Origin of the sequence: Streptomyces cyaneus, from assembly GCF_004028635.1 — a bacterium.
GTDB lineage: Bacteria > Actinomycetota > Actinomycetes > Streptomycetales > Streptomycetaceae > Streptomyces > Streptomyces cyaneus.
On sequence record NZ_ML138678.1, the window covers coordinates 286,312 to 343,982 of the forward strand.

Annotated in this window: 46 protein-coding genes and 1 pseudogene (1 of these 47 running past the window's edge); 14 read left to right on the top strand and 33 right to left on the bottom strand. The window is 69.5% G+C overall.

Features of this window, described 5'->3' with window-relative positions; genetic code table 11:
• Positions 1 to 340: 340 nt before the first annotated feature.
• Both EHO50_RS01350 and EHO50_RS01355 read right to left on the bottom strand, forming a co-directional pair.
• A pseudogene (locus EHO50_RS01350) lies at positions 341 to 2,960 on the bottom strand (ABC transporter permease/substrate binding protein).
• On the bottom strand, positions 2,953 to 4,041 hold the full coding sequence (locus tag EHO50_RS01355; protein ID WP_128427925.1) for a quaternary amine ABC transporter ATP-binding protein: 1,089 nt from the start codon (positions 4,039 to 4,041) through the stop codon (positions 2,953 to 2,955). The pseudogene EHO50_RS01350 and the gene EHO50_RS01355 overlap by 8 nt, the downstream one beginning before the upstream one ends.
• Before the next feature lie 216 nt (positions 4,042 to 4,257).
• Between EHO50_RS01355 and EHO50_RS01360 the strand changes: the two genes are divergently transcribed.
• The 3 genes from EHO50_RS01360 to EHO50_RS01370 all read left to right on the top strand — a co-directional run bounded on the left by EHO50_RS01360 (position 4,258) and on the right by EHO50_RS01370 (position 8,079).
• Entirely contained in the window at positions 4,258 to 5,187 is a 930-nt protein-coding gene (locus EHO50_RS01360) for a 5'-3' exonuclease (protein WP_246101044.1), read from the top strand.
• 195 nt (positions 5,188 to 5,382) lie between these two features.
• Positions 5,383 to 6,228, top strand: a complete 846-nt coding sequence (locus EHO50_RS01365; RefSeq protein ID WP_128427926.1) for a siderophore-interacting protein — start codon at positions 5,383 to 5,385, stop codon at positions 6,226 to 6,228.
• Positions 6,229 to 6,519: 291 nt separating this feature from the next.
• Complete coding sequence (locus EHO50_RS01370) at positions 6,520 to 8,079, top strand: amino acid permease (protein ID WP_128427927.1); 1,560 nt, start codon at positions 6,520 to 6,522, stop codon at positions 8,077 to 8,079.
• A 54-nt stretch (positions 8,080 to 8,133) separates the two neighbouring features.
• Here EHO50_RS01370 and EHO50_RS01375 read toward each other — a convergent pair whose 3' ends face one another.
• A complete protein-coding gene (locus tag EHO50_RS01375) occupies positions 8,134 to 8,715 on the bottom strand; it encodes a GNAT family N-acetyltransferase (RefSeq protein WP_128427928.1) in 582 nt (193 codons plus the stop codon).
• 66 nt (positions 8,716 to 8,781) lie between these two features.
• Here EHO50_RS01375 and EHO50_RS01380 point away from each other — a divergent pair, with 66 nt between their 5' ends.
• On the top strand, positions 8,782 to 9,732 hold the full coding sequence (locus EHO50_RS01380) for an RluA family pseudouridine synthase (protein ID WP_128427929.1): 951 nt from the start codon (positions 8,782 to 8,784) through the stop codon (positions 9,730 to 9,732).
• Positions 9,733 to 9,861: 129 nt separating this feature from the next.
• Here EHO50_RS01380 and EHO50_RS01385 read toward each other — a convergent pair whose 3' ends face one another.
• The 6 genes from EHO50_RS01385 to EHO50_RS01410 all read right to left on the bottom strand — a co-directional run bounded on the left by EHO50_RS01385 (position 9,862) and on the right by EHO50_RS01410 (position 15,464).
• Positions 9,862 to 11,346 carry a cytochrome P450 gene (locus tag EHO50_RS01385; protein ID WP_128427930.1) on the bottom strand — a complete coding sequence of 495 codons (1,485 nt, stop codon included), beginning with the start codon at positions 11,344 to 11,346 and terminating at the stop codon, positions 9,862 to 9,864.
• A 188-nt stretch (positions 11,347 to 11,534) separates the two neighbouring features.
• Complete coding sequence (locus EHO50_RS01390) at positions 11,535 to 12,155, bottom strand: GTP-binding protein (protein ID WP_128427931.1); 621 nt, start codon at positions 12,153 to 12,155, stop codon at positions 11,535 to 11,537.
• Positions 12,136 to 12,537, bottom strand: coding sequence for a DUF742 domain-containing protein (locus tag EHO50_RS01395; RefSeq protein WP_128427932.1), 402 nt, complete (start codon positions 12,535 to 12,537; stop codon positions 12,136 to 12,138). Before EHO50_RS01395 ends, EHO50_RS01390 begins: the two co-directional genes overlap by 20 nt.
• Positions 12,534 to 12,941 (bottom strand): roadblock/LC7 domain-containing protein, encoded by a 408-nt coding sequence (locus EHO50_RS01400; RefSeq protein WP_128427933.1) that lies wholly within the window; start codon positions 12,939 to 12,941, stop codon positions 12,534 to 12,536. The genes EHO50_RS01395 and EHO50_RS01400 overlap by 4 nt, the downstream gene beginning before the upstream one ends.
• Positions 12,938 to 14,527 carry a sensor histidine kinase gene (locus EHO50_RS01405; protein ID WP_128427934.1) on the bottom strand — a complete coding sequence of 530 codons (1,590 nt, stop codon included), beginning with the start codon at positions 14,525 to 14,527 and terminating at the stop codon, positions 12,938 to 12,940. Before EHO50_RS01405 ends, EHO50_RS01400 begins: the two co-directional genes overlap by 4 nt.
• Before the next feature lie 301 nt (positions 14,528 to 14,828).
• A complete protein-coding gene (locus tag EHO50_RS01410; protein ID WP_128427935.1) occupies positions 14,829 to 15,464 on the bottom strand; it encodes a TetR/AcrR family transcriptional regulator in 636 nt (211 codons plus the stop codon).
• 173 nt (positions 15,465 to 15,637) lie between these two features.
• Between EHO50_RS01410 and EHO50_RS01415 the strand changes: the two genes are divergently transcribed.
• From EHO50_RS01415 to helR, 6 genes are all read left to right on the top strand, one after another.
• Complete coding sequence (locus EHO50_RS01415) at positions 15,638 to 16,462, top strand: urea amidolyase associated protein UAAP1 (RefSeq protein ID WP_128427936.1); 825 nt, start codon at positions 15,638 to 15,640, stop codon at positions 16,460 to 16,462.
• Positions 16,459 to 17,130, top strand: a complete 672-nt coding sequence (locus EHO50_RS01420) for an urea amidolyase associated protein UAAP2 (protein ID WP_128427937.1) — start codon at positions 16,459 to 16,461, stop codon at positions 17,128 to 17,130. Before EHO50_RS01415 ends, EHO50_RS01420 begins: the two co-directional genes overlap by 4 nt.
• Entirely contained in the window at positions 17,127 to 20,651 is a 3,525-nt protein-coding gene (locus EHO50_RS01425) for a 5-oxoprolinase/urea amidolyase family protein (RefSeq protein WP_128427938.1), read from the top strand. Before EHO50_RS01420 ends, EHO50_RS01425 begins: the two co-directional genes overlap by 4 nt.
• A gap of 33 nt (positions 20,652 to 20,684) precedes the next feature.
• The gene (atzF, locus tag EHO50_RS01430; protein WP_128427939.1) at positions 20,685 to 22,364 is read left to right on the top strand and encodes an allophanate hydrolase; all 1,680 of its coding nucleotides are present in this window, start codon (positions 20,685 to 20,687) and stop codon (positions 22,362 to 22,364) included.
• Positions 22,365 to 22,519: 155 nt separating this feature from the next.
• Entirely contained in the window at positions 22,520 to 23,746 is a 1,227-nt protein-coding gene (locus tag EHO50_RS01435) for a glycosyltransferase (protein ID WP_128427940.1), read from the top strand.
• 214 nt (positions 23,747 to 23,960) lie between these two features.
• Entirely contained in the window at positions 23,961 to 26,114 is a 2,154-nt protein-coding gene (gene helR / locus EHO50_RS01440) for an RNA polymerase recycling motor ATPase HelR (RefSeq protein WP_128427941.1), read from the top strand.
• Between the two features lie 83 nt (positions 26,115 to 26,197).
• Here the strand turns inward: helR and EHO50_RS01445 are convergent, their stop codons facing one another.
• The 11 genes from EHO50_RS01445 to EHO50_RS01495 form a co-directional block, all read right to left on the bottom strand.
• A complete protein-coding gene (locus EHO50_RS01445; RefSeq protein ID WP_128427942.1) occupies positions 26,198 to 29,050 on the bottom strand; it encodes a DEAD/DEAH box helicase in 2,853 nt (950 codons plus the stop codon).
• 147 nt (positions 29,051 to 29,197) lie between these two features.
• A complete protein-coding gene (gene tatC, locus EHO50_RS01450) occupies positions 29,198 to 30,148 on the bottom strand; it encodes a twin-arginine translocase subunit TatC (RefSeq protein ID WP_128427943.1) in 951 nt (316 codons plus the stop codon).
• 47 nt (positions 30,149 to 30,195) lie between these two features.
• Entirely contained in the window at positions 30,196 to 30,492 is a 297-nt protein-coding gene (tatA, locus tag EHO50_RS01455) for a Sec-independent protein translocase subunit TatA (protein WP_128427944.1), read from the bottom strand.
• A 260-nt stretch (positions 30,493 to 30,752) separates the two neighbouring features.
• Complete coding sequence (locus EHO50_RS01460) at positions 30,753 to 30,947, bottom strand: hypothetical protein (RefSeq protein WP_128427945.1); 195 nt, start codon at positions 30,945 to 30,947, stop codon at positions 30,753 to 30,755.
• A gap of 20 nt (positions 30,948 to 30,967) precedes the next feature.
• Complete coding sequence (locus EHO50_RS01465; protein WP_128427946.1) at positions 30,968 to 31,261, bottom strand: hypothetical protein; 294 nt, start codon at positions 31,259 to 31,261, stop codon at positions 30,968 to 30,970.
• 65 nt (positions 31,262 to 31,326) lie between these two features.
• Positions 31,327 to 32,346: a helix-turn-helix transcriptional regulator gene (locus EHO50_RS01470; RefSeq protein ID WP_128427947.1), complete on the bottom strand. Its 1,020-nt coding sequence runs from the start codon at positions 32,344 to 32,346 to the stop codon at positions 31,327 to 31,329.
• A gap of 19 nt (positions 32,347 to 32,365) precedes the next feature.
• Complete coding sequence (locus EHO50_RS01475) at positions 32,366 to 33,319, bottom strand: helix-turn-helix transcriptional regulator (RefSeq protein WP_128427948.1); 954 nt, start codon at positions 33,317 to 33,319, stop codon at positions 32,366 to 32,368.
• Between the two features lie 157 nt (positions 33,320 to 33,476).
• On the bottom strand, positions 33,477 to 33,848 hold the full coding sequence (locus EHO50_RS01480; protein ID WP_128427949.1) for an FKBP-type peptidyl-prolyl cis-trans isomerase: 372 nt from the start codon (positions 33,846 to 33,848) through the stop codon (positions 33,477 to 33,479).
• 64 nt (positions 33,849 to 33,912) lie between these two features.
• Positions 33,913 to 34,911, bottom strand: a complete 999-nt coding sequence (locus EHO50_RS01485; RefSeq protein WP_128427950.1) for an FKBP-type peptidyl-prolyl cis-trans isomerase — start codon at positions 34,909 to 34,911, stop codon at positions 33,913 to 33,915.
• Between the two features lie 126 nt (positions 34,912 to 35,037).
• The gene (pafA, locus tag EHO50_RS01490; RefSeq protein ID WP_028801611.1) at positions 35,038 to 36,399 is read right to left on the bottom strand and encodes a Pup--protein ligase; all 1,362 of its coding nucleotides are present in this window, start codon (positions 36,397 to 36,399) and stop codon (positions 35,038 to 35,040) included.
• A gap of 9 nt (positions 36,400 to 36,408) precedes the next feature.
• Positions 36,409 to 37,668, bottom strand: coding sequence for an MFS transporter (locus EHO50_RS01495; RefSeq protein WP_128427951.1), 1,260 nt, complete (start codon positions 37,666 to 37,668; stop codon positions 36,409 to 36,411).
• A 102-nt stretch (positions 37,669 to 37,770) separates the two neighbouring features.
• On the opposite strand from EHO50_RS01495, the gene EHO50_RS01500 reads away from it, so the two are divergent.
• On the top strand, positions 37,771 to 38,787 hold the full coding sequence (locus tag EHO50_RS01500; protein WP_164904724.1) for a LacI family DNA-binding transcriptional regulator: 1,017 nt from the start codon (positions 37,771 to 37,773) through the stop codon (positions 38,785 to 38,787).
• An 87-nt stretch (positions 38,788 to 38,874) separates the two neighbouring features.
• Here EHO50_RS01500 and prcA read toward each other — a convergent pair whose 3' ends face one another.
• From prcA to arc, 6 genes are all read right to left on the bottom strand, one after another.
• Positions 38,875 to 39,645 (bottom strand): proteasome subunit alpha, encoded by a 771-nt coding sequence (prcA, locus tag EHO50_RS01505; protein WP_128427953.1) that lies wholly within the window; start codon positions 39,643 to 39,645, stop codon positions 38,875 to 38,877.
• Between the two features lie 60 nt (positions 39,646 to 39,705).
• Positions 39,706 to 40,551: a proteasome subunit beta gene (gene prcB / locus EHO50_RS01510; protein ID WP_128427954.1), complete on the bottom strand. Its 846-nt coding sequence runs from the start codon at positions 40,549 to 40,551 to the stop codon at positions 39,706 to 39,708.
• Entirely contained in the window at positions 40,503 to 41,096 is a 594-nt protein-coding gene (locus EHO50_RS01515) for an endonuclease VII domain-containing protein (RefSeq protein ID WP_128427955.1), read from the bottom strand. Before EHO50_RS01515 ends, prcB begins: the two co-directional genes overlap by 49 nt.
• Before the next feature lie 33 nt (positions 41,097 to 41,129).
• On the bottom strand, positions 41,130 to 41,348 hold the full coding sequence (locus EHO50_RS01520) for a ubiquitin-like protein Pup (RefSeq protein WP_030955201.1): 219 nt from the start codon (positions 41,346 to 41,348) through the stop codon (positions 41,130 to 41,132).
• A gap of 199 nt (positions 41,349 to 41,547) precedes the next feature.
• Positions 41,548 to 43,059, bottom strand: coding sequence for a depupylase/deamidase Dop (dop, locus tag EHO50_RS01525; protein WP_342786891.1), 1,512 nt, complete (start codon positions 43,057 to 43,059; stop codon positions 41,548 to 41,550).
• A gap of 245 nt (positions 43,060 to 43,304) precedes the next feature.
• On the bottom strand, positions 43,305 to 45,071 hold the full coding sequence (gene arc, locus EHO50_RS01530; RefSeq protein ID WP_128427956.1) for a proteasome ATPase: 1,767 nt from the start codon (positions 45,069 to 45,071) through the stop codon (positions 43,305 to 43,307).
• A 246-nt stretch (positions 45,072 to 45,317) separates the two neighbouring features.
• Here arc and EHO50_RS01540 point away from each other — a divergent pair, with 246 nt between their 5' ends.
• Positions 45,318 to 45,623 (top strand): ferredoxin, encoded by a 306-nt coding sequence (locus EHO50_RS01540; RefSeq protein WP_128428919.1) that lies wholly within the window; start codon positions 45,318 to 45,320, stop codon positions 45,621 to 45,623.
• A gap of 58 nt (positions 45,624 to 45,681) precedes the next feature.
• Here EHO50_RS01540 and EHO50_RS01545 read toward each other — a convergent pair whose 3' ends face one another.
• The 3 genes from EHO50_RS01545 to EHO50_RS01555 form a co-directional block, all read right to left on the bottom strand.
• Positions 45,682 to 46,260 carry a hypothetical protein gene (locus EHO50_RS01545; RefSeq protein WP_128427957.1) on the bottom strand — a complete coding sequence of 193 codons (579 nt, stop codon included), beginning with the start codon at positions 46,258 to 46,260 and terminating at the stop codon, positions 45,682 to 45,684.
• Between the two features lie 276 nt (positions 46,261 to 46,536).
• Positions 46,537 to 47,439 carry a tRNA (adenine-N1)-methyltransferase gene (locus EHO50_RS01550; protein WP_128427958.1) on the bottom strand — a complete coding sequence of 301 codons (903 nt, stop codon included), beginning with the start codon at positions 47,437 to 47,439 and terminating at the stop codon, positions 46,537 to 46,539.
• Positions 47,440 to 47,495: 56 nt separating this feature from the next.
• Positions 47,496 to 49,328 (bottom strand): site-2 protease family protein, encoded by a 1,833-nt coding sequence (locus tag EHO50_RS01555; protein ID WP_128427959.1) that lies wholly within the window; start codon positions 49,326 to 49,328, stop codon positions 47,496 to 47,498.
• Positions 49,329 to 49,503: 175 nt separating this feature from the next.
• Between EHO50_RS01555 and EHO50_RS01560 the strand changes: the two genes are divergently transcribed.
• Together EHO50_RS01560 and EHO50_RS01565 are read left to right on the top strand one after the other, a co-directional pair.
• Complete coding sequence (locus EHO50_RS01560; protein ID WP_128427960.1) at positions 49,504 to 50,577, top strand: RecB family exonuclease; 1,074 nt, start codon at positions 49,504 to 49,506, stop codon at positions 50,575 to 50,577.
• Positions 50,578 to 50,654: 77 nt separating this feature from the next.
• Positions 50,655 to 51,326, top strand: coding sequence for a response regulator (locus tag EHO50_RS01565; RefSeq protein WP_128427961.1), 672 nt, complete (start codon positions 50,655 to 50,657; stop codon positions 51,324 to 51,326).
• A gap of 98 nt (positions 51,327 to 51,424) precedes the next feature.
• Here EHO50_RS01565 and EHO50_RS01570 read toward each other — a convergent pair whose 3' ends face one another.
• From EHO50_RS01570 to metH, 4 genes are all read right to left on the bottom strand, one after another.
• Positions 51,425 to 53,005: an ABC transporter substrate-binding protein gene (locus tag EHO50_RS01570; RefSeq protein ID WP_128427962.1), complete on the bottom strand. Its 1,581-nt coding sequence runs from the start codon at positions 53,003 to 53,005 to the stop codon at positions 51,425 to 51,427.
• 101 nt (positions 53,006 to 53,106) lie between these two features.
• Positions 53,107 to 54,711: an ABC transporter substrate-binding protein gene (locus EHO50_RS01575; RefSeq protein WP_128427963.1), complete on the bottom strand. Its 1,605-nt coding sequence runs from the start codon at positions 54,709 to 54,711 to the stop codon at positions 53,107 to 53,109.
• Positions 54,712 to 55,134: 423 nt separating this feature from the next.
• Positions 55,135 to 55,830, bottom strand: coding sequence for an HAD family hydrolase (locus EHO50_RS01580; RefSeq protein ID WP_128427964.1), 696 nt, complete (start codon positions 55,828 to 55,830; stop codon positions 55,135 to 55,137).
• A 148-nt stretch (positions 55,831 to 55,978) separates the two neighbouring features.
• On the bottom strand, positions 55,979 to 57,671 hold the 3' portion of the coding sequence (metH, locus tag EHO50_RS01585; RefSeq protein WP_128427965.1) for a methionine synthase. The gene runs 1,826 nt beyond the window's last position; 1,693 of the gene's 3,519 nt are visible here — the last part of the coding sequence; the start codon falls outside the window, past its right edge; the stop codon is at positions 55,979 to 55,981.

The window sequence follows — 57,671 nt, forward strand, 5'->3', positions numbered from 1 at the left end:
ACCCATCGGTTCGCGCCAGCGGGATCGGCTCCCCGGTCCCGTCGGCCGCCCGCGCGGCACCGCTGACCCCCGATCAGCAGAAGTCCCGTGTTCATTTCAATGCTGCCGCAGCCTCCTGTGTTCCCGCGTGATCGCGGGTGGAGTGCCTGGCCGAGGCTGGAGGACTCGGGGGGTGGCGTAGCGCTCTGTGGTTGGCCGGATCCTTCTCGTAGGCGCGGACAGGGCTCCGTCCGGCCAAGGGCGGCGTCGACGCAAACAGAACCGGGTGCGGGATTCACGTACGCATACGTACGCATGAATCCCGCACCCGGCGCATTCTTCTATGCCGGGGGTTGCGGAGCTATCCCGTCACGGGCGCCAGCTTGTCCTCGATCCCCGGATGGGCGTCCATCCAGCGGCGTGCGGATTCCTTCTCGTTTCCGGCGCCGCCCTTTTGGATCTCCACTTCCAGTGAGGCGAGTTGCTCCTCGCTCAGCTTGAAGTTCTTGAGCCAGCCGTTCAGTTCGGGGAATTCCCGACCGAAGTCCTTCTTGGCCACGGTGTGGATCTGCTCGCCCTTGCCCCAGGCGCCCTCGGGGTCCTTGAGCTTCTTCAGGTCGTACTTGCCGTACGCCCAGTGCGGCGTCCAGAGCGTCACGACCACGGGCTCGCGCTTCTTGATCGACCGGTCCAGCTCCGCCAGCATCGAGGAAGTACTGGACGACACGACCTTGTACTCGCCGTCCAAGCCGTACGCCTTCAGCACCGACTTGTTCAGCGTGCCCATCATCCCGGCGCTCGCCTCGATACCGATGATCTTCCCGCCGAACTCCTTCCCCCGACCCTTCAGATCCGCCAGCGAATCGACGCCCTTCACATACGACGGAACGGTCAGCTCCAGTGACGTCGGCCCGTACCACGCACCGAGGTCGTCCAACTTCCCCTTGAAGCGGTCCACATACTCCTTGTGCGTGGTCGGCAGCCAACCGTCCAGCTGGACATCCATCTGCCCCTGCGCGAGCGAGGTGTAGAGCGGGCCGGGGTCGAGCTGCTTGACGTTCGGCTTGTAGCCGCGGTCCTCGAGGATGTTCTGCCAGAGGTAGGTGGCGGCGATGGCCTCGTCCCACGGGAAGTAGCCCATGTCGACGGTCTTGCCCCTGCGCCTTCGCGCCGCCGGCGACCGGGGCGAGCTTGTCGACCAGGCCGGGGTCCTTCTTCAGCCAGGTGCGCACGCCGTCCTGCTCCTGGCCCTCGCCCGCGGCCCGGATGTCGTTCTCCAGGCTGGTCAGCTGCGTCTCGGTGAGCTTGAAGTCCTTCAGCCACTTCGCGACCGTCGGGTCCTTCTCGGCGAAGCCCTTGTGCGCGACGGTGTGGATCTGCTCGCCCTTGCCCCAGGCGCCCTCGGGGTCCTTGAGCTTCTTCAGGTCGTACTTGCCGTACGCCCAGTGCGGCGACCACAGCGTCACCACGACGGGCTCACGCTTCTTGATCGACCGGTCCAGCTCCGCCAGCATCGAGGAAGTACTGGACGAGACGACCTTGTACTCGCCGTCCAAGCCGTACGCCTTCAGCACCGACTTGTTCAGCGTGCCCATCATCCCGGCGCTCGCCTCGATGCCGATGATCTTGCCGCCGAACTCCTTCCCCCGACCCTTCAGGTCGGCGAGCGAGTCGATGCCCTTCACATACGACGGGACGGTCAGCTCCAGCGACGTCGGCCCGTACCAGGCGCCGAGGTCGTCGAGCTGGGAGCTGTACTTGTCCCAGTACGCCTTGTGCGTGGTCGGCAGCCAGGCGTCGGTCTGGAAGTCGATGTCGCCGCGGGCCACGCCCGAGTAGAGCGGGCCGGGGTCGAGCTGCTTGACGTCGGTCTCGTAGCCGCGCTGTTCCAGGAGCTCCTTCCACAGGTACGTGGTGGCGGTGCCCTCGTCCCAGGGGATGTAGCCGAGGTTGATCTTCTTGCCCTGGCCCACGTTCGTGCTGTTCCCGGCGGCGGTCTGCGCGCTGCCGCCGGAGCCGGTCAGGTTCATGCCGCCCGCGACGAGGGCGAGGACCACGACGCCGATGACCGCCACGGCGCCGCCCGGCTTGTAGTGGGCGAGCCTGAAGCGGCTCGCGGCGGCGACCGCAGCCTTGGCCGCGGCGCGCCGGCCGAGCGGGGAGACCCGCTGACCCAGGGCGCCGGTCATCCGGTCCAGGTACATCGCGAGGACGACCACGGCCACACCGCTCTCGGCGGCCAGGCCGACCTTGAGCTGGGTGATGGCGGAGTAGACCTGCTCACCGAGGCCGCCGGCCCCGGCCATGCCGCCGATGACCACCATCGACAGGGCCAGCATGATCACCTGGTTGACACCGGCCATGATCGTCGGCAGCGCGAGCGGCAGCTGGACGCGTGCCAGCGTGGTGCGCGGGCTGGTGCCGAACGCCTCCGCCGCCTCGATCAGCTCGCCGTCCACCTGCCGGATGCCGAGCTCGGTCATCCGCACGCCCGGCGGCATGGCGAAGATGATCGTCGCGAGGAGCCCGGGGGTGGTGCCGACGCCGAAGAACATGACGCCGGGGATGAGGTAGATGAAGGCCGGCATCGTCTGCATGACGTCGAGCACCGGCCGCAGCTGGGCGCTGACCCGGTTGCTGCGGGCGGCCCAGATGCCCAGCGGCACCGCGAACACGATGGTGATGACCGCGGCGACGAGGACGAGCGAGAGCGTGTCCATCGCGTCGTCCCACAGGCCGAGCGAGTCGATCAGGGCGAGGCCGACGAAGGCCAGAGCACCGGGCAGCAGACCGCGCAGCCAGCACGCCACCACGGCGAGGATGCCGGCCATCAGCAGCGGCTCGCCGCCGCCGAGGACGGCGTCGACAGCGTCGTACATGCCGCCGAGCACGGCCTTGACGATGTCGAAAACCCAGGTCAGGTGGGACTGCAGCCAGTCCACCAGGTTTTCGATCCAGTCTCCGAAGTGGATCCTAGGCATTGGCGATCACCTTCCCGTCGCGGGTGCCGCGCGGGTTGTCGCAGGGCTCGGGCTCGCCCTGCTGGTCGCCGAGGAGACCGACGAGGCGCTGCTTGGGGACGCGACCGACGAGTTTCCCCTTCGGGTCGAGGACCGCCACGGGGTGCGTCAGGCGGGCGCTGATGGCGCAGAGCTCGGTGAACGGGGTGTCCGGCGTCGCCGTCTCGCAGCCGCAGCTGACCTCGTCGCCGTGGACGTCCTCGTCCATGACGGCCGCCGCGGTCAGTACGCGGGAGCGGTCGACGTCCTGGATGAAGGAGGCGACGTAGTCGTTGGCCGGGCGGATCAGGATGTCCTCGGCGCTGCCGGTCTGGACGATACGGCCGTCGCGCATGACCGCGATGCGGTCGCCGAGGCGCATGGCCTCGTTGAGGTCATGGGTGATGAAGACGATCGTCTTCTTCAGGGTCTGCTGGAGCTGAAGCAGCTGGTCCTGCATGTCACGGCGGATCAGCGGGTCGAGCGCGCTGAAGGACTCGTCCATGAGGAGCAGATCGGCGTCGGTGGCGAGCGCGCGGGCGAGGCCCACGCGCTGCTGCATGCCGCCGGACAGCTCGTCGGGCCAGGACTTCTCCCAGCCGGCCAGACCGCACAGTTCCAGAGCCTCGGCGGCGCGCTTCTCGCGCTCGGCGCGGGGCACGCCCTGGACACCGAGGCCGTAGGCGGCGTTCTCCAGGACGCTGCGGTGCGGGAACAGCGCGAAGTGCTGGAACACCATGCTGATCTTCTGCGCGCGGACCTCGCGCAGCTCGCGGTCGCCGAGCGCGGTCAGGTCCTGGCCGTCGAAGCGGACGTGACCCGCGGTCGGCTCCAGAAGCCCGTTCAGCATGCGCAGCAAGGTGGACTTGCCGGACCCGGACAGGCCCATGACGACGAAGATCTGGCCCGGTTCCACGGTGAAGGAGGCGTCGATCACGGCGGCGGTGGTGCCGTCGGCGCGCAGTTCCTCCCGGTCGGCCCCCTGGCGGAGCCGCTCGACAGCCTCGTTCGGTCGTCTGCCGAACACCTTGTAGAGATGTTCGGCCTCAAGCCTGGATGACACGGGTACCTCTTGTCTCGACGGCAAATGAGAAGAGAGCGACGGGCGCAACAGTTGAATGTGCAAGCGCGTCGCTCCGGGCGGGGCGCCTGCCCTCGTTCCGTGATCGCAAACGCACAAGTGGTCCAGCCCACAGTGCAGGCGCACACCGCAACGCGTTGCGCATCGAAGGGCGACTGTCTGCGCACCAACGGGCCGGTGTCAGTGCCGTACGGCATGATGCGTGGCGTGACCGGACGACTGATGCTCCTCGACACCGCCTCGCTCTACTTCCGCGCCTACTTCGGCGTCCCGGACTCCGTGAAGGCCCCGGACGGCACGCCGGTGAACGCCGTGCGCGGACTCCTCGACTTCATCGACCGCCTGGTCAAGGACCACCGCCCGGACGCGCTGGTGGCCTGCATGGACGCCGACTGGCGGCCGCAGTGGCGGGTCGACCTGATCCCTTCCTACAAGGCACACCGTGTCGCCGAGGAGCACGAGGTCGGGCCGGACGAGGAGGAGGTGCCCGACACCCTGTCGCCGCAGGTGCCGGTCATCGAGGCCGTCCTCGACGCGCTCGGCATCGCGCGCGTGGGGGTCGAGGGGTACGAGGCGGACGACGTGATCGGCACGTTCACCGCACAGGCCAAGGGCCCGGTCGACATCGTCACCGGCGACCGCGACCTGTACCAGCTGGTGGACGACGCGCGCGGGGTGCGGGTGCTGTACCCCCTCAAGGGCGTGGGCACCCTCCAGCTCACCGACGAGGCGTGGCTGCGCGAGAAGTACGGCGTCGACGGCCGGGGGTACGCGGATCTGGCGCTGCTGCGCGGCGACCCGAGCGACGGCCTGCCGGGCGTGCCCGGCATCGGTGAGAAGACGGCCGCGAAGTTGCTGGCCGAGTTCGGCGACCTGGCCGGGATCATGGCGGCGGTCGACGACCCGAAGGCGAAGCTGACGCCCTCGCAGCGCAAGCGGCTGGACGAGTCGCGGCCCTACGTCGCCGTCGCGCCGACCGTGGTACGGGTCGCGGCCGACGTCCCGCTGCCCGACGTCGACACGACGCTGCCGCGTGGGCCCCGGGATTCGGCGGGGCTGGACGAGCTGGCGGTGCGGTGGGGGCTGGGCGGTTCGCTTCAGCGGCTGCTGGTGACGCTGGGGGCGTGAGGACGGCCGGGGGCGGCCCGGGGGAGCCGGCGCGGGGGGGGAAGGGGGTTCTGAGCGTGCGCATGGGGCTCGTGACACGGGGAATTCGTTCCGTACGTGCGCGACATGCGCCACTTCATGAACGTTCATAGGGGCATTCGCCGGGCGGAGGTGCTAACTTAGGTAAACCTAAGCTTGGAACGAGGGAGGCCGGCGATGGCTCTACGCCCTGCCCGCAAGCCGCGGAAGCCCCACTCCGCGCAGGTCATCCGTACCGAACGGCTGACCCCGCACATGCAACGTGTGGTGCTGGGCGGCGAGGGGCTCGCCGAGTTCGCGGCGGACACCTGCACGGACCACTACGTGAAGATGCTGTTCTCCCCCGAGGGCGTGAGCTATCCCGAGCCCTTCGACCTGGAGCGCATCCGCGAGGAACTGCCGCGCGAGCAGTGGCCGGTGACGCGGACGTACACCGTGCGGGCCTGGGACCCCGAGCACCGTGAACTGACGCTGGACTTCGTGCTCCACGGCGACGAGGGCCTGGCCGGCCCGTGGGCGATGCGCGCCCAGCCGGGCGAGACTGTGCGCTTCATGGGTCCCGGCGGCGCCTACGCCCCCTCCCCGGACGCCGACTGGCATCTGCTCGTCGGTGACGAGAGCGCCCTGCCCGCGATCGCCCGCTCCCTGGAGTCGCTGCCCGACGGCGCCACGGCGTACGCCTTCGTGGAGATCGCCGGCCCCGAGGAGGAGCAGAAGATCGACTCCGATGTGGACGTCGTCTGGCTGCACCGCGGCTCCCGCCCCGTCGGCGAGGCGCTGGTCGAGGCCGTGCGCGCGCTGGAGTTCCCGGAGGGCCGGGTGCATGCGTTCGTGCACGGCGAGGCTCACTTCGTGAAGGAGCTGCGTCAGCTGCTGCGGGTCGAGCGCGGTGTGGCCCGCGAGGACCTGTCGATCTCCGGTTACTGGCGGCTCGGCCACGACGAGGACGGCTGGCAGGCCTCCAAGCGGGACTGGAACGCACGGATCGAGGCGGAGCAGGAGGGGGCGGCGCCGGCGGCGTAGCCCTGCATGGGCCCGATGGACCCCAAGGGGCGGCACCTTCACGGGTGCCGCCCCTTCACTGTGTCCAGGCACTCACACCGTCCGCCGGTACGACCGGAAAGCCCTTCCGCCACGGCAAGGACGACACGAGGTATCGCGAATGCGGGCTCCCGCAAGAGCCCCGCGACGCCCATCCGTGAGGACTTAGGATCGGCTCGGACATGAGCACGTCATGCGTTCGAAACAGCCCCTCCCTAATTTCTGTCGCCCGACAGGAATTCTCGCGCCGCTGTGCGAAAGCAGGTTGCCGCCATGACGAGCACCGCCCCAGCCGCCCCACGCCCCGACCCGCCGCACGACCCTGACGAGCGCTCCCTCGCCGCGTTCGGATACCGCCAGGAACTGCACCGCAGCCTCGGCCGGTACGCGTCGTTCGCGGCGGGTTTCTCCTTCATCTCCGTCCTGACGACCGTCTTCCAGTTCTTCGCGTTCGGGTACGCGTTCGGCGGCCCCGTCTTCTTCTGGGCCTGGCCCGCGGTGCTCGTCGGGCAGTTGCTGGTGGCGGCATGCTTCGCGGAACTGGCCGCGCGCTACCCGATCTCGGGCGCGATCTACCAGTGGTCGTCGCGGCTGTCGAACGTCACCTTCGGCTGGTTCGCCGGCTGGATCATGGTGATCGGGCAGATCGTGGTGGTCGCGGCGGCGGCGCTGGCGCTGCAGATGGTGCTGCCGGCGATCTGGTCGGGCTTCCAGCTGATCGGCACCGACCCGACGCCGACCTCGGCGGACGGCGCGGCCAACGCGGCGCTGCTCGGCGTGATCCTGCTGGCCCTGACCACGCTCGTGAACCTCATGGACAACCGCGTGCTGTCGCTGGTGAACCGCGTCGGTGTGACGGCCGAGATCATCGGCGCGGTACTGATCATCGCGCTGCTGCTGACCCACTCCGAGCGCTCCCCCGGCATCACCTTCCACACCGAAGGCGCCGCCCAGTCCGGCCTGTTGGGCGCGCTACTGGTGGGCTCGTTCACGGCGGCGTACGTGATGATCGGCTTCGACAGCGCGGGCGAGATGAGCGAGGAGACACACCATCCGCGCCGCACCGCGCCCCGCACGATCCTCACCGCGCTGGGCGCCGCGGGCCTGCTCGGCGGGCTGCTCGTGCTCGGCGGGCTGCTCGCCGCACCCAGCCTCACGGACGGCCGACTGGCGGTCGACGGCCTGAGCTACGTCCTCACGAGCAGCCTGGGCGACGGCGTGGGCCGGGCGCTGCTGGCCGACGTGGTGGTGGCGATCACGGTGGCGACCCTCGCCATCCAGACGGCGGCCTGCCGAATGCTGTTCTCGATGGCCCGCGACGGCCAACTCCCCTTCTCCCACCGCCTCGCGAAGGTCAACCCACGCACCGGCATGCCCAACGCGCCCGCCGTGGTGGTCGGCGTCCTCGCGGCGACCCTCCTCCTGCTCAACTTCGCCTCGCCGGAGGCCTTCCTGGCCATCGGCACGACCTGCATCGTCATGCTGTACCTGGCGTACGCGATGGTCACCGGCCCCCTGCTGGTGTCCCGCCTGCGCGGCCGCTTCACCGCGACCGGCACCGACGAGACGGGCAACCGCCCGTTCTCCCTGGGCCGCTGGGGCGTCCCCGTCAACGCCCTCGCGCTCCTGTACGGCCTGTTCATGACCGTCAACCTGGCCTGGCCGCGCGCGGCGGTGTACGACCCGGCGGGCGGGCACTGGTACTTCCAGTACTTCACCGTGCTGTTCCTCGGCGTGACGGTCCTCGCGGGTGTGGGCTTCCGGGCGTACCGCGGTCGCCGGGCGGCCTCCACCGCCGTATCGGAGGCGGCGGTCGGGGAGGCGGCCGGATAGCCCGGCCCTGCGAGTCCGGGTGACCAGGCGTTCTGGCTTCCAGGCGCGTTCGCGTCAGTCGCCCTTCACGCGCGCGTGCAGGTGCATGTCGTGCCAGCCGTCGGGCGCGAGGAACGCGCTGCGCTTGGTGCCCTCCAGGGCGAAGCCGGTCTTCGTGGCGACGTGGCAGGAGGCCGTGTTGGCGACGGCGTGCAGGAGTTCGAGGCGGTGCAGGCCGATGTCGTCGAGGGCCCAGCGGGCGAGGGTCGTCGTGGCGCGGGCGGCGACGCCCTGGCCGCGGGCCGCCGCGGCGGTCCAGTACGCGACCTCGGCCGTGCCCTCGCCGAGCTGGATCTCGCGCAGGGCCACGCGGCCCAGCAGACGGTCGGTACCGGCGTCGGCGACAGCCCACTGGGCGGTCCGCTCCTCGGCCCAGGCCTTGCGCCACTCCTCGATCCAGCCGTCTACCTCGGCCACGGAGTCGGAGGCCCTCACGTGCCATTGGTGCAGGACCGGGTCCTGGAAGATCTCGTGCACGGCGGGGGCGTCCTCGGCCCGCCAGGGGCGCAGGAGCAGACCGTCGCCGGTGGGCAGAGTGGGCTGCGAGGTACGGGCAAGGGTGCCGGCCGGGACGACGGGGCTGGTCAGATCAGGCATGGGGCATCCTCCCCACACGAGCGGCCCGCACCCAACGGGTTTTCCTGCGCCGTAGGCTTGATCGTGATGCGACGCCGTAACCCGCCCCCGCCCTCTCCCCTGCCGCAGCGCGACGGGATCGACGCGGTGCGCGTGCGGCTGCCCTTCGAGGGGTCGTGGGGCACCGTGCGTGAGCACCTGGTGGAGCGGCTCACGGGGGCGGGGCCGGGGGTCGTCGAGGGCATGTTCGACGCGGGGCTGGTCGTGGGGGCGGACGGGAAGGCGGTGCCTGCGGACGCGGCGTATGTGCCGGGGATGTTCGTGTGGTTCCACCGGGAGCTGCCCGCGGAGGTGCGGGTGCCGTTCGCGGTGGACGTCGTGTATCGCGACGAGCACATAGTCGTCGCCGACAAGCCGCACTTCCTCGCCACCACCCCGCGCGGCAGCCATGTCACCGAGACAGCCCTGGCGCGGCTGCGCCGGGAGCTGGACGTCCCGGCACTGAGCGCCGCGCACCGGCTCGACCGGCTCACCGCCGGGCTGGTGCTGTTCACGGTGCGGCCCGAGGAGCGCGGCGCGTATCAGACGCTGTTCCGCGACAAGCGGGTACGCAAGGAGTACGAGGCCGTGGCGCCGTACGATTCCGCGCTCGCCCTGCCCCGGACCGTGCGCAGCAGGATCGTGAAGGAGCGCGGGGTGCTCACCGCCAGGGAGGTCGAGGGCGAGCCGAACGCCGTCACGCGCGTCGAGGTCGTCGAGCAGCGTGCTGACGGGCCGGCCCGGTACCGGCTGACGCCCACCACCGGCCAGACCCATCAGCTACGGGTCCATATGAACGCCCTCGGCGTGCCGATCCTCGGTGATCCGCTGTACCCGGAGGTGACCGCCCCCGTACCGGCCGACGACTTCCGGCGCCCGCTCCAACTGCTGGCGCGGACACTGGAGTTCACCGATCCGGTGACGGGGACGGCACACCGCTTCCGCAGTGCGAGGACGCTGGAAGCCTGGTCCTCGTACAGCGAATGGGCGGCCCAGTAGCTGGGCGGCCCAGTAGCCGTTGCGGCGAGAGGGCGACCGGCACGCCATGAAGGCGCGGCCGGTGGGCGTGCCGCGTGCCACGAGCGGGGCTCGGGCCCGTGCCGGTCGCCGGCTCTTTCCGCTCGCGGATCAGTAGCCCCGCCACCACCGCAGGAGGCGCCGCCAAGCCCCCTTCGGGCGGACCGGTTCCGCAGCCGGCGCCGGCGCCGGCGCGGGCTGCTGTGGTGCGGTCGGCTGCTGGGGTTCCGGGGTGGTTGCCGGCTGGGGCTGGGGTGTGCCGACGTGCCAGGTGGCCCGCTGCTGCGGGACCTGGGTCTGGCCCGGCTTCTGTGTCACGTCCTGCGGCGGCTTGGGGGCGAAGCGGACCGGCAGCGCCACCAGGTGGGCCGAGGCGATCGAGTGCCGCCACTCCAACTCGTCCTCGTGGCATTCGAGTTCGACGTCCGGCAACCGCATCAGCAGCGCGTCGACGCCGACTTCGGCGATCGCACGGCCGATGTCCGCGCCGGGGCACTCGTGCGGGCCGCCGCCGAAGGCGAGGTGGGAGCGGTTGCCCATCATGTTGGCGGACAGGTCGGGACGTACACGCGGGTCGACGTTGCCCGGGGCGGGCGCGAAGAGCAGCCCGTCGCCCTTGCGGATGCGCTTGCCGCCCAACTCCGTGTCCTGCTTGGCGAAGTAGCCGAAGACCGTGCTGAACGGCGGCTCGTCCCACAGGGACTGCTCGACCGCCTGGGGGACCGTCATCTGGCCGCCGCTGAGCTGGGCGCGGAACCGCGGATCGGTGAGGACCACGCGGAGCACGTTGGCGAGGAGATTGGCGGTGGCCTCGTAGGCGGCGATGAGCACGACCCGCAGGTGCTGGCCGATCTCGTCGTCGGTGAGCCGGGCCGGGTGGTTGATCAGGTGGGTCGCGAAGTCCTCCTCCGGCTTGGCCCTTCGCTTGGCCGTGAGCCGCATCAGCGCGTCCATGATGTACGCGTTGCTGGCGATCGCGGTCTCGGTGCCCTTGAGCATGTCGCGGGCGGACTCGACGATCCGGTCGTTGTACTCCTCGGGCATGCCGAGGATCTCGCACATCACGGCCATCGGCAGGTGCTCGGAGAACTGCGCGACCAGGTCGGCGCTCCCCTCCTCGCAGAACCGGTTGACCAGGCGCTGCGTGGAGCGGTTGATGTGGCGGCGCATACCGCGGTGGTCGATGGTGGACATGGCCCCGGTGACCGCGCCGCGCAACCGCAGGTGTTCGTCGCCCTCCGCGTGGGAGCAGATCGGCTGCCAGGCGATGTGCGGCATCAGCGGATGGTCGGGCTTGACCATGCCCTCCAGGAGCGGGGTCCAGATGCGGCTGTCCCGGCAGAACTGCGAGGGCGTGCGCACCATGTGCAGATTCTCGGTGTGCCCGAGGACCACCCACATCGGCACGTCGTCGTGGAGCAGTACGGGCGCCACCGCGCCGTGCTGCTCGCGCAGTTGCTCGTACAGCTCGCTCAGGTCCTCCGCCTGATGGAGCCGGGGCAGTCCTCCGGGGCCGAGTCCGTGGGCGGGGCAGCCGGGCGGCGGGGCGAGAGAGGGGTCGTGCGTCCCGGTCGTGGAGTGGGATTCAGGCGTCACAGTGGTTGCTCCGAAGTGGATCCGGTGTCTGGTGAGTCTGGGAGTCTGGACGGACGGATACGGATTCAGCGGGTGCAAGTGGCGGTAAGCGGTGAGCGGTAAGGGGATGCGAGTTCGCCGGATGCGGGGGCGGGACGGCTCCGGCGGCCGGGCCCGCCCGAGCGCGCCCCACACGGCGGCGGACGGGTCTACCTGAGCGCTCCCGACATGGCGAGCGAGTGCAGGAAGCGCATCAGGGTCATCAGGACGTCACGGCTGGAGGCCCGGCGGCGTGCGTCGCACTCCACGATGGGGATCTCCGGGTCCAGGTCGAGCGCCGTGCGCAGGTCCTCGATGGGGTAACGGGGCCCGTCGGGGAAGGAGTTGACGGCGACGACGAACGGCACGCCACGCTCCTCCAGTCGCCCTATGACATCGAAGCTGACTTCGAGCCGACGGGTGTCGATCAGCACGACCGCGCCCAGCGCGCCCTCGAACAGCCCGTTCCACAGGAACCAGAAGCGCTCCTGGCCGGGGGTGCCGAAGAGGTACAGCACCAGCTGGTCGGTGATGCTGATGCGGCCGAAGTCCATCGCCACGGTGGTGGCCGTCTTGGAGTCCGAGCCGAAGTTGTCGTCGACACCGATGCCGGCCTGCGTCATGGTCTCTTCGGTGGTCAGCGGCCTGATCTCGCTGACCGAGCCGACCATGGTCGTCTTGCCGACCCCGAAGCCGCCCACGATCACGATCTTGACCGCGGCCTCGGCCGTGTGCGGCAGCTGGTCCTCGGTCCGTGGACCGGGGATGGTGTCAGAGCCTTTGAAGTCCATGCATCACCGCTTCGAGAAGGGAACGGTCGGCGACGGACTGACGCACGAGCGGGGCGCGTGCCGTCACCAGGTCGGCCGTCAGCAGGTCGGTGAGCAGGACCGTCATCGCGCTGAACGGCAGATTGAGATAGGCCGAGAGTTCGGCCACGGACAGGGGGGTCGTGCAGAGCCGGAGCAGCGCCGCCTGCTCGGGCGCGGCGGAGGGCGGTGGGTCGGCGCTCGCCACGATTAAGGTGACCAGGTCGAGCTCGGCGCGCTCGGCACCGTCCTTTCCGGCCACCACGAAGAGCCGCTCCGGGTTCTTCTTGACCCCCGGCGGGGCCGCCGGTTGCGGGGGTGGTTGGTCCGTCGGATGTCGCCGCTGGCGTTTCGGAGGAGTCATACGGTCTGCCCGTTGCGCCTCGACGGACTCGTGAGATGGGCGCCGATGCGGCTGACGAGGTCGGACATGCGGTTGCTCATCAGACCGGGCTCGGCGAACGTGTCGGAGAGCACGGCGAGATAGGCGTTGGCGCCGGCGGCCATCAGATAGAAGTAGCCGCCGTTGATCTCGATGAGGACCATCTTCATCTTGCCGTCGCTGTTCGGGATCTCCGTGGCTACCGCGCTCGCCAGGCTCTGCAGGCCGGCGCAGGCCGCAGCGACGCGGTCGGCGGTGTCCGGGTCGCCGCCGTAGCGGGCGATGCGCAGACCGTCGGCAGAGAGCACCACGATCATCTCGATGCCCGGTACGCCGTCGTGGAGCTCCTTGAGCATCCAGTCGAAGTTGGCGCGCTGCTGGATCACTTGGGGTCCCCCTCGTCGTCGGCCTCACGGCGGGCCGGTTGGGTTCGCGGCTTGAGTGTGTACGGGTCGGGCTTGTCCTTGAGGCCGTTCCAGAACGCCTCGACCCACGCACCGGGGACGGGCTCGTCCTTCTCCGGCTCGGGCTCGGGTGCGGGCTTGCGCGTCGACCAGATGGTCGGCCTGCCCTCCCGTTCGGCCTGTTCGATGGCCGCCTGCTCGGCGAGCCGCTTGCTGAGCGGGGTCTTGACCCGGCTGCGGCGCTGGGGAAGCCCGTTCGCGGTCCACTCGGTGACGACGGGGATGTCGTCCTCCATGGAGACCGTGGCGGGGATCTTCGGGCTGGTGGGGCGCCGCTTCTTGGGCGTGCGCTTGGGACCCTCGAGGGCGCCGGGTGCGAGGCTGGGCGCCGATACGGCACCGATGCCGTGCGCGTAGCCGGGCGCGGGGTCGGTGGTCAGCATCTCGCGCGGGATCACCAGGACGGCGCGGACACCGCCGTACGCGGAGGTGCGCAGCGAGACCTGCATGTCGAACGCCGTGCACAGACGGCCTACGACGGCCAGGCCCAGCCGCGGGGACTCGCCGAGTTCCTGGAGGTCGCCGCCGACCTTGGCGCGCTCGAGCATGCCCTCGACCCGGGCGCGGGCCTCCTCGCTGAGGCTGACGCCCGCGTCCTCGATCTCGATCGCGATGCCGGTCTGCACCTCGGTGGCGGTGACGTGGACCTCGGTCTGCGGGGGCGAGTAGCGCGTGGCGTTGTCGAGGAGTTCGGCGGCGGCGTGGATGACCGGTTCGACGGAGATGCCGCGGACGTTGACCTGGGCGATGGAGTCCAGCTTGATGCGGCGGTACTCCAGGATCCTGGACATGGCGCCGCGCAGCACGCTGTACAGCTGGACGGGGTTGGGCCACTGCCGGCCGGGGCGGCCGCCGCCGAGCACGGAGATGGAGTCGGCGAGGCGGCCGATCAGCATCGTGCCGTGGTCGATGCGGAGCAGGTCGTCGAAGACCTCGGGGTTGCGGCCGTGGTCCTCCTCCATCTCCCTCAGTTCGTTGGCCTGCTGGTGCACGATCGCCTGGACGCGGCGGGCGATGTTGACGAAGGAGCGCTGGGCGGAGTCACGCAGGGCTTCCTCGTGGTCGACGATGTCGAGCATCGACTTCACCAACGCGACCTGTGCCGGGGAGAGTTGGCCGTAGGACGGGTCGATCTCGGCGAGGTCGCGAATCACCTCATGGGGTGAATTGCCACAGCGCAGTCGGTAGATCGCGCTGGGCGTGATCTCCGTGGCGAGGCGGGCCATCTCCTCGTCGTGCGCGGCGATACGCCGTTCCAGATACGTGGCGTGACGGGCGTGCTCGGCCCGCAGGTCCCGCAACGCGCGGCCGCGGCGGGCCACTTCGGCCGTGGACGCCAGCACCAGCAGCATGGCCACGGCACCGCACACGCCGACGGCCGTCCGGGCCGGTTCCGCCACCACGGCGACGGCGGATCCGATCGCCGCGGCCATCACTATGGCCGGCAGCAACAGCACGCGCGTGTACGGGAGTTCACGGCGACTGGGCGGGGATTGAACGCTCACCATGTGGGCCCTCTGAAATGAATCGGGTGGGTGTAGGGGGAGCTTGCAGTGGGGTACGTCATGGGTATGTCGGAATCTTCTGCATCTTTGGGAACAAGCGCACGATTACACCTCAACTCGGTGCGCTGCGGGCGAGCTTAGTCCGACCGGATCATCGCTGTGTCATATTCAGCAAGCACCTGAAATGGGGCTCGCGACAGGAGTACGCTCGGCTCCATTTATACGCTCGGATTACATTCGTACACGGTGCGTCACGGCGTACGGGCGTACGAAAACTACTCACCGTGACGGGTGAAAGATCGCCTCAGACGCCGGCGATACGCAGGGCCGCGTCGGCGGTGGCCTCGGCGAACACCGACACCGGGCGCTCCGGGTCGGAGCGGTGAACGAGGATGACACCCTCGATCAGACCGAAGAGCAGATCCGTACGCAGATCCAGTTCGCTCTTGGCGAGTGCGCCGCCCGCGGCCGTGGCGGCCAGCAACTGGCGGTAGGCGTCCTTGAGTTCGGCGCGCACGGCATGGAAGCCGGCGAAGCGCTCGGCGCGCACCTCGGGCAGCAGGTACAGCCCGCCGAGGTTGTGCGGGCCGCCGCACAGCAGCTCCACATCCGCCCGGCACAGCGCCCACAGCCGGTCCTCGGCCGGGATCGCGTCGTCGGCGAGGAGTTCCCGGGCGTACGCGAGCGAGGGCGTGACCGTGGACTCCAGGAGCTCGGCGAGGAGTTCCTCCTTGCCGGAGACGTAGTGGTACATGGACGCCTGCCGCATGCCCGCGCGCTCGGCGACGGCGCGGGTGGTGGTGGCGGCATACCCCCGGGTGGTGAACAACTCGGCGGCGGCCGCGAGGAGTTCGGCACGCGGCTCCAGCCCGCTGTCCGGCCGCCCAGCGGCCCGCGGCCTGCCGACCCGCCGACTGCCCGGCCCACCTGACGTACCCATGGGTTCGATCCTCGCACACGGGGGCGTACGACGATCTTCGCGAGGCCCTCTCGCGAACCCGCGGTAACTGCCCGGCAACACTCCGGTAATCCTCCCGACCCACCCCGCCCCTAATTTCTGTCGGGCGACAGAAATGAACCAGGAGGCCGACACCCGAGCCGGAGGTCCCGCGAATGGCGACAGAGACCACGTACGGAGCCCGCGACCACGCCCGCGCCCAGGAGGGGAGCCGGGCCGAGGCCATGCCCGTCGTACCGGCCCAGGACTGGCCGGCGCCGCCCGGTGGGGCGGGTCGGCTGGTGTGGGCCGAGACCGTGGCGGGCGGCAACTACACGCACAAGGTGCTGGCCCGCGGCACGGAGCTGCGGCTGACCGATCTGCGCGGCGATGCCTGCGCGCATCTGCTGCTGTACGTGGCCGACCGCCCCTGGGAGCGGCTGAACGTCGCCGACACGGTCAAGGTCCAGTGGAACGCCTACCTCGGCGAGAGCCGGCTCCTTCTGTCCGACCAGGGCCGCGTCCTCGCCTCCGTCGTCATCGACACCTCCGGTCGGCACGACGCGCTGTGCGGCACCTCCACCCTCGTACGCAACACCGAGCGCTACGGCGACGGCAGCCCGCAGTCCCCCTCCCCCGCGGGCCGGGAACTGTTCAAGCTGGCCGCCGCGAAGAACGGCCTCGGGCCAAGGGATCTGCCGCCGTCCCTGTCGTTCTTCCAGGGCGTGGAGGTCCGCGAGGACGGCACCCTCGACTTCACCGGCTCGATCGGGCCTGGCGGCAGCGTGACCCTGCGCGCCGAGCAGGACGTGACCGTGCTGATCGCCAACGTGCCGCATCCGGTCGACCCCCGCAGCGAGTACGTCAGCACCCCGCTGGAGGTGCTCGCCTGGCGCGCGGCCCCGACCGGCCCCGACGACCCTCTGTGGGATGCCACGCCCGAGGGCCGCCGTGCCTTCCTCAACACCGCCGAATTCCTTGCCGCGAGGGGGCTCGCATGACCACGAGCACTTCCACGACCGTCGTTCCGGCCCGCGCCCCCTGGTCGTCCGTCGTCCGTGCGGGCGAGACGCTCACCATCACCGATCTGCACGGCAACCAGGCCGTCGACTTCCTCGTGTACGACGCCCACGACACGTCCGTCCGCTACAGCGCGCCCGACACGATCCACGCGCAGGGCGGCATTTTCCTCACGACGTCAAGCGTGCTCATGTCCAACGAGCACACCCCGCTGATGACCGTCGTCGCCGACGAGGTCGGCCGGCACGACACCGTCGGCGGTGCCTGCTCCAAGGAGTCGAACACGCTCCGGTACGGCCACCACACGTGGTCGCAGCACGCGTGCGTGGACAACTTCCTCGCCGAGGGCGCCAAGTACGGGCTCGGCAAACGCGACCTCGTCTCCAACATCAACTGGTACATGAACGTGCCGGTCGAGAAGGACGGCACCCTCGGCATCGTCGACGGCATCTCGGCACCGGGGCTGTCCCTGACCCTGCGCGCCGAACGCGACGTCCTCGTCCTCGTCTCCAACTGCCCCCAGATCAACAACCCCTGCAACGGTTTCGACCCTACGGCCGTGGAGATGACGATCAGCCAGGCAGTCGAGGCGACCGGGGCAGACGGCGCGACCGAGGCGGGCGGCGGAGCCGAGGCGGGCGGCGCATGAGCTTCGACACGCTGCTCGTCGCCAACCGGGGCGAGATCGCCGTCCGCGTCATCCGTACGGCCCGCGAACTGGGCCAGCGCACGGTGGCCGTGTACTCCGACGCGGATCGCTCGGCGCCCCACGTCCGGCTCGCCGACACAGCCGTACGGCTCGGCCCGGCGCCCGCCAAGGAGTCGTACCTCGACGCCGACCTGGTGTTGAAGGCGGCGAAGGACAGCGGCGCCGGGGCGATCCACCCCGGCTACGGCTTCCTGTCCGAGGACGCGGCGTTCGCCAGGCGCTGCGAGGAGGCCGGGATCGTGTTCGTCGGGCCGACGCCCGAGCAGCTGGAGCTGTTCGGCGCCAAGCACACGGCACGTGCGGCGGCCGCGGCGGCGGGCGTACCGCTGGCGCCGGGGACGGGACTGCTGGGGTCACTCGCCGAGGCACTCGAAGAAGCCCAGGTCATCGGCTATCCCGTCATGCTCAAGGCGACCGGGGGCGGGGGCGGTATCGGCATGTCGGCATGTCGCTGCGCCGATGAACTGACCGAGGCCTGGGAGCGGGTGCAGCGGGTCGCCGCCGCCTCCTTCTCCTCCGCCGGTGTCTTCCTGGAGCGGCTCGTCGAGCGGGCCCGCCATGTCGAGGTGCAGGTCTTCGGCGACGGCGAGGGCAGGGTGGTCACCTTCGGCGACCGGGACTGCACGCTGCAACGGCGCAACCAGAAGGTGGTCGAGGAGGCCCCGGCACCAGGGCTCCCCGCACACATACGCGAGCAACTCGCCACGTCGGCACGCGACTTGTGCGCCTCCGTCGGCTACCGCTCCGCCGGAACCGTCGAGTTCGTGTACGACGCCGCCCGCGAGGAGGCCTGCTTCCTGGAGGTCAACACCCGCCTCCAGGTCGAGCACCCGGTCACCGAGGAGGTCTACGGCGTCGACCTGGTCGCCTGGATGCTGCGCCTGGCACGCGGCGAGCGCGACGTCGTCCGCGACCCGGGCCCACCGCGCGGCCACGCCGTCGAGGCCCGCCTCTACGCCGAGGACCCGACCCGCGAACATCGGCCCAGCGCGGGCCTGTTGACGAGGGTCGAGTTCCCGCGCGGGGTGCGGGTGGACGGCTGGGTCGAGACGGGCTCCGAGGTGACGACGTCGTACGACCCGATGCTCGCGAAGATCATCGCGTACGGCCCCGACCGCGCACACGCGCTGGAACGGCTGGACGAAGCGCTGGCCCGCACCCGCGTCGACGGCATCGAGACGAACCTGGGCCTGGTGCGGGCGGCGCTCACCGACCGTCGTTTCCGCGAGGCCGCCCACTCGACGGCGACCCTCACGACCGTCACCGACCCGACGCCCCGCATCGAGGTCCTCGCCGGCGGCACCCTCACCACCGTGCAGGACTGGCCCGGCCGCACCGGCTACTGGCAGGTCGGCGTACCGCCCTGCGGCCCGATGGACGACCTGTCCTTCCGGCTCGGCAACCGGGCGCTCGGCAACCACGAGGGCGCGCCGGGCCTCGAATGCACGCTCCAGGGACCGACGTTGAGGTTCACACACCCCACCACCGTGTGCGTGACGGGTGCCCCGGCCCCGGTCACGGTCGACGGCACGACGGTGGCGCAGTGGGAGCCGGTGACAGTGCCGGCGGGAGCCGTACTGGAGGTCGGAACCCCGGCCGAGCACGGTCTGCGGACGTACGTCCTGGTCGCGGGCGGTCTCGACGTCCCCGCCTTCCTGGGCAGCGCGAGCACCTTCACGCTCGGCCAGTTCGGCGGGCACGGCGGACGCGCGCTGCGGACGGGCGACGTACTGCACGGCGGCGGCACGGCCACCGAGGGAACGCCGGTCGCGTTGCCCGACCGCCCTTCCTTCGGTGCCGCATGGCACATCAAGGCCGTCGAAGGCCCGCACGCCGCACCGGAGTTCTTCACCGAGGACGACATCCGCGACTTCTACGCCGCCGACTGGAAGGTCCACTTCAACTCCGCGCGGACCGGCATACGGCTCATCGGCCCCCGGCCGCGCTGGGCGCGCACCGACGGCGGTGAGGCGGGCCTGCACCCGTCCAACATCCACGACACCCCGTACTCCGTCGGCGCCGTCGACTACACCGGCGACATGCCGGTGCTGCTCGGCCCGGACGGACCGTCGCTGGGCGGGTTCGTGTGCCCGGCGACGGTGATCAGCGGCGAGCGCTGGAAGCTGGGGCAGCTGCGGCCGGGCGACACCGTGCGGTTCCTGCCCGTGCAGGCTGACGGGTCGCCGCGCCCGGAGATCGTCGACGGGGGTGTGCTGGCGCGGGACGGCGACGTGACCTACCGCCGCAGCGGTGACGACAGTCTGCTGGTCGAGTTCGGGCCCATGCAGCTGGACCTGGCCCTGCGCATGCGCGTCCACGCACTGATGGAGGCGGTGGCCGAGACGGGCCGGGACGGGATCACCGACCTCACCCCGGGCATCCGCTCCCTCCAGATCCAGACGGACCCGGCCCGGCTGCCGCAGCACGAACTCCTCGCCGAGGTACGGGAGACGGTCGCCGCCCTGCCGCCCACCGACGAGCTCGTCGTCCCGTCCCGCACCGTCCACCTCCCCCTCTCCTGGGACGACCCCGCCACCCGCGAGGCCATCGCCCGCTACATGGCGGGCGTACGCGACGACGCGCCCTGGTGCCCGTGGAACATCGAGTTCATCCGCCGCGTCAACGGCCTGGAGTCGGTCGAGGACGTGTACCGCACGGTCTTCGACGCGGAGTACCTGGTCCTGGGGCTGGGCGATGTGTACCTGGGCGCCCCGGTCGCGACCCCGCTGGATCCCCGGCACCGTCTGGTGACCACCAAGTACAACCCGGCGCGCACCTGGACGGCGGAGAACTCGGTCGGCATCGGCGGGGCCTATCTGTGCATCTACGGCATGGAGGGGCCCGGCGGCTACCAGTTCGTGGGCCGTACGACCCAGGTGTGGTCGGGGTGGCAGCAGCGCGGGGCGTTCGAGCCGGGGTCGCCCTGGCTGCTGCGGTTCTTCGACCGGATCAGGTGGTATCCGGTGGGCGCCGAGGAGCTTCTGGAGCTACGGGCGGACATCACGTCGGGGCGGTTCGTGCCGCGCATCGAGGAAGGCACCTTCTCGCTCGCCGGGTACCGGGCCTTCCTGGCCGAGAACGCCGAGTCGATCGCGGAGTTCAGGGCCCGGCAGCAGGCCGCCTTCGCGACGGAACGGGACGCTTGGGAGGCGGCCGGCGAGTTCGCGCGGGTCGAGCAGACGACTGCACCGGCCGCACCTGCGGTCGAGGTGACCATCCCGGCCGCCGGGCGGCTCGTCGAGGCCGAGTTTGCGGCGTCCGTCTGGCAGGTGAACGTCCAGCCGGGTGACGAGGTGACCGCCGGACAGCCACTGCTCGCCCTGGAGGCGATGAAGATGGAGTCCAGGGTGCACGCGCCGGTCGACGGCGTGGTCGCCCAGATCCTGGCCAGGCCCGGGGATCAGGTCGAGGCGGGGACACCGTTGATGGTCCTCGCACCGGCCACCGACTCGACCACCTGATCCGTGAGTTGACGTTCAGTCAAGGAGCACCGCATGTCAACCGCCCTTTCCCGCGTCCGCGCCGCCTACGCCCGTATCGAGGCCGTGGACCGCCCCGAGATCTGGATCGACCTGCGCCCGCGGGAGGAGGTCGAGGCGGAGGCCCGGCTGATCGACGAGCGGGTGTCCGGCGGGGAGCGACTTCCCCTCGCGGGGCGCGTGTTCGCGGCGAAGGGCAACATCGACGTCGCGGACCTGCCGACGACCGCGGGCTGCCCGTCGTACGCCTACTTCCCCGAAGCGGACGCCCCGGTCGTCGCCCGCCTGCGCGCGGCCGGTGCGATCGTGCTCGGCACCACGAACCTGGACCAGTTCGCGACGGGCCTGGTCGGTACCCGCTCCCCCTACGGCGCGGTCCGTAACGCCCATGATCCGGCCAGGATCAGCGGCGGCTCCAGCGCCGGCTCGGCCGTCGCGGTGGCCCTCGGCGTCGTCGACTTCGCGCTCGGCACGGACACGGCCGGCTCGGGCCGGGTTCCCGCCGCGCTCAATGGCATCGTCGGCCTCAAGCCCACCCGGGGTCTCGTCCCGACGGAGGGCGTCGTCCCGGCCTGCGCGTCCATCGACTGCGTGACGGTGTTCGCGCGGACGCTGCCGGAGGCCGAGCAGGCACTGTCGTTCATGGCGTCCCCGCCCGGCCGCGCCCTGCCCCCGCTCCCCCAGCGCACGCCGGGCCCATGGCGCATCGCGGTCCCGCCGACGGACCGGCTCGGCGAGCTGGACGAGGGCTGGGCCGAGGCCTACGAGGCAGCCGTACGGCAGCTCACCGCCGCGGGCGCCGAGATCCACACCCTGGACCTCACGCCGTTCACCGAAGCCGCCGCCATGCTCTACGAGGGTGCCTTCGTCGCCGAGCGCTATACAGCCGTGGGGAGCTTTGTCGACAAGGCGATGGCGGCGGGCGACGACACCCTCGACCCCACCGTCGCCGGCATCATCACCCGCGCCCGCGACATCCCGGCCCACCGGCTCTTCGCCGACCAGGACCGGCTCGCCGCCCTGCGCGCGCAGGCCGAGGCCGAACTCGCCGACGCGGACGCCCTGTTGCTCCCCACCACGCCGGGCCACCCCACCCTCGCCGAGGTGACCGCCGACCCGCTGGGAGCCAACGCCCGCCTGGGCCGCTTCACCAACTCCACCAACCTCTTCGACCTGGCGGCGGTCGCCGTCCCGGCCGGTGAGGTGGATGGCCTGCCCTTCGGCGTGATGCTGATCGGCCCGGCGTTCACGGACGAACGGCTCGCGAGGATCGCGGGGCTGCTCCACCCGGAGGTCCGACTCGCCGTGGTCGGCGCCCACCTCTCCGACCAGCCCCTCAACCCGCAACTGCTGTCCCTGGGCGCCCGATTCGACCGTACGACCGCCACGGCCCCCGTGTACCGCCTGCACGCCCTGTCCACCACCCCGCCCAAACCGGGCCTGGTCCACGTCGGCGAGGGAGGCGAGGGGCTCGAGGCAGGAGCCTCGATCGAGGCCGAGGTGTGGCGGCTCCCGGCGGAGGGACTCGGCCGACTCCTCGCCGAGCTGCCCCGCCCGATGGCGCTGGGGCGCGTGGAGCTGGCGGACGGCAGCCACGTCCCGGGGTTCCTGTGCGAGCCTGAGGCCCTTGCGGACGCCGAGGACATCACGTCGTACGGGGGCTGGCGGGCGTACCTCGGGGGCGGCCGCTCCTGACGTCGGTCCCGAGAAACAGCGAAGGCAAGGAGAGCTACCCATCTCCTTGCCACTCTCAACTTATAGCGCACCAGGGGGCTTGCGGCAAGGCCCCCGTCGTACCGCAGAATCGTCGGCCTGAGCCAGGACCTGCGGAAAAATGGGGGATTCACAGAGTGCGTGTGCTGTTGTTGACGTATGGGTCGCGCGGGGACGTCGAGCCGATGCTGGGACTCGCGGTGCAGTTCCGTGCGCTCGGCGCGGACGTGCTGATGTGCGCGCCGCCGGACTTCGCGGAGCTGCTGGAAGGTTTCGGCCTGCCACTGGTGCCGATCGGCTGGCAGGTGCGCGCGATGACGAAGGGGGCGGTGACCGGGACGGCGCCGATGCCGGCGAAGACCCTGCCGCAGCGTGCGGCCGAGTTGGCCGCCTCGACGTACGACGCGGTCGCCCCGGCGGCCGAGGGCTGTGATGTGCTGGTGGCGACGGGCTTGCCGGCGGCCGCGGCGGCCGGGCGGGCGGTGGCCGAGAAGGTGGGCATCCCGTATGTGTTCGTGTCCTACTTCCCGTCCTTCCTGCCGTCGCCGCACCACCCGCCGCTCGAGTGGCCCGGCCGGCCGCACCCGCCTGGCGTGACCGACAACCGGGTGCTGTGGGACCTGAACACCGAGAGCCTGAACGCACTGTTCGGCGACGCGGTCAACAACCACCGGGTCTCGATCGGCCTGCCGCCGGTGGACAACGTCCGCGACCATGTCCTGACCGACCGGCCGTTGCTGGCGGCGGACCCGACCCTGGCCCCGTGGCTGGAGCCGGCGGATCTCGACGTGGTGCAGACCGGCGCCTGGATCCGGCCGGACGAACGGCCGCTCCCGGCGGACCTGGAGGCGTTCCTCGACGCGGGCGAACCACCGGTGTACGTGGGGTTCGGCAGCATCCCCATGCGCGACGCCGAGGGTGTCTCGCGGGCGGCCATCGAGGCGGTCCGCGCACAGGGGCGCCGGGTACTCGTCGGGCGCGGCTGGGCCGACCTGACCCTGATCGACGACCAGGCCGACTGTTTCGCCGTCGGTGAGGTCAACCAGCAGAAGCTGTTCGGCCGGGTGGCTGCCGTGGTCCATCACGGCGGGGCGGGCACGACGACGACGGCCGCCCGGGCCGGTGCGCCCCAGGTGGTGGTGCCCCAGATGGCCGACCAGCCGTACTGGGCGGGCCGGGTCGCCGAGCTGGGCATCGGCGCGGCACACGACGGTCCGACCCCGACCTTCGAGTCCCTTTCGGTCGCGCTCAAGACGGCCCTGACCCCGCAGACCCGGGCGCGGGCGACCGCCGTGGCCGACCAGGTCCGCACCGACGGGGCGACGGTGGCCGCGAAGCTGCTGCTCGACGAGATCAGCCGATAGGTCCGCCCGGTCCCGCGGCAGCCGATAGGTCCACCCACCCCCGCGTGAACCGCGCGGGGGTGGGCGAGCCAGACCACACAGCCCACCGCCCACCGCCCAGAACGCAGTGCCCAGAACACAGAACTCGAGAACCGGCGAGGTAGGTCCCTCACGCCGGTCCCGACGCCTTGCCCCGCCGCACGGTCGCACGCGACCTCATTTCGGAGCTGATGACGTGAATCACCCCCTGACCACCCGCGCGTTCGACCTGCCCGACCGCCTCTCCGCCAAGGCCGACCCGACGCTGATCGCGGGCGACGAGCAGCACTTCGCGGCCATCGCGGAGTGCCTGGAGCAGTCGATCGCCGAGCTGACCGACCGACTCGCCGCCGAACGCCGGGCGCCCGGCGGCGCGGGCCGGCAGGCGATGGACCGGGACGCGGAGATCCACCGGCTGACCGCTCGCCTGCGCGCACTGCGCCGCTTCGGTCTGGATCTGTGTCTAGGACGCATGGTCGGCGCGGACGACTCCGAGCCCCTGTACGTCGGACGGCTCGGCCTCACCGACAGCACCGGCCGACGGCTGCTGATCGACTGGCGCTCCCCCGCGGCCGAGCCGTTCTTCGGTGCCACCCACGGCAACCCGATGGGCCTGGCGAGCCGCCGCAGGTATCGCTGGACCGGCGGCCGGATCAGCGACTACTGGGACGAGGTGTTCACCGCGGACGGGCTTGCCGGGCACGCCGCGCTCGACGACCAGTCCGCCTTCGTCGCCAGCCTGGGCAGCAACCGTTCGGCACGGATGCGCGACGTGCTCGGCACCATCCAGGCCGACCAGGACGCCATCATCCGTGCGGGATCCCGCGGCGCTCTCGTCGTCGACGGCGGCCCGGGTACGGGCAAGACCGTCGTCGCCCTGCACCGCTCCGCCTACCTCCTCTACTCCGACCCGCGCCTCAGTCACCGTCGGGGCGGCGTGCTGTTCGTGGGCCCGCACCGCCCCTACCTCGCCTACGTCGCCGACGTCCTCCCGAGCCTCGGTGAGGAGGGCGTGCAGACCTGCACCCTGCGCGACCTCGTCGCCGAGGGAGCCGCGGCGGCGATCGAGGCCGACCCGGACGTGGCCCGTCTGAAGTCGTCGGCGGATCTGGTGAAGGCGATCGAGACGGCCGTCAGGTTCTACGAGGAGCCGCCCACCAAGGGGATGACGGTCACGACCCACTGGTCCGACATCTGGCTCAGCGCCGACGACTGGGCCGAGGCGTTCGAAGCAGCGGAACCCGGCACTGCGCACAACGAGGCCCGCGACCTGATCTGGGAGGAGCTGCTCACGATCCTGATGGACAAGCACGACGGCGAGGTCTCACCCGACCTGCTCCGCAAGTCGCTGCTGCAGGACAGGGAGCTGCTCACGACCTTCGACCGCGCATGGCCGCTGATCGAGGCGGACGACCTCGTAGGAGACCTGTGGTCGGTCCCCGCCTACCTGCGACTGTGCGCCCCCTGGCTCAGTGGCGACGAGATCCGCAGGCTGCAGCGCGCGGACGCCCAGGCCTGGACGGTGTCCGACCTGCCGCTCCTGGACGCGGCACGGCAGCGGCTCGGCGACCCGGAGGCGTCACGGCGAAGGCGTCGGCAAGAGGCGGCCCTCGCCGTCCAGCGCGAACGGATGGCGCAGGTCGTCGACAATCTGATCCAGGCCGATGACGACGGCGAAGGCCTGATGACGCAGCTGCGCCGAGCGGACTTCCAGCGCAACCTGGTCGACGAGTCCGAGCTGCCCACGCCCGAACCGGACCTGCTCGCAGGCCCGTTCGCGCACATCGTCGTGGACGAGGCTCAGGAACTGACCGACGCGGAGTGGCAGATGCTGCTGCTGCGCTGCCCGTCCCGCAGCTTCACCATCGTCGGCGACCGCGCCCAGGCCAGGCACGGCTTCACGGAGTCGTGGCAGGAACGGCTGGAGCGGATCGGCCTCGACCGGATCAACCTGGCCTCCCTCAGCATCAACTACCGCACGCCGGAAGAGATCATGACGGAGGCCGAGCCGGTCATCCGGGCCGCACTCCCCGACGCCAACGTGCCGACCTCCATCCGCAGCGGCGGCGTCCCCGTCGTCCACGGCTCCGTGTCGGAGCGCGAATCGATCCTGGACACGTGGCTGGCCACGCATACCGAGGGAACCGCCTGCGTCATCGGCGACCCCGCGTTCCAGCCGCCGGACCGAGTCCGTTCGCTGACTCCGGAGTTGTCGAAGGGGCTGGAGTTCGACCTGGTCGTCCTCATCGACCCGGAGGAGTTCGGTGAGGGCATCGAGGGCGCGGTCGACCGCTACGTGGCCATGACCCGAGCGACCCAGCAACTAGCCGTCCTCACCCGCCCGTCTTGAGAGGCGACGAGCGCCACGCCGCACAGGGGCGCGGGGAACTGCGCGACCAGCCACGACGAACCCCGCACCCGCCCCCCGATCCCTCACCCCACCGACGAGTAGGCGACAACCCCCCGCAGCAACCCCTCCACGGCCTTCCGCGCATTCTTCGCCACGGTCGAGCCCTCCACAGGAGACGCCGCCGAGATCTGCCCCAGCACGTCAATCACCTGCTTGCACCACCGCACAAAGTCCCCCGCCGGCATCTCCGCCTCACGCAACACCTCATCGAGCCCCTTACCGCTGGCCCACATATAGGCGGCCCAGGCGAAGCCCAGGTCGGGTTCACGCTGCCCGACCCCTTCGCTCTGGGTGATCCGGAAGTCCTCCTCAAGGGCATCCAGCCGCCCCCAGATCCGGACCATCTCCCCCAGCGCGGCCTTGGCCTTGCCGGACGGCAGCTTCGGCGCCATCGCATCGTCCCCGACCCGCGCCTCGTACACCAACGCCGAGACGCAGGCGGCCAGTTCGGCAGGGCCGAGGCCCTCCCAGACCCGCTCCCGCAGGCACTCGCTCGCCAGCAGGTCGAGTTCGCCGTACAGCCGCGCGAGCCGCTTGCCGTGCTCGGTGACCTCGTCGCCGCGCAGATAGTCCAGCTCGGTCAGCAGCGCCACGATGCGATCAAACGTACGGGCGATCGTGTTCGTACGCCCCTCGATACGGCGCTCCAGCTGCGAGGTGTCGCGCAGCAGCCGGTGGTAGCGCTCGGCCCAACGGGCGTGGTCCTCCCGGTCGTTGCAGCCGTGGCAGGGGTGGGCGCGCAGGGCCTTGCGCAGCCGCTCGATCTCGCGGTCGTCGGCCGCCTGGGAACGCCGCTTGCGGTGCCGGTCCGGCGGAATGTGCCCGGCCTTGGTGCGCAGCGCGGACGCGAGGTCCCGACGGGACTGCGGGGAACGCGGGTTGAAGGACTTCGGGATCCGCATCCGCTCCAACGCCTCGACGGGCACCGGGAAGTCCATCGACGCCAGCCGCTTGACCTGCCGTTCGGCGGTCAGGACCAGCGGGCGCGGACCGTCGTGGTGCTCGAAGCCGCGGTGGCCGTTGGACCGCCCGGCCGGCAGCCCGGGGTCCAGCACCAGCGCGAGACCGGCGTACTTGCCCGTCGGCACATGGATGACGTCACCCGGCTTGAGCTTCTCCAGTGCGACGGCGGCCTCCGCGCGCCGCTGGGCCGCACCCTGCTTGGCCAACTCGTTCTCGCGGTCCTTGAGTTCGCGGCGCAGTCGCGCGTACTCCTCGAAGTCCCCGAGATGGCAGGTCATGGACTCCTTGTAACCGGTGAGCCCTTCCTCGTTGCGCTGTACCTGCCGGGAGATCCCGACGACGGACTTGTCGGCCTGGAACTGTGCGAAGGACGTCTCCAGCAGCTCGCGCGAGCGGTGCCGCCCGAACTGCTCGACCAGGTTGACCGCCATGTTGTACGACGGCTTGAAGCTGGACCGCAGCGGATAGGTGCGCGTGCCGGCCAGTCCCGCGAGGTGGTCGGGACTCATGCCGCGCTGCCACAGCACCACCGCGTGGCCCTCGACGTCGATACCGCGCCGCCCCGCACGACCGGTCAACTGGGTGTACTCACCGGGCGTGATGTCGGCGTGCTGCTCGCCGTTCCACTTGACGAGCTTCTCCAACACCACCGACCGGGCAGGCATGTTGATGCCCAGCGCCAGCGTCTCCGTGGCGAACACGGCCTTCACCAGGCCACGCACGAACAGCTCCTCGACGACCTCCTTGAACGTCGGCAGCATGCCCGCGTGGTGGGCGGCTATACCGCGCTCCAGGCCTTCCAGCCACTCGTAGTAGCCGAGGACGTGCAGATCCTCGGTCGGGATGGCGGCGGTGCGCTCCTCGACGAGGGCGCGCACCTTTTCCCGCGCCTCGTCGTCGTTGAGCCTCAGTCCCGCGTACAGGCACTGCTGTACGGCGGCCTCGCAGGCGGCCCGGCTGAAGATGAAGGTGATGGCGGGCAGCAGGCCCTCGGCGTCGAGCCGCTCGATGACCTCGGGGCGCCCCGGCGTCCACACCCGGGACCGCTGTCTGCGCTCCCGCTCCCGGTCGGCCTCGCGCATCGCGCGCCCGCGTCTGCGGTCCTGGTACGACGGGCGCTGGGCTTCCATCCGGGCCAGCCGGGTGAGGTCGGGGTTGACGGCCTTCTTGTGGCCCTCGCCCTCCTCGAACAGGTCGTACATCCGGCGCCCGGCGAGCACGTGCTGGAACAGCGGCACGGGCCGGTGCTCGGAGACGATCACCTCGGTGTCGCCGCGGACGGTGTCGAGCCAGTCGCCGAACTCCTCGGCGTTCGACACGGTCGCCGACAGCGAGACGAGGGTGACCGACTCGGGGAGGTGGATGATCACTTCCTCCCATACGGCCCCGCGGAAGCGGTCGGAGAGGTAGTGCACCTCGTCCATGACCACATAGCCGAGGCCGAGGAGGGTCTGCGACCCGGCGTACAGCATGTTCCGCAGCACCTCGGTGGTCATCACGACCACGGCGGCGTCGGGGTTGACGCTGTTGTCGCCGGTGAGCAGACCGACCATGCCGTTGCCGTAACGGCGGCACAGGTCGGCGTACTTCTGGTTGGACAGCGCCTTGATGGGCGTCGTGTAGAAGCACTTCTTGCCCTGCATCAGGGCGAGATGGACGGCGAACTCGCCCACGATCGTCTTGCCTGAGCCGGTGGGCGCGGCAACCAGCACGCCCTTCCCCGCCTCGAGCGCCTGGCAGGCCTCGATCTGGAAGGGGTCGAGGCCGAAGTCGTACATCTCGCGGAAGGAGGCGAGCGCGGTGGCCTGCTCGGCAGCGCGCCTGCGTGCTGCCGCATACCGCTCGGCCGGTGAGAGGTCCTCTGTCATCGTGCTTTCGAGCGTACCGGGCGCCACTGACAACAGGACGATCATTATCCGGATCCGCACCCCGCAAACCCGGGATCCGTGCAGCTCACGGCCGCGGAACGGAAACGGCCGGGTGCGCCCCGTAGGCGCCCCGGCCGCACTGTCCCTCAGATCCCCGGGAAACGTCTCTCAGGGATCTTGGGGAATCGTCTCTCAGGTGACGTCGTCGTACCCGTTGACCCGGTCCGTGCTCGCCTGCTCGGGCAGCGCCCGGCTCGCGGAGACGGTCTCGACCTCACCGATGTCCTCGGGGGTCAGGTCCAGGTCGGAGGCCTCGTCGTCGGCGGGGCCCATCTCGTCGCGGCGGCGCCTGCGGCGGTCGTTGACCAGGGCGACGGCGACGGCGCCGAAGTACAGGATCCAGATCGGTCCGGCGAGGGCCATCATGGTCAGCGGGTCCGTGCTCGGCGTCGCGATCGCCGCGAACACGGTGATGCCCATGATCATGCCGCGCCACCAGCCGAGCATGCGCTTGCCGGTGATGGCGCCGGTGAAGTTGAGCATGACCAGCAGCAGGGGCAGCTCGAAGGAGAGGCCGAAGACGATCACCATGCGCGTGACGAGGTCGAGCAGGTCGTCGAGCGGCAGGAGGTTGTCGACGCCGAACGGTGTGAACTCGATCAGGACGTCGGCGGTCTTGGGCAGCACCTTGTAGGCGAAGAAGGCGCCGGCGAGGAAGAGCGGGAAGCCCGTGGCGACGAACCCGTAGGCGTACTTCCGCTCGTGCTTGTGCAGGCCGGGGGCGACGAACGCCCACAGCTGGTACAACCAGACCGGTGCGGCAAGAACGACACCGGCCATCAGGGACACCTTCAGCGCCAGCGTGAACGGCGCGAGCAGACCGTTGATCGTGATCTGCGCGCACGGGTTCTCGTCGCGCGCCGTCTTGGCCAGTTCCTCGAACGACTTCGGGCAGCCGACCGATTCGAGGACCGGCTTGGTGAAGAAGTTGATGATGTCCTGATAGAAGAAGGCGGCGACGATCGTGATGACGACGATCGCGAGCAGCGCTTTCGCGAGCCGGTTGCGAAGCTCACGAAGGTGCTCCGCGAGGGGCATCCGCCCCTCGGGATCCTTCTCCTCTTTGCGGGCAGACTTCAGCAACCCACGTTCCCATCTCGTGCGGCGGGCCGGAGGTCACCGGCCCTGCGTCAGCGCTTGGTGGTGTCCGTCGGCTCGTTGACCGGGCGCGAGCTGGTCACGTCGCCGGGGGCGGCCTGGATGATGCGCTGAGCGGGGGGCTGCTGGTCGTCGCTCGTGTTGTTGTTCGGCGGGTCGGCCGGGGCGGTGGACTTGCCCTCGTCCTTCATCGCCTTGGCTTCGCTCTTCAGGATCCGGGCGGACTTGCCGAGCGAGCGCGCCATGTCCGGAAGCTTCTTCGCGCCGAACAGCAGGATGATGACGACGAGGATGAGAATGATCTCGGGGGCTCCGAGCCTTCCGAACATAAGTCTTTACCTTCTCACCGAGGCGGCTGGGGTGGGGTGCTGTCCGACCGGTCGGACATGTGTCCGAACGATCGTGTTGCCAGCGATCGTAACGCTCAGGGGTAAACGTCAGGCAATCCCCGTGCGTACTCCCTGTCCGCGGTCCGGGCCTCGTTCTCCGGGCCGCGACCAGCAGCGTACCTGTCCGGAGCGTCAAGTTGACAGGGCGAAGTGGCCCAAAACGCATGCGGCGCAGGACTCACACCCAATACTTGGGCGGACTACAGCGAGTCCACAGCCCGGGCCGCGCTCATACTCGCCCGCTCCAGATCCTCGGCCGCCCTGCTGATGCGCCGCGCGGAGTCCGTGACCTGCCTGCCGAGGCGCTGCGCCTCCAGGAAGACCCGCACGGCGAGCACACCGAGTACGGCGAGACCCAGAAAACCCACAGCTACCGCGAACATCGGCCAGAACATGACGCCGAGCCTAGACCGTCCTACAGCGTGGAGTGCAGCCGCAGGGTGCTGACCCCGCCGCCCGTCAGCAGCTCGACGATCCGCTCACCGGCCGGCTTGCGGACGGAGGCGCCGCAGTCGGGGCAGGTGAAGGAGTAGAAGGTCGTACGGCTGGTCGCGCCGATGGCGAGGCGCAGGGCGCTGGCGGCGAGCTCGAAGCTGCCCCGGCAGTCCGGGCAGCCCGCCTTGAACACCACCTCAGCCACGCTTCTCATCCCGGCGAACGCGGACGCCACCGTCATTCCCACCGCACCAGACGTCGCCGACTCGCTCAAAGCCCCTGCTCCCCTTCTTCCGGTCGCTCGCCCTCGGGGCGCTCCAGCCTGCCGAACCGCATGTCCTACTGCCCGCCGGACACCGGGTGAGCGCCTTGCACCTCGACCCCGTCGTACGCCGCCAGCGCCTCGCGGGCCGCCTGCCGGGCACTGTCGGCCAGCTCGGCCGGCGAGACGATACGGCCGTCACGGCCGAGCCGCAGCGCCAGGCGCCGCAGCGACGCCGGGTCGGGGGTGCGCAGGGTGATACGCAGCCCGCCGTCCGCAAGCTCATCCGCGCTGTCGTGCGGGTAGTACTCGGCGACCCAGCGCCCGCCCGGGCCGACCTCGACGACGACCTCCGGGTCCTCGGCGGCGGGCTGCACCAGCCCCTCCGACAGGTCCCGCAGCTCGATCTCGGGCGGCGCCGACGGCTCGTCCAGGATCTTGATCTCGGCGACCCGGTCGAGACGGAAGGTACGGCGCGCCTCGGAGCGACGGCACCAGGCCTCGACGTAGGTGTGGCCGACGCTGACCAGGCGGATGGGGTCGATCTCGCGCTCGGTGACCTCGTCACGGGCCGGCGAGTAGTAGCGGATCCACAGGCGGCGCCGCTCGGAGATCGCGCGGTCGACGTCCGCGAAGACGCCGCCCTCGGACTCGAAGGTCACCGACAGCCGGGAGCTGGCGCCGGCCGCCTCACCGGACGCGGCCTCCACCTTCGCGGTCGCCCGCAGCAGTGCCTGCCGGTCGCTCTCGCGCAGCCCCGGCAGCGTGGACACCGCCCGGGCGGCCACCAGCAGCGCGGTCGCCTCGTCGGCGGCGATCCGCAACGGCTCGGCCGTTTCTGCCCCGAGGGCGGCGGGGTTGCGCCACCAGATGCGCTCGCCGTCGGTGTCGATGTCCAGCAAATCGCCGCCGCGGAAGCTGGTGCCGCACATGGGCAGCACATCGAGGTCGGAGACCAACTCGTCCTCGGAGATGCCGAAGGCGCGCGCGACGTCCTCCACCCGGGCGCCGGGGCGCTCCCTGAGATACGTCACCAGGGAGAGCATCCGCCGGGTCTGATCGATGGCGTTGACGGGCCGAACCGGTTTGCCTGCCACTGTCTCGCTCCGCTCCCCCTCAGCCCTTGGCCACGGCACGCAGCCGGTCCACCACATCGGCCCGCAGCTCCGCAGGCTCCAGGACCACCACATCCGGTCCGAACTCCACCAGCCAGGCATCCAGCCCATGGCCGTACGGAATCTCCAACTCGTCCCAGCCGTCCCCGAGTTCCCGCACCGAGGTGGCCTTCGCCCGAAGGGGGTACCCGGCGCCCGTACGCAGCCGGATCAACGCCGAGCGGTCGGCGGTCTCCCCCGCCCAGCTCGCCACGGTCTCCCGCACGGTGACGACATCGGGGACCTCGACCGTGAAGCGGCCACTGCGGCTGCGGACCTTGCCGGTGATCCGGGACAGCCGGAACACCCGCTCGGCCCCACGGTCACGGTCCCAGCCCGCCAGATACCAGTGGCCGCGCCAGCACTCCAGCGCCCATGGCTCGACATGCCGGGGTTCAGGGCGGGCGGCGGTGGCCTTGCGGTAGTCGAAGACGACCGGACGGCGATCCCGACAGGCCAGCATCAGCGGCTCGAACGCCGCCTCATGCACCGGAATACGCGGCTCCAGGGCGCCGTGCGCCTCGTACGGGTCGACGTCCTCCGGCAACCCGGCCGCGCGCAGCTTCTGCAGGGCACCGCTGGCCGCGCCCGCGAGCCGGGCCTGCTGCCACACCTTCGCGGCCAGGCCCAGGGCGGCGGCCTCCTCGGCGTCCAGAGTGATGGGCGGCAGGCGGTTGCTGTCGCGGCGGGCCAGATAGCCGACCTCGCCGTCGAGGTTCTCCACGGTCTCGATGACCAGACCGAGCTCGCGCAGATCGTCCTTGTCGCGCTCGAACATCCGGTTGAAGGAGTCGTCGGAGCCGGCTTCCAGATAGGCCTCGATGGACTCACGCAGCTCGCGCTTGCTCAACGGCCGCCGCGTCCCGAGCAGACACAGCGCCAGGTTCATGAGCCGCTCGGCCTTGGCAATGGCCATCGACGCCCTTCGCCTTCCCTATGGTGCTTACGGACGATGACCGTACCGCCCCGCGGTGGCGTGGCAAAAGCCGAGGGCCCATGCCCGGACAGGCATGGACCCCAGGTAGTCGGGTCCGGTCGTACGCCGATCAGTCGTACGCCGTCACACGCGACGATCAGACACCGAGCAGGTCGACCACGAAGATCAGCGTCTCGCCGGGCTGGATCGCCGGGGTCGGGCTCTGGTTGCCGTAGGCGAGGTGCGCCGGGATGGTCAGCTGGCGGCGGCCGCCGACCTTCATGCCCTGCACGCCCTGGTCCCAGCCCTTGATGACACGGCCGCCACCCAGCGGGAAGCGGAACGGCGTGCCGCGGTTCCAGCTGGCGTCGAACTCCTCACCCGTGCTGAAAGCGACACCCACATAGTGGACGGTGACGGTCTGGCCCGCCTGCGCAACCGCGCCGTCGCCCTCCCAGATGTCCTTGATCTCGAGGTCCGCCGGGGGCTCGCCACCCGGGAAGTCGATCTCGGGCTTGTCGATGCTCACGTCTTACGCTCCATGCTTGTTGTGGAAAGGCAACGGCCCCAGTCTTTCATCACCTCGGGCGGCCTCACATCTTCGCCAGGAGGTCCACCGTGAAGACCAGCGTGGCTCCCTTGGCGATGCCGCTGCCCTGCGGCGGATTGTCGCCGTAGCCCAGGTCCGGCGGGATGACGATCAGCACCCGGCTGCCGACCTTCTTGCCGGTCAGCCCCTGCGACCACCCCTTGACGACCTGCTGGAGCGAGAACGACACCAGCTGCTTGTTGGCGTACGTCGAGTCGAACTCCTTGCCGGTGTCCCACTGCACGCCCTTGTACTGCACCAGCACCGTGTTCTCCGCGGTGACCTCGTCGCCGTCACCCTCGATGACATAGTTCGCCACCAGCTTCTTCGGCGGGTCCGTCTTGGGGACCTCCAGGGAAGGCGCCTTGCCATCGGTGTTCGTGCCGACCTTGGGCAGATCGACGTTGTCCTGGGCGACCTCGCTGCCCTTGGCGGAGCTCTTGGTGCTGAACGTGTCCTTGATGTCGACCACGAACACCAGCGTGTCGGTGCCCTTGACCCCGGCCTGCGCGTTGCCCTCCTTGCCGTAGGCCCAGGTCGGCGGGACGGCCATCTCGACGCGGCTGCCGACCTTCTTGCCGGTCAGGCCGTACCGCCAGCCTTCGAAGATCTGGCCCTGGGCGAGCTGGACGAGCGCCGTCGTCTTGGCATCGTAGGAATTTGCGAAGACCTTCGCCGTGTCCCAGACCTGGCCGAGGTAGTGGGCCTGGATGTAGTCGTTCTCCGCCACCACCTTGCCGCCGCCCGCGATGACCGTCTTCACCGCGAGATCCTTCGACGGATCTCCGCTGCCCTTGGCGACCGTCGGCTTCTCACCGAACTTCGTGCCCGCAGTGATCGCCGGCAGCGGACCGTCCACGATCTTCGGCGACGGCGCCGCCTCCGGAGCCGAGGGCGAGGCACTGCCGTTCCCCTCGGCCGAATCGGCCCCGTCGTCGTCGCCGCATCCGGCGAGCGTGACCAGTCCTGCGGGTACGGCAATCAGAAGTGAGCGTCGGCGCACGGTGGGGGCCTCGTAATCGGTCGATCTTGTGGATGGCGTGCGCGCAACTCTACGGCGTGAGAAGGGCGCCGTACGGTAAACGTACGGCGCCCGTGTTGCGTTCCGGCAATCCGCGGAACGTATGGCTCACATACCGGCGATCAGTTTCTCCACCCGGTCGTCCACCGAACGGAACGGGTCCTTGCACAACACCGTGCGCTGGGCCTGGTCATTGAGCTTGAGATGCACCCAGTCGACGGTGAAGTCGCGGCGCTGTTCCTGGGCCCTGCGGATGAAGTCACCGCGCAGCCGGGCCCGAGTGGTCTGCGGCGGAACGGACTTGCCCTCGAAGATCTTCAAGTCGTTGCAGATACGCGCGGCTTGACCCTTCTTCTCCAGCAGGTAGTACAGACCACGACGGCGGTGGATGTCGTGGTAGGCGAGGTCTATCTGCGCGACCCGCGGATGCGACATGGTCATGTTGTGCTTGGCCCGGTACCGCTCGATCAACTTGTACTTCATGACCCAGTCGATCTCGGTGCCGATCCGGTCGAGGTCCTCGGCCTCGATCGCGTCCAGCGTGCGGCCCCACAGCTCCAGGACCTGCTCCACCGTGCCGGTCCGGATGCCGCGGCGCTCACAGAAGTCCACGGCCTTCTCGTAGTACTCGCGCTGCACCTCCAGCGCGGAGGCCTCCCGGCCACTGGCCAGGCGCACCTTGCGCCGGCCCGTGATGTCGTGGCTGACCTCGCGGATCGCCCGGATCGGGTTCTCCAAGGTCAGGTCCCGCATCACCGTGCCCGCCTCGATCATGCGCAGCACCAGGTCGGTCGCACCGACCTTGAGCAGCATGGTCGTCTCGGACATGTTCGAGTCACCCACGATGACATGCAGGCGCCGGTAGCGCTCGGCATCCGCGTGCGGCTCGTCGCGCGTGTTGATGATCGGCCGGGAACGGGTCGTCGCCGAAGAGACGCCCTCCCAGATGTGCTCCGCCCGCTGACTCACGCAGTACACGGCACCACGCGGGGTCTGCAGGACCTTGCCCGCACCGCACAGCAGCTGGCGCGTGACAAGGAACGGAATGAGGATGTCCGCGAGCCGGGAGAACTCCCCGTGCCGGGCCACCAGATAGTTCTCGTGGCAGCCATACGAGTTGCCCGCCGAGTCGGTGTTGTTCTTGAAGAGGTAGACGTCGCCCGCGATTCCTTCCTCGTGCAGGCGTCGTTCGGCGTCCACCAGGAGTCCTTCGAGAATGCGCTCGCCCGCTTTGTCGTGGGTGACCAGTTCGGTCACGTTGTCACATTCGGGTGTCGCGTATTCCGGATGTGAGCCCACGTCGAGATACAGGCGGGCGCCGTTTCGCAGAAAGACATTGCTGCTGCGGCCCCATGACACGACACGGCGGAAGAGGTACCGCGCCACCTCGTCAGGCGACAGGCGGCGCTGTCCCCTGAACGTGCACGTGACGCCGTACTCGTTCTCCAGCCCGAAAATGCGGCGGTCCATGACTGAACATTACGCCCGATCCCCCGAGCTGAAACGGGGTTCGACGGCACGGTTTGGATCATTTTCCGATGAAGCCGCAACCACCGCACCCCTCACAGGAGCTGCGAGGACCCGCCCCGTGGCCAGCAGGACCAGCAACGACACGGCCCCCGCGGCACCCGGCACCGCGAACCCCCACAGGGCCCCGCCCACCTCGACGACCGGCCCCGCCAGACCCGTTCCGACCGACGCACCCACCGTGAACGTCGTCACGAGCCAAGAGAACGCCTCCGTGACCGTACCGCGCGGCGCATGCCGATCGACCAGCACGAACGCACAAGCGATACACGGCGCGAGGAACACACCCGCGAGCACGGCCAGCAGCGTCATCGCCACCACACCCGGCATCAGCATCAGCGGCAGATAACACACCGCCAGAAGCGCCACCAGCAGCCGCAGTCGCCGCGCCGGCTCACCGGCCCACTGCCGCCCCCCGTACACCACACCACCGATCAGCGCACCCAGCCCGATACCCGCCATCAGCCAGCCGTACACCGCGTCACCACCATGGTCGTCCGCGTACGACACCGCCGCGACCGCGATCGAACCGAGCGCCATCCCGATGAACAAGAACGCAGCCAGCAGCGCCAGCAGCCCCCGTGAACGCAACGCCCCCAACCAGTGCGCCTCACGCGGCTCCGAACGCCACGCGCGCGAAGGCGCCGACACGACCACCGAAAGCGCACCCAACACCCCGACGACGTTCAGAAGAAGCAACGCCACCTGCGCCGACCACAGCGACGCACCCAGCGTCAGCAGCAACGGCCCGACCGTGAACATGACTTCCTGCGCCACCGCATCCATGGCATACGCCGCGTGCACCTGGTCCTCCCGGTGAAGGACCGACGACCACAACGCCCGCAGACCACCCTCCAGGGGCGGCGTGAACAGCCCGGCAGCCGCGACGGCCGCATAAGCGAGCGGCAGCGGTCCGATCCCCACGAAGGTGAACACGGCCATCGCGAGGGCGGAAGCGACCGCGGCGGGCAGCTGCACCCGCGGCTGGCCGTACAGGTCCACCAGCCGGCCCAGCACCGGCTGCCCCACGGCGTTCGCAACCCCGTACACGGCCGCCAGACCGCCGGCCAAGCTGTACGAGCCGCCCTCCGCGCGCACGAACAGCACGATGGCGAGAGCGGCGACAGCGTTCGGCAGCCGCCCTATGAGCGTGCCGGCGAGCAGCCGGGCGGCGTGCCTCGCCCTGAGGATCTCCACGTATGCGCCGGTCATCAGCCGCGCCGCCCTCCACCGAGTCAAGTTTTACGTATAACGTCTCCCGTCATACGTACCATGTGCGCTGTTCACCAGTCCAGACGAAGGAGCAGGCCCACGGTGGCACACGGCAGCACCCGGCCCACCAGCCGAGACGTCGCCCACGCGGCGGGAGTCTCCCAGGCCGCGGTCTCCCTAGTGCTCGGCGACAAGTGGCGCGGCCGCGTCTCCGAGACCACAGCCGAACGCGTCCGCGAAGCCGCCCGCCAACTGGGCTACCGACCCAACCTCGCCGCCCGCAACCTCCGCCTCGGCCACACCCGAACCGTCCTCCTCGTCGTCCCCGCCCTGACCACCGAGTTCTTCGCCGGCGTTTACACCGGCGCCGCCCGCATCGCCGCCCAGAACGGCTTCGGCGTCGTCCTCTACCCCTCCCCCGAAGGCATCGGCCCCGCCCGCGACCCCTTCGCCTCCGCCCAAGCCGCCCTCGACGGCGTCATCGCCTCCTCCATGGCCGCCGACGCCCTCACCGCCATCCGCGGCGACCAACTCCCCCTCGTCATGCTCGACAGCGACCCCCAGGGCAGCCTCGGCGCCGCCACCGTCAACCTCGACATCACCGACGGCGTCCGCCAAGTCGCCGAACACCTGCTCACCCTCGGCCACCGCCGCATCCTGCACCTCGCAGCCGACGTACCGTCCTGGACCTTCGACGTACGCGCGCGCGAGCTCGCCGCACGCATCGGCGAAGTACCCGGCACATCACTGCTCACCATCCGCGCACCCATCTCCATCGAAGGCGCCCGCACCGCAGCCGAAACCGCACTCTCCGCCAAAGGCCCCCGCCCCACCGCGATCATCTGCGACGACGACAAACTCGCCGCCGGCGCCTACAAGGCCGTACGCCGCCTCGGCCTGCGCATCCCCGACGACATCTCCGTCACCGGCCTGGACGACCTCGCCCTCGCCACCGCCATCGACCCCGAACTGACCACCGTACGACTGGACGCCGAACTGTTCGGAGAACGCGGCATGCAAGCCCTCCTGGCGGTCCTGGAAGGCCGTGAACCCGAAGCGGGCGACATTCCGGTCCAGCTCGTCGTACGCGGCTCCACAGCGCCACCCAGCGCCCCCTGAACGCCACCGTGAACGCCCTGTGCCCCGGCCGAGCGGGCGGCCGGGGCACAGTACGGGCGAAACAAGGTTGGACGAGTGAAATAGGCGCTACTCCTCGGAACCGCCGGAGTCCTCGGAATCCTCGGCACCATCGGCACTCTCGGCCTCGGTGGTCGCTCCCCCCGCCTCCAGCAACCGAGCCAGCTGACGACCCACGATGCGCTTGAACTTCCGCGACTGCGGACGCGTACGGTCCAGCACCGCGACCTCCAGGCGCTCCGCGGGAATCTCCCGCTGCGTGCCGTTCGACTCACGAGACAGAGCCTGGACCGCCAGCTTCAGAGCCTCGGCAAGACTCATGCCGTCCTGATGACGCTGATCCAGATAGTTACTGATCAACTCGGCATTACCGCCGACCGCGACCGAGCCGTGCTCGTCCACGATCGAGCCGTCATGCGGCAGCCGATAGATCTGGTCACCCTCCGGAGTCTCACCGACCTCGGCGACGACCAACTCCACCTCGTACGGCTTCTCCGCCGCGGAAGAGAAGATCGTGCCCAGCGTCTGGGCGTAGACATTGGCGAGACCACGGGCGGTCACATCGTCACGGTCATAGGTGTAACCACGAAGATCGGCATACCGCACACCACCGATCCGCAGATTCTCGTACTCGTTGTACTTGCCGGCCGCCGCGAAGCCGATCCGGTCATAGATCTCGCTGAACTTGTGCAGCGCGCGGGACGGGTTCTCGCCGACGAAGACAATGCCGTCGGCATACTGCAGCACGACCAGGCTGCGGCCACGGGCGATGCCCTTACGGGCGTACTCCGCCCGGTCGGCCATGGCCTGCTGGGGTGAGACATAGAACGGCGTCGACACCGGTTATCCGTCCCTTTCTGTCGAAGTCACAGGATCACCTTGATAAGACCGACCCGCCGCCTACAGCAGCGCGGCCCGCGGGCCGTCGGGCTGCTCCAGACGCCGCTCCAGGATGGAACGGGCGATCTCAGACGACTCGTCATCGCTGAGCCGACGGAAGCCGGACTCGGTGATCACGGTGACGATCGGGTAGATCCGGCGGGCGACATCGGGACCACCGGTCGCCGAGTCGTCGTCAGCCGCGTCATACAGGGCCTGCACCACGAGCGTCGTGGCCTCGGCCTCGCTCAGGTCATCACGGAAGAGCTTCTTCATGGCACCACGCGCGAAGATCGACCCCGAGCCGGTGGCAGCGAAACCATGCTCCTCGGAACGACCACCGGTCACGTCGTAGGAGAAGATCCGCCCCTTCTCCCGATCCACGTCATACCCCGCGAAGATCGGCACCACGGCCAACCCCTGCATGGCCATCCCCAGGTTCTGCCGAATCATCGTCGACAGACGATTCGCCTTACCCTCCAGCGACAGCTGAGCACCTTCGACCTTCTCGAAGTGCTCCAGCTCCAACTGGAAGAGCTTCACCATCTCAATGGCCAGACCGGCCGTACCGGCCATACCCACGGCCGAGTACTCGTCGGCCGGGAAGACCTTCTCGATGTCACGCTGGGCGATGACATTGCCCATGGTGGCCCGACGGTCACCGGCGAGCACCACGCCCCCCGGGAACGTCACACCGACGATGGTCGTCCCGTGCGGCGCCTCGATCACGCCCTGCGTGGGCGGGAGTTGCCGGTTGCCGGGCAGCAGCTCCGGCTGATGCTCGGAGAGAAAGTCCACGAACGAGGACGACCCAGGCGTCAGGAAGGCAGCTGGTAGACGCCCGGTGCTACGAGTGTTGGCTTCCACGCGATTCCTTCCAAGTAAGCGGCGGCCCGGCGGACGGCGTCGGGATCGTCTCCCAACTTGCCGATGGCCGAATTGCAGTTGAAGCACAGTACGCCACGGACCCTACCCGTCTTGTGGCAGTGATCCACATGTACGGCCGGAGCCTTCAGACAGATCACGCAAAGCCCCATCTGAGAGGCAACCATCTCGTCACGCTCGGCTTCGGTGAGGCCGTAGTGGCGCTTCAAATGACGCGCGCGGCTTTTGGCCGCCCGGCAGGCTTTGCAGCTGGTCGAGAGGCCATCGCTAGCTGTTGCGTTGCGATGCCACTCACTGTGCGGCTTGACCTCGCCGCAGCACCGACAAAATTTGTGGCCCTCGGGCGTCTCCACGCGGGGCCGCACGTTCTTTCCCTTGGCCAGCTGACGAGCCTGGTGATACCCCGCCCAGCACTCTCGGCAGTAGGCCTGCAGCCCGTCACGAGCCGCTTTGTTACTGGCGAAGGCTGCCCGCGGCTTGGACTGCTTACACCGCGAGCAACGCTTCACACCCTCTTCGCTTGCCACCTCGAACGGCCCCCGAAGCCTTTGATTCGAAGGCTACTCGCCGCCCTTCTGAACGAAACTACGGACGAAGTCCTCGGCGTTCTCCTCGAGGACATCATCAATCTCGTCCAGAACCGAGTCGACGTCGTCGCTCAGCTTCTCCTGCCGCTCCTTGAGGTCCTCAGAAGCCTGCGTCTCTGCCGCCTGCTCCTCGACCTCCTCAGTGGAACGCGTGGCCTTCTGCTGTCCGCCGCCGGTGTCCTTGGTTGCCATATCCCTCACCCCGCTCAGTTCGCCCGACATGGTCGACAGGTCGGCTTTCCTGCCGATCGGTGATGATCAGACCCTACAAGCCGGGTCTGACATCGGCCCCGCAGTTTCTCCAACGTACGGGGGCCATCTCGATGATTCCCGGACGCCGGGTTTTCCACCCTGCCCAGCCGACGTCCGGCCGACACCGTCCCAGTCCCCCTCAGTTGCCTGACAGGACCCTGACCAGGTCTTCTGCCGTACGGCAACGGTCCAGGAGCTCCTTGACGTGATTTCGCGTTCCGCGAAGTGGTTCGAGGGTTGGAACGCGCTGGAGGGAGTCCCGGCCGGGCAGGTCGAAGATCACCGAGTCCCAGGAGGCCGCGGCGACGTCGTCGGCGTACTGCTCCAGGCAGCGCCCGCGGAAGTACGCGCGTGTGTCCTCCGGCGGCTTGGCCTTGGCCCGCTCGACCTCCGTCTCGTCCAGGAGGCGCTTCATCCGTCCTCGGGCCGCCAGACGGTTGTAGAGGCCCTTCTCGGGGCGTACGTCGGCGTACTGGAGGTCGACGAGGTGGAGCCTGGCTGCGTCCCAGTCGAGGTTGTCGCGGCGGCGGTAGCCCTCCATGAGCTCTCGCTTGGCGACCCAGTCGAGTTCGCCGGCCAGGCTCATCGGATCCCGTTCCAGGCGGTTCAGGGTGTCTTCCCACCGGGACAGGACGTCCTTGGTCTGCTCGTCCGCGTCCGCGCCGAAGCGCTCCTCCACGTACTTGCGGGAGAGCTCGAAGTACTCCATCTGGAGCTGTACGGCGGTGAGTGTGCGGCCGCTGCGGAGGGTGATCAGGCGCTTGAGGGACGGGTCGTGCGAGACCTGGTGGAGTGTGCGTACGGGCTGGTCGACGGCCAGGTCCACGGCGATGAAGCTGTCTTCGATCATCGACAGGACCAGGGCCGTCGTACCCAGCTTGAGGTAGGTCGAGATCTCCGAGAGGTTCGCGTCGCCGATGATCACGTGCAGGCGGCGGTACTTCTCGGCGTCGGCGTGCGGCTCGTCGCGGGTGTTGATGATCGGGCGCTTGAGCGTGGTCTCCAGCCCCACCTCGACCTCGAAGTAGTCCGCGCGCTGGCTGAGCTGGAAGCCGTGTTCGTGGCCGTCCTGGCCGATGCCGACGCGGCCTGCTCCAGTGACGACCTGGCGGGAGACGAAGAAGGGCGTGAGGTGGCGCACGATGTCTGAGAAGGGGGTTTCCCGCTTCATCAGGTAGTTCTCGTGCGTGCCGTAGGAGGCGCCCTTGTTGTCGGTGTTGTTCTTGTAGAGGTGGATGGGTTGGGCGCCGGGGAGCTGGGCGGCGCGTTCGGCGGCTTCGGCCATGATGCGTTCGCCGGCCTTGTCCCACAGGACGGCGTCGCGTGGGTTGGTGACCTCGGGCGCGCTGTATTCGGGGTGTGCGTGGTCGACGTAGAGTCGCGCTCCGTTGGTGAGGATGACGTTGGCGAGGCCGATGTCCTCGTCGGTGAGCTGGCTGGAGTCGGCGGCCTCGCGGGCGAGGTCGAAGCCTCGCGCGTCCCGCAGCGGGTTCTCCTCCTCGAAGTCCCAGCGGGCCCGGCGGGCCCGGTGCATCGCCGCCGCGTAGGCGTTGACGATCTGGGATGAGGTGAGCATGGCATTGGCGTTGGGGTGGCCGGGGACGGAGATCCCGTACTCCGTCTCGATGCCCATTACTCGCCGTACGGTCATGCGGCCCTCCTTGCCCGGCGGCACCCTCGGTCGTGGGCGCCGCACAGATACCGCTGGCGCTCGGTTGCGTGTGCGGTGCCCGTCCCCGCACTGCGCGACTCGGCGGTATGGAAGAGCCTAGAACGCCTCTGCGCTGGTGGGGAGATCATTTGCGTCATTGCCTTGCACGCCTCGTGTTCCGGTTCTGGCCTGAAAAACAGTGGGCTGCGGGTACCCGGTGAGGGCACCCGCAGCCGCCCTGTCTTTTACAGGTACTGACCGGTGTTCGCCACCGTGTCGATGGAGCGTCCGGTGTCTGCGCCCTGCTTTCCGGTGATGAGGGTGCGGATGTAGACGATCCGTTCGCCCTTCTTTCCGGAGATTCGGGCCCAGTCGTCCGGGTTGGTGGTGTTGGGCAGGTCCTCGTTCTCCTTGAACTCGTCCACGCATGCCTGGAGGAGGTGGGAGACGCGGAGGCCCTTTTGGTTGTGTTCGAGGAAGTCCTTGATCGCCATTTTCTTGGCGCGGCCCACGATGTTTTCGATCATGGCGCCGGAGTTGAAGTCCTTGAAGTAGAGGACTTCCTTGTCGCCGTTGGCGTAGGTGACTTCCAGGAAGCGGTTTTCCTCGGATTCGGCGTACATCTGTTCGACGGCGGTCTGGATCATGCTCTGGACCGTGGTCGTCCTGCTGTCGCCGTGTTCGCCGAGGTCCTCGGGGTGCAGTGGGAGGCGTTCCGTGAGGTACTTGCCGAAGATGTCCTTGGCGGCTTCGGCGTCGGGACGCTCGATCTTGATTTTCACGTCGAGGCGGCCGGGGCGCAGGATGGCGGGGTCGATCATGTCCTCGCGGTTGGAGGCGCCGATGACGACCACGTTCTGCAGGCCTTCGACACCGTCGATCTCGGCGAGCAGCTGGGGGACGATGGTGTTTTCCACGTCGGAGCTGACGCCGGAGCCGCGGGTACGGAAGAGGGATTCCATCTCGTCGAAGAAGACGATGACGGGTGTGCCCTCGCTGGCCTTTTCTCGGGCTCGCTGGAAGACGAGGCGGATTTGTCGCTCGGTTTCGCCGACGTACTTGTTGAGGAGCTCGGGGCCCTTGATGTTGAGGAAGAAGCTCTTGCCTTGGGCTTGGCCGGTGACTTCGGCGACCTTTTTGGCCAGCGAGTTGGCGACGGCCTTGGCGATGAGTGTCTTGCCGCATCCGGGGGGCCCGTAAAGGAGGACGCCCTTGGGTGGGCGCAGTTCGTGCTCCTTGAACAGGTCGGGGTAGAGGTACGGGAGCTCGACTGCGTCGCGGATCATTTCGATCTGGTTGCCCAGGCCGCCGATCTGCTCGTAGCCGATGTCGGGTACTTCTTCGAGGACGAGTTCTTCGACCTCGCTCTTGGGCACGACTTCGTAGACGTAGCCGGAGCGGGGTTCGAGCAGGAGGGCGTCGCCGGGGCGGATGGTGACGTCCAGCAGTGGCTCGGCGAGCCGTACCACCCGTTCCTCGTCGGTGTGCCCGACCACGAGGGCGCGTTCGCCGTCCTCGAGGATCTCCTTGAGGGTGACGATGTCGCCGACGCTCTCGTACTCCATGGCCTCGACCACGTTGAGTGCTTCGTTGAGCATCAGTTCCTGGCCGCGCCTGAGGTCGTCGAGTTCGACGCTCGGGCTGACGTTCACGCGGAGTTTGCGTCCTCCGGTGAAGATGTCTGCGGTGCCGTCCTCGTTGGCTTGCAGGAAGACACCGAAGCCGGCCGGTGGCTGTGCGAGCCGGTCGACTTCTTCCTTGAGGGCCACGATCTGGTCGCGGGCCTCACGGAGCGTGTTGGCGAGTCGCTCGTTCTGTGCGGAGACGCCGGCCAGATTGGTCTGCAGCTCGACGATCCGCTCTTCGAGAATCCTCGTGTGTCGCGGAGAGTCGGCGAGCTTGCGTCGCAGGACGGCGATCTCCTGCTCAAGGTAGGCGATCTGCCCGGCCGGGTCGTCGGACCCTCGTCCCGGGCGGATGCCGCGGTTCATGTCGTCGTCGTGGGCTGCCACGGTCCTCACCTCCTCCAAGGGGAGCTGGACGCTTCCAGACCCTACCTGGGTGGGTGTCGATTGAAACCCCTAGATCACAAAGACTGTCGAGGTGTGTCCGATCTTCACCCTTGCGCTCTCCCTCACGCCAGGGGAATACCCACCGAACATGATTGGAAAGCCGCCGCAGGTAGGCTCGAAGCGTTCAACACCCGTCAGAGCTGGCCGGATTCCCGTTCGGCTCGACGTAGTAGACGGCAGGGAGAGATGAGCGTGGAGCAGGCGGCCGGGGTCGAGGGGCAGGCGCTGGAGGTCTGGATCGACCAGGATCTCTGTACTGGCGACGGGATCTGCGCCCAGTACGCGCCGGAGGTGTTCGAGCTGGACATCGACGGTCTGGCCTATGTGAAGAGCGGCGAGGACGAGCTGCTGCAGGCCAAGGGGGCCACAACGCCCGTACCGTTGCCGCTTCTCACGGATGTGGTGGACTCGGCGAAGGAGTGTCCGGGCGAGTGCATCCATGTGCGTCGCGTTTCGGACAAGGTCGAGGTGTTCGGTCCGGACGCCGAGTGACCTTTCATTTACGGGGTGTTACGACTGTCTGATTTCTCACACGTGCTGGTGGCGTGGGTCAGACGCTGTGGGCACCGGCGGGTGTCGAGCGGACGAACGCGCCGTTCTTCCACTGCCACTTCGCGCTGTTCTTCACGTCCGGGCAGCAGCGCGGTACGTCGGTTGACGAGTAGCCGAGCAGGTCGGTGGCGACGGCTCCGTCACGGACGGCGACGTCACTGACGGTGATGCCGTCCTTCGGGTTGATGAGGGTGGCGATGAGGCGGGGGGCGGCGGTTTCCGTGGCCCGGGTGAGGACGTAGAGGCCGTCGGGCGGGGTGCCCATGGGTGAGTCGCAGTGCACGACGGCCACGGTTTCGGGGCTGCCGTCGCCGTCCAGGTCTCCGGTGGCCTTCTTGACCACGATCGCCTTCACCGGCCCGCATTCGAGCGGGAAGTCGACGCCTGTGGGGTCGGGGGGCGTGGTGGCCGCGGGGGCGTTCTTGGCTTCCGGGCCGGCTGTCTGGGCCGCCGTGGCCGAGTTGGGCTGCAGGACCGAGGAGAGGGCCACGACACCGGCGAGGGCTGTGGCGGTGGCGAGCCAGTGGATCGGACGGGTGTGGGTGTGTGCCAGTTCCGGGACGGCGGATTGCTGCACTAGGAGCGTCTCCTGTGAGGGCTGTGCCGGTGGGGGTGGTGGTGGGGGTGGCCAGCATGGTGCCACACGTCACAGTCCGGGGGAACGGCGGGGGTGTGGAGTTGCGGTGCCGGATGTCCGGTGGTTGGGGGTGCGCAGGGGCGTACGGGTGTCTTGCGATGTTCGGATTGTCGGTTGTTGGTGTTGCGTCAACAGAAAGGCGCTGTGGTCGAGTTCCCGGGGCGTTCCGGGAACTCGACCACAGCGCTTGTACGTTGAATGCGGCACGGGGCCGCCTCAGCGGCCGGCGCCTCCGTCGGCGTTGGGGCCTTCGTAGTCCTCGCCGTAGGCGCCCTTGGCGGGGCGGCGGCGGCGCATGGGGGGCTCGACACCGTCGGCGAGGCGGCGGGCGGTGAGCAGGAAGCCGGTGTGGCCGATCATCCGGTGGTCGGGGCGGACGGCCAGGCCCTCGATGTGCCAGTTGCGGATCATCGTCTCCCAGGCGGTCGGCTCGTTGAAGCAGCCGATCTCGCGGATGGACTCGACGGTCCGGGCGAGCTGGGTGGTGGTGGCGACGTAGCAGCAGACGATGCCGCCGGGGACGAGCGCCTTGGAGACGGCCTCCAGGCACTCCCAGGGGGCGAGCATGTCGAGGATGACGCGGTCGACGTCGGTGTCGCTGAGGTTGTCCTGGAGGTCGCCGACGGTGAGCTGCCAGGCGGGGTGGGGGCCGCCGAAGTAGCGCTCCACGTTCTGCTTGGCGATGTCGGCGAAGTCCTCGCGGCGCTCGTAGGAGTGCAGCATGCCCTGGTCGCCGATGGCGCGCAGCAGGAAGCTGCTGAGCGAGCCGGAGCCGACGCCGGCCTCGACGACGCGGGCGCCGGGGAAGATGTCGGCGAAGGCGAGGATCTGCCCCGCGTCCTTGGGGTAGACGACGGCTGCCCCGCGGGGCATGGACAGGACGTAGTCGGGGAGCAGGGGGCGCAGCGCGAGGTAGGCGACGTTCCCGGTGGTGCGGACAACGCTGCCCTCGGGAGCGCCGATCAGCTCGTCGTGGGGGAAGGAACCCTTGTGGGTGTGGAAGTTCTTCCCGTCCTCGAGCGTGAACGTGTAGTGGCGGCCCTTGGGGTCGGTCAGCTGAACCTGGTCCCCGACCTTGAAGGGCCCGCGCCTGCGGGCGGCACCGGTCGGTTCGGACATGTGAACAGCCTACCGGCGTTTCGGGGGGTCGCCGACCACGCGTGTGTGCCGGTGGTTCAGCTGGGGCGGGCCATGGCCTTCACGAAGGCGCGTTCCACGTCGGCCGCGGACAGGACGCCGTAGATCTCGCCGGTCTCCTCGACGACGAGGTACTCGGTCGCCGGGGTGGCGCGCAGGGCGTCGAGGAGTTCCTCGCCCGCCAGCTCGGCGGAGACGCGCATGCCGTCGGTCAGGTCCTGGGCGAGGCCGCTGACGGCGACCCAGGGGCGGCGGTGTTCCGGTACGCCGACGATGGCTGCCTCGCGGACGAGGGAGAGGGGGTTGCCGTCGGCGTCGACGACGACCAGGGCGCGGGCGCCGGCGGCGTTGGCGCGGCGCAGGGCTTCGGAGAGGGGGGTGTCGGTCTCTACCGGGACGGCGCGGCGGGTGAGGGCGCGGGCGCGCAGTTCGGGGAGGTGTTCGCGCAGGCGGGCCATGCGCAGGCTGTTGCCGGCGCCGGTCCAGATGATCGCGGCGAGGATGGCGGCGAGCAGGGCGTCCATGACGGTGTCCATGCCGACGTTGTCGACGGCGTCGGAGCCGAGGGCGCCGGACTGGGTGAGCAGTGGGAGGCCGACGAGGACGGAGACGGCGAGGGCGCGGCCGATCCAGGCGGCGGCGATGGTGCCGGTCATCGGCTTGCCGGTGATCTTCCAGACGACGGCGCGGAGCATGCGGCCGCCGTCGAGGGGCAGGCCGGGGAGGAGGTTGAAGGCGGCCACGATGAGGTTGGAGACCATGAGGCCGGCCAGTAGGACGCCGGGGACGGTGCCGGGTTCGACGGTCTGCATGGCGGCGTAGAAGACGCCGGCGAGGACGAGGGAGAGCAGTGGGCCGACGAAGGCGAGCACGAACTCCCGTCCGGGTGTCTCGGCTTCCTTCTCGATCTCGGAGACGCCTCCGAAGAACTGCAGCTGGATGCGGCGCACGGGGAGTTTGAAGCGGAGTGCGGCGACGGTGTGGGCGAGTTCGTGGACGAGGACGGAGGCGTAGAAGGCGACGGCGAAGAAGAGGGAGACGAGGTAGCGGGCGGCGCCGAGCTCGGGCAGTACCCGGTCGAGCTGGCCGCCGAAGACCCAGGTGATGAGGGCGGCGACGAGGAACCAGCTGGGTGCGACGTACACGGGCACGCCGAACGGCCGGCCCATGAGCAGCCCGCCTCGGGGATCCCGGGGGCGCTGGGGCGGGCGGGTCTTGACCGAGCCGGAGTGGGCGAGGGTGCGGTCGTGGGTGTCGGGGGTGGGGTGGGGCGGCTGGGTGGGTTGGTCGTCCGGCGGGGTGGGGGCGTGGGGGCGTGGGCCCTCGTCGGCGCCGTTCGCGCTCGGGTGGTCGGCCTCGTGGCTGTCGGGAGTGCGGGGGTCGGCGGGGCCGCTGGGGGCGGGGGTCTGCTGCGCGTGGGGCTGGGGGGGTGCCGGGGTCGTGGGGTGGTGAGCGGGGTCGCCGGGAGCCTGGTGGGTTGTGGGTGCGTCCGGCGCCCGGCGGGGGGCCTCACCGTCGGTGGAGTCGTGCGCGTCCCCGGAACCTTGTGCCGGTGGCCGGCCCGCGGAGCTGTCACCGCTGCTCTCGCTGTCGGCGCTCTCGCCGCCTGTGTCACTCGGGTCGTCCGCGTCCCGTGAGTGCCGCGGGGTCTCGTCCTGCGAGCGGTCCTCGGCGCGGAGTGGTGGCTGGGTGGCTTCGCGTACGGCGTCGTCCCGGTCGGTGTCCAATGGCTGGGCGTCCGTGGGCTGTTCGGCGTTCGGGGCCGGGTCGGGGCGTGTGGGGTCGGTGGCCGGGGTCATACGGTCTGTTCGGCGCTCGGTCGACTCGCCGGTGCCGGACCGCGGCTGCCCGCTCCCGCCGCTCTCGTCCACGGTGTCCCCTCGTTCGAAGCGTCTTCCGCGCCTGCCGGGCGGATGGGTCTCGGGTCGATGGTATGCGGCCGTGGTGACGCCTTTCGCCCCGGCACCCCCTCAGTTTCCCCGGCGGGCGCAGGCGTAACGGCGGCGGCTGGGTCACTGTCAGTGGCGGGCCGTAAGGTCTGTGGTCATGGAGACGAGCACGGAGGGTGCCGCGGAGGACTGCGGCAGTGACGTCGCGCCGGTGACAGAGACGGTGGCGGACGGGTACCCGGCGGGGGCACAGGTGTACCCGGCGGGGGCGGACGGTGCGGTGGCGACGGTCGAGGCGGGTGAGGCGGGTGAGGGCGCGGCCACGGCGGTCGTTGCGGCTGCGCGCCCGGCCATAGCGCCGGCTTCGCTGTCGCCGTCGCGTGCCAGTGACTTCATGCAGTGCCCGCTGCTCTACCGGTTCCGGGTGATCGACCGGCTGCCCGAGAAGCCGAGCGCGGCGGCGACCAAGGGCACCCTCGTGCACGCGGTGCTGGAGCGGCTCTTCGACGCCCCGGCCGCCGAGCGGACCGCTCCGCGCGCGAAGTCCCTCGTCCCGGGCCAGTGGGATCGGCTGCGCGAGAGCAGGCCGGAGGTCGTGGAGCTGTTCGAGGACGATCCGGAGGGCGAGCGGCTGGCGACGTGGCTCGGTGAGGCGGAGCAGCTGGTGGAGCGCTGGTTCAGTCTCGAGGATCCGACCCGGCTGGAGCCCGCCGAGCGTGAGCTGTTCGTCGAGGCCGAGCTGGACTCGGGGCTGCGGTTGCGCGGGATCATCGACCGTGTCGATGTGGCGGCCACCGGCGAGGTGCGGATCGTCGACTACAAGACCGGCAAGGCGCCCCGGCCCGAGTATGCGGAGGGTGCGCTGTTCCAGATGAAGTTCTACGCGCTCGTCGTGTGGCGGCTGAAGCAGGTGATCCCGCGTCGGCTCCAGCTCGTCTATCTCGGCAGCGGTGACGTGCTGACGTACGACCCGGTCCGCGCCGACCTGGAGCGGGTGGAGCGCAAGCTGCTCGCACTGTGGGACGCGATCCGGCAGGCGACCGAGACGGGTGAGTGGCGTCCTCGGCCGACGAAGCTGTGCGGCTGGTGCGACCATCAGGCCCATTGCCCGGAATTCGGCGGCACTCCCCCGCCGTATCCGCTGCCGGTGAGGGTGGCTGACCCAGGTTCGGCCGGGGGTCCGGCCCGCGGCGCACCCGCAGTCGAGAACAGCGGCCCCCGGGAGATGTAGTCGCTGCCGGTCAGGGCGGGCGAGTCCGGTGGGGACACGCAGGGCAGAATGGGGCCGGACTAGCGAAGGAGACTTACGTGGCCATCCGCGTCCTACTGGTCGACGACCAGCCGCTGCTGCGTACCGGCTTCCGGATGATCCTGGAAGCGGAGCAGGACCTTGCGGTCGTGGGCGAGGCCGGTGACGGCCTCCAAGCTCTCGACCAGGTGCGGGCCCTGCAACCCGACGTGGTTCTGATGGACATCCGCATGCCTCGGATGGACGGTGTCGAGGCGACACGGCAGATCACCGGGCCGGGGCGGGACGGCCCGGCGAAGGTGCTGGTGCTGACCACCTTCGATCTCGATGAGTACGTGGTGGAGGCGCTGAAGGCAGGTGCCAGTGGCTTTCTGCTGAAGGATGCCCCGGCCAATGAGCTGGTGCAGGCGATCCGTGTGGTCGCCGCCGGTGAGGCGATGCTCGCGCCGAGCATCACGCGCCGGCTGCTCGACAAGTACGCCACGCATCTGCCCTCCGGCGACGAGCCCGTCCCGGACACTCTGCACACGCTCACCGACCGCGAGGTGGAGGTGTTGAAGCTGGTGGCGCGGGGCCTGTCCAACGCGGAGATCGCCGCCGATCTGTTCGTCAGCGAGACCACCGTGAAGACGCACGTCGGCCATGTGCTCACCAAGCTCGGTCTGCGGGACCGGGTGCAGGCCGCGGTGTACGCGTACGAGAGCGGGCTGGTGCGCCCCGGCGCACAGTAAGGCCCGCGGCTCGGCGAAGAGGTCGTGTTGCAGCGAAGAGGGCGCCCCTTGTCGAGAAGGGGCGCCCTCCGTGCGTGTACGGCGGGTACGTCCGTCCGTCAGCCCTTGCTGAGCTCCCAGAAGCGGAAGACGGTGGAGGCGTCGAGGCAGTACTCCAGGCCGTAGACGTTGTCGCGGACAACGGCGTACTGCTTGGCCTGCCAGACCGGGAGGACGGGCAGTTCCTTGGCCACGATGTCCTGGAGCCGGCCGAACTCGTCGTCGGTCGCGGAGCGGTCGCTCTCGGCGGCGGTGCGCGGGATGAGCGTGCTGGTGATCGAGTTGTTGCTGTAGTTGTTGCTCAGCACGTTGCCCTTGCCGAAGAAGGGGGCCGTGAAGTTGTCGGCGTCCGGGTAGTCCGGGATCCAGCCCTTCACGTACACGCCGTACTTGCCGTCGGCGATGTCCTTCTCGTACTGGTCGAACGCGACGGACTGCACGTCGGCGTCGAACAGGCCGCTGTCGTTGAGCTGCTGCGCTATCGCCTTCAACTCCTGGTCGGTGGCGGGGCCGTAGCGCGAGGGGGTGGACCACAGGGTCAGCTTGACCTTGCCGGTGATGCCGTCGTCCTGCAGCGCGGCGGCGGCCTTGGCCTTGGAGGGGCGGGCGCCGTAGGTGTCGAAGAAGGCCGTGTTGTGGCCGCCGATGCCGGCCGGGATGATCGAGTACAGCGGGCTCGCGGTGCCCTGGTAGACGTCCTTGATGAGGGCGTCGCGGTCGATGAGGTAGGCGATGGCCTTGCGGACGCCGAGCTTGCCGGCGACCGGGTCGTCCATGTTGAAGACCAGGTGCTGGACCTCGGCGCTGCTGCCCTCGACGACCTCGACTCCCGAGTCGCCGCCGGACTTCTCGATGTCGGCGATGTCGCCCGCGGTGAGGCCTCGGTAGGCGATGTCGACCTCGCCTGCGCTCAGGGCCTTCTTCAGGGCGTCCTGGTCGCCGTGGAAGAACTTCAGCGTCACACCGGAGTTCTGCACCTCGGCGGTGCCCTTGTAGTACTCGTTGACGGAGAAGACGGCCTCTTCGTCGTCGAGGTTGTCCAGCTTGTAGGGGCCGGAGCCGACCGCGTCACCGTCCTTGCGCAGGCCCTGCGCGTCGTACTGCTCCTCGTCGACGATGGAGCCGGCGCCGGAGGCGATCTTGCTGGGGAAGGTGGCGTCGGGGGTGTTGAGCCGGAAGACGACGGTCTTGTCGTCCGGGGTCTCGACCTTGTCGAGCGTGGGGAACATGACCGCGGGACCGTCGGGGTCGTTGATCTTCAGCATGCGGTCGAAGGAGAACTTGACGTCCTCGGAGGTGAGCGCGTCACCGTTGCTGAACTTCAGCCCGTCCCGCAGGGTGCACTTGTAGACCTTCGCCTCCGTGTCGGAGAAGGCGCACTGCTCGGCGGCCTCGGGCTGCGGTTCGGTGGCGCCCTTGGGGAAGCTGAGCAGCGACTGGAAGACGTTGTTGAACAACAGCCACGAGCCGGGGTCGTAGCCGGAGGCGGGGTCGGTGGCCAGGACGTCGTCAGACATCCCCATGACCACCGAGGTGCCGGTCCCCCCGGAGTCCCCCGTTTCGGTTCCACAGCCGGTCAGCAGGCCGGAGGCCAGCCCTGCCACGACGGGCAGGACCGGCCACTGGTTGCGCATGTTCACGTACGAGTGCCTTGTCGTCGGTTGTGAGATGCCCGGGCCTCGTCCTGGATCCCGGGCCGGACCCGGCGCGCCTGGTCGGGGGCGCCGGGTGGGGGGAGACGTCAGCCGCTCACGCCGCGGCCGAGCTCCCACAGCTGAAGGGTCGAGGAGGAGTTGAGCGCGTACGCCGTACCGGTGACGTCGTCGCCCGCGGCGACGTACTGCTTGCCCTGCCACAGCGGCAGCACGGGCACGTCATTGGCGACGATGTCCTGAATGTCCGTCAGGCTGCTGGAGGCGGACAGCCGGTCGGCCGCGCGGCGGGACTCCGGGATGAGGGTGTTGCGGATCGTGCTGTTGGCGTACGGCGAGCCGAGGAAGTTGTCCTTGTCGAGGAACGGCGCGAGGTAGTTGTCGGCATCCGGGAAGTCCGGGAACCAGCCCATGCCGTAGACGTCGTACTCGCCCTTCTGCTCGGCGGGGCGGAATGTCGCCCAGGGGGTGCCCTGGATGTCGACGTCGAACAGGCCGCTGTCGTTCAGCTGCTTCTGCAGCAGCTCGAACTCCTTCTTGGTGGCCGAGCCGTAGTGGTCGGTGGTGTAGTGCAGGGTCAGCTTCACCGGGGTGGTGATGCCTGCCTTCTCCAGCAGCGACTTGGCCTTGGTCACGCTGGGCTCGCCGTACTGGTTGAAGAACGCGTTGGAATGGCCCGTGATGCTGGCGGGGACCAGTGAGTACAGCGGTTCGGCCTGGGAGCCGTAGACCTTGGAGACGAGTTCGCCGCGGTCGATGACCTGCGCCATTGCCTGGCGGACGGCCTTGCTGCGTACGGCCGGGGCGTTGGTGTTGAAGGCCAGGTAGCGGATTTCCAGGCCGGACATGTCGACGAGGTCGACGGTGTCGTCGGAGTCGGCCGAGAGCTTCTTGATCAGCTCGGGCGACATGGTGCGGGTCATCAGGTCGATGTCGCCCTGGTCGAGGGCGGTGCCCATTTCGTCGGCGTTCTTGAAGTTGCGCAGTTCCACCTTGTCGTTGTTCACCTTCAGACTCCCCTTGTAGTTGGGGTTCTTGGTGAACACGGCGGAGACCAGCTCGTCGTTCTTGACCTCGGCCTGGAGGGTGTACGGGCCGGAGCCGTCGACCTCGAAGCCGTCGCGCAGCTTGTCCTTGGCGTAGATGTCCGGGTCGACGATGCCGGCGACCGGGGTGGACAGCTTGAACGGGAAGGTGGCGTCGGCGGTCTTGAGGTGGAAGATGACCTCGCGGTCGCCCTGGGTCTCGACGGTGTCGATGGTGGACAGCAGCGCGAAGACGCCGCTGTCGGCCTTGAGGGAGCGGGCGCGGTCGATGGAGTACTTCACGTCGGCCGCGGTGACGGGGTCGCCGTTCGCGAACTTCAGGCCCTCGCGCAGGGTGCAGGCGTAGCGTTCGTTGCCGCTGTCGGTGAAGCCGCAGCTCTGGGCGGCCTCGGGCACCGGGTCGCCCTCGCCGCGCGGCTGGATCATCAGGGTCTGCACGGTCTGGCGCAGGATGTTCCAGGTGCCGACGTCGTAGGCGTAGGCCGGGTCGAGCGGGGCGGGAGCCTCCTTCGAGGCAGTGAACGCGTCCGTGGTGCCGACGACGATCGCGTCGCCGCTGTCGCTGCCGCTGTCGGTTCCGCCGCAGGCGGCGAGAACCGGCGCGAGCAGGCCGATGACGGCCGGCAGCACCAAAGTCTTGCGGTTCATGCTCGGGTTTCTCCAGCTGTCGACTCCGTGTACCCGGCATGCAGGGGTGTCGCGGCGGATCACGGGGTAAGTGCGATGTTCTCGCGACGAGATTAGTCCGCGCCCGCAGGACGGTTCGCAACCACCGGAGTTGAGGGCCCATCACGGAGTGGAACCGGGTGTGGACGCAACGAAAACCTGACAGCGGAAGGATTCGTGCGCCATCCCATCAATTGGGACACAAAGACACGCGGAGAGTCACGGAAAGAGGCCGGGAGGCACGGCCCGACCGGCCTGTCGACCCCGTCCCGCGTGGCGAACGTCACAAACTGAACAGTCTTGGTGGGCACCGGAATTCAGCCATCGGGCACGTTCGAATTTCCTTGCGGAATTCTCGCGCTATCGATGTTGCACGCTGCGTGAACATCGAGCGCATTTCCGTTGTCACGCCGCCATCAGCCCGCGCAGAAATGCCAGATCGACCTCTTCGAGCGAGGCCACCACGGTACGACGGGCGGCCGGGGTGATCGGCGCGACGGACGGAACGGCCACCACATGGCAGCCCGCGGCCTCGGCTGCGGCGACGCCGGTCGCCGTGTCCTCGACGACCGCGCATCGGGCCGGGTCGACGCCGAGTCCGGCCGCGGCGAGCAGGTAGGGGTCGGGGTACGGCTTGGTGCGCGGCACCTCGTCGCCGGCGACGGTCAGCGCGAAGTGCTGGGGGCCGAGCGAGGTGAGGACCCGGTCGATGATGCGCCGGTGGGAGGCGGAGACCAGGGCCGTGGGGATCTCGTAGGCGGCCAGCTCGGCCAGCAGTCGGGCGGCCCCCGGCATCAGCGGCAGGGCGCGGTCGATGCGGTCCTCGAAGCCCTGGTTGAGCAGCACCGTGAGCTCGGCGAGGGTGATGTCGGCGCCGGTGGCCTCGATCAGGAATCCGGCGCTGCGGGTCATGGGGCCGCCGACCACGACATGGCGCCAGGTGTCGTCGAGCGCGTGGCCGAGGCCGGCGAAGACCTCGACCTCGACGTCCCACCAGAAGCCCTCCGTGTCCACCAGGGTTCCGTCCATGTCGAGCAGCACGGCCTGGAGAGCTGAGCCCTCGGCCGTACGGGTTCCTGGTGCGGGGACCGTGCTGGTCATCCACGTACCTCCTTGAAGGGGCGATCAGGCCGGTTCCCACGAAGGGAACCGGCCTGCGGTGGACCGACCAGTGTACGACGTGTGGCGAAGAAGTGCCGGGTTTAACCGGTGTGCCCCGGGGCACACCGGTCACACGCCGGGGGGCGCCTCATCGTGCGTTGAAGTACTTCGCCTCCGGGTGGTGGATGACGATCGCGTCCGTGGACTGCTCGGGGTGCAGCTGGAACTCCTCGGACAGGTGGACGCCGATCCGCTCCGGCTGGAGCAGGTCGGCGATCTTGGACCGGTCCTCCAGGTTCGGGCAGGCGCCGTAGCCCAGCGAGAAGCGGGCGCCCCGGTACTTCAGCGCGAACATGTCTTCGATGTCGGCCGGGTCCTCCCCGGCGAAGCCCAGCTCGGAGCGCACGCGCGCGTGCCAGTACTCGGCGAGCGCCTCGGCCAGCTGCACGGACAGGCCGTGCAGTTCGAGGTAGTCGCGGTAGGCGTTCGCCTCGAACATCCGCGCGGTCTCCTCGCCGATCCGCGAGCCGACGGTGACCACCTGGAGGCCCACGACGTCCGTCTCGCCCGACTCCTGCGGGCGGAAGAAGTCTGCGAGACACAGGCGGCGGCCGCGGCGCTGGCGCGGGAAGGTGAAGCGGGTGCTCTCGTTGCCGTGCTCGTCCAGGAGGATCAGGTCGTCGTCCTTGGAGACACAGGGGAAGTAGCCGTAGACCACGGCCGCTTCGAGGAGGTTGTCCGTCTGGAGCTTGTCGAGCAGGCCGCGCAGCCGCGGGCGGCCCTCGGTCTCGACGAGTTCCTGGTACGAGGGACCGTCTCCGGTGCGGGTCTCCTTCAGGCCCCACTGGCCCTTGAAGAGGGCGCCCTCGTCGAGCCAGGACGCGTACTCCTTGAGCTGGATGCCCTTGATGACGCGGGTGCCCCAGAACGGCGGCTCGGGGACCGGGTTGTCGGTGGCGACGTCGGAGCGGACGTGGCCCTCTTCGGGACGCTCCTCCAGTACGGCTGTGGTGGCCGCGGTCCTGACCCGGCGCTGCTTGAGGTCGGGCAGCTTCGCGCCGGGTACGCCCCGCTTGACGCCGATCAGGGCGTCCATCAGGCGCAGGCCTTCGAACGCGTCCCGGGCGTAGCGGACTTCGCCCTGGTAGATCTCGTGCAGGTCCTGCTCGACGTACGCGCGCGTGAGGGCGGCGCCGCCGAGGATGACCGGGTAGTTCGCCGCCAGGCCGCGCTGGTTGAGCTCCTCCAGGTTCTCCTTCATGATCACCGTGGACTTCACCAGCAGCCCGGACATGCCGATGACGTCGGCCCGGTGCTCCTCGGCGGCCTCCAGGATCGCCGAGACGGGCTGCTTGATGCCCAGGTTGACCACGTTGTAGCCGTTGTTGGACAGGATGATGTCCACGAGGTTCTTGCCGATGTCGTGCACGTCGCCGCGCACGGTGGCCAGCACGATGGTGCCCTTGCCGTCGGCGTCCGACTTCTCCATGTGCGGCTCGAGGTAGGCGACGGCGGCCTTCATCACCTCGGCGGACTGCAGGACGAACGGCAGCTGCATCTGGCCGGAGCCGAACAGCTCGCCGACGACCTTCATGCCGTCCAGGAGGGTCTCGTTGACGATGTCCAGGGCGGGTCGGGTCTGGAGAGCCGCGTCGAGGTCGGCCTCCAGGCCGTTGCGCTCGCCGTCGATGATGCGGCGCTTGAGACGCTCCTCCAGCGGGAGGGCGGCCAGCTCCTCGGCCTTGCCCGCCTTCAGGGACTTGGCGGTGGCGCCCTCGAACAGGGCCATCAGCTTCTGCAGCGGGTCGTAGCCCTCGGCGCGCCGGTCGTAGATCAGGTCG

Excerpts from the sequence above, each read along its gene's own strand:
- EHO50_RS01360 (WP_246101044.1), top strand. The coding sequence starts at position 4,258 with ATGCGTGGCGTGACCGGACGACTGATGCTCCTCGACACCGCCTCGCTC.
- EHO50_RS01365 (WP_128427926.1), top strand. The coding sequence starts at position 5,383 with ATGGCTCTACGCCCTGCCCGCAAGCCGCGGAAGCCCCACTCCGCGCAG.
- EHO50_RS01370 (WP_128427927.1), top strand. The coding sequence starts at position 6,520 with ATGACGAGCACCGCCCCAGCCGCCCCACGCCCCGACCCGCCGCACGAC.
- EHO50_RS01375 (WP_128427928.1), bottom strand. The coding sequence starts at position 8,715 with ATGCCTGATCTGACCAGCCCCGTCGTCCCGGCCGGCACCCTTGCCCGT.
- EHO50_RS01380 (WP_128427929.1), top strand. The coding sequence starts at position 8,782 with ATGCGACGCCGTAACCCGCCCCCGCCCTCTCCCCTGCCGCAGCGCGAC.
- EHO50_RS01390 (WP_128427931.1), bottom strand. The coding sequence starts at position 12,155 with ATGGACTTCAAAGGCTCTGACACCATCCCCGGTCCACGGACCGAGGAC.
- EHO50_RS01395 (WP_128427932.1), bottom strand. The coding sequence starts at position 12,537 with ATGACTCCTCCGAAACGCCAGCGGCGACATCCGACGGACCAACCACCC.
- EHO50_RS01405 (WP_128427934.1), bottom strand. The coding sequence starts at position 14,527 with ATGGTGAGCGTTCAATCCCCGCCCAGTCGCCGTGAACTCCCGTACACG.
- EHO50_RS01410 (WP_128427935.1), bottom strand. The coding sequence starts at position 15,464 with ATGGGTACGTCAGGTGGGCCGGGCAGTCGGCGGGTCGGCAGGCCGCGG.
- EHO50_RS01415 (WP_128427936.1), top strand. The coding sequence starts at position 15,638 with ATGGCGACAGAGACCACGTACGGAGCCCGCGACCACGCCCGCGCCCAG.
- EHO50_RS01420 (WP_128427937.1), top strand. The coding sequence starts at position 16,459 with ATGACCACGAGCACTTCCACGACCGTCGTTCCGGCCCGCGCCCCCTGG.
- EHO50_RS01425 (WP_128427938.1), top strand. The coding sequence starts at position 17,127 with ATGAGCTTCGACACGCTGCTCGTCGCCAACCGGGGCGAGATCGCCGTC.
- atzF (WP_128427939.1), top strand. The coding sequence starts at position 20,685 with ATGTCAACCGCCCTTTCCCGCGTCCGCGCCGCCTACGCCCGTATCGAG.
- EHO50_RS01445 (WP_128427942.1), bottom strand. The coding sequence starts at position 29,050 with ATGATCGTCCTGTTGTCAGTGGCGCCCGGTACGCTCGAAAGCACGATG.
- tatA (WP_128427944.1), bottom strand. The coding sequence starts at position 30,492 with ATGTTCGGAAGGCTCGGAGCCCCCGAGATCATTCTCATCCTCGTCGTC.
- EHO50_RS01460 (WP_128427945.1), bottom strand. The coding sequence starts at position 30,947 with ATGTTCTGGCCGATGTTCGCGGTAGCTGTGGGTTTTCTGGGTCTCGCC.
- EHO50_RS01475 (WP_128427948.1), bottom strand. The coding sequence starts at position 33,319 with ATGGCCATTGCCAAGGCCGAGCGGCTCATGAACCTGGCGCTGTGTCTG.
- pafA (WP_028801611.1), bottom strand. The coding sequence starts at position 36,399 with ATGGACCGCCGCATTTTCGGGCTGGAGAACGAGTACGGCGTCACGTGC.
- EHO50_RS01495 (WP_128427951.1), bottom strand. The coding sequence starts at position 37,668 with ATGACCGGCGCATACGTGGAGATCCTCAGGGCGAGGCACGCCGCCCGG.
- EHO50_RS01520 (WP_030955201.1), bottom strand. The coding sequence starts at position 41,348 with ATGGCAACCAAGGACACCGGCGGCGGACAGCAGAAGGCCACGCGTTCC.
- dop (WP_342786891.1), bottom strand. The coding sequence starts at position 43,059 with ATGACCGTACGGCGAGTAATGGGCATCGAGACGGAGTACGGGATCTCC.
- EHO50_RS01540 (WP_128428919.1), top strand. The coding sequence starts at position 45,318 with ATGAGCGTGGAGCAGGCGGCCGGGGTCGAGGGGCAGGCGCTGGAGGTC.
- EHO50_RS01550 (WP_128427958.1), bottom strand. The coding sequence starts at position 47,439 with ATGTCCGAACCGACCGGTGCCGCCCGCAGGCGCGGGCCCTTCAAGGTC.
- EHO50_RS01560 (WP_128427960.1), top strand. The coding sequence starts at position 49,504 with ATGGAGACGAGCACGGAGGGTGCCGCGGAGGACTGCGGCAGTGACGTC.
- EHO50_RS01575 (WP_128427963.1), bottom strand. The coding sequence starts at position 54,711 with ATGAACCGCAAGACTTTGGTGCTGCCGGCCGTCATCGGCCTGCTCGCG.
- EHO50_RS01580 (WP_128427964.1), bottom strand. The coding sequence starts at position 55,830 with ATGACCAGCACGGTCCCCGCACCAGGAACCCGTACGGCCGAGGGCTCA.